Annotated in this window: 44 protein-coding genes, 5 tRNA genes and 4 pseudogenes (2 of these 53 cut by a window edge); 17 read left to right on the top strand and 36 right to left on the bottom strand. The window is 36.3% G+C overall.

The window, feature by feature from the left end; genetic code table 11:
- The 3 genes from sufC to BARBAKC583_RS03950 form a co-directional block, all read right to left on the bottom strand.
- A protein-coding gene (gene sufC, locus BARBAKC583_RS03960; protein WP_005767124.1) for a Fe-S cluster assembly ATPase SufC crosses the window boundary here: on the bottom strand, window positions 1-402 show its 5' portion. 354 nt of this gene lie to the left of the window's left edge; the window shows 402 of its 756 coding nt (coding positions 1-402); it begins with the start codon at window positions 400-402; its stop codon lies off the left edge, out of view.
- Window positions 403-460: 58 nt separating this feature from the next.
- Window positions 461-1,972 (bottom strand): Fe-S cluster assembly protein SufB, encoded by a 1,512-nt coding sequence (gene sufB / locus BARBAKC583_RS03955; RefSeq protein WP_005767122.1) that lies wholly within the window; start codon window positions 1,970-1,972, stop codon window positions 461-463.
- Between the two features lie 157 nt (window positions 1,973-2,129).
- Window positions 2,130-3,278 (bottom strand): cysteine desulfurase family protein, encoded by a 1,149-nt coding sequence (locus BARBAKC583_RS03950; RefSeq protein ID WP_005767119.1) that lies wholly within the window; start codon window positions 3,276-3,278, stop codon window positions 2,130-2,132.
- A 177-nt stretch (window positions 3,279-3,455) separates the two neighbouring features.
- Here BARBAKC583_RS03950 and BARBAKC583_RS03945 point away from each other — a divergent pair, with 177 nt between their 5' ends.
- From BARBAKC583_RS03945 to BARBAKC583_RS03930, 3 genes are all read left to right on the top strand, one after another.
- The gene (locus tag BARBAKC583_RS03945) at window positions 3,456-4,163 is read left to right on the top strand and encodes an alpha/beta hydrolase (RefSeq protein WP_005767117.1); all 708 of its coding nucleotides are present in this window, start codon (window positions 3,456-3,458) and stop codon (window positions 4,161-4,163) included.
- A gap of 370 nt (window positions 4,164-4,533) precedes the next feature.
- Window positions 4,534-5,787 carry a tyrosine--tRNA ligase gene (gene tyrS, locus BARBAKC583_RS03935; protein WP_005767115.1) on the top strand — a complete coding sequence of 418 codons (1,254 nt, stop codon included), beginning with the start codon at window positions 4,534-4,536 and terminating at the stop codon, window positions 5,785-5,787.
- Window positions 5,788-5,870: 83 nt separating this feature from the next.
- Window positions 5,871-6,344 carry a peroxiredoxin gene (locus tag BARBAKC583_RS03930; RefSeq protein WP_005767112.1) on the top strand — a complete coding sequence of 158 codons (474 nt, stop codon included), beginning with the start codon at window positions 5,871-5,873 and terminating at the stop codon, window positions 6,342-6,344.
- Between the two features lie 115 nt (window positions 6,345-6,459).
- On the opposite strand, the gene prfB is transcribed toward BARBAKC583_RS03930, so the two are convergent.
- The 3 genes from prfB to BARBAKC583_RS03915 form a co-directional block, all read right to left on the bottom strand.
- A protein-coding gene (gene prfB / locus BARBAKC583_RS03925; RefSeq protein ID WP_011807361.1) for a peptide chain release factor 2 occupies window positions 6,460-7,591 on the bottom strand; the annotation gives its coding sequence in 2 pieces (ribosomal slippage) (window positions 6,460-7,521 and window positions 7,523-7,591; 1,131 coding nt in all).
- Between the two features lie 217 nt (window positions 7,592-7,808).
- On the bottom strand, window positions 7,809-10,280 hold the full coding sequence (locus BARBAKC583_RS03920) for a penicillin-binding protein 1A (RefSeq protein ID WP_005767107.1): 2,472 nt from the start codon (window positions 10,278-10,280) through the stop codon (window positions 7,809-7,811).
- 162 nt (window positions 10,281-10,442) lie between these two features.
- Window positions 10,443-11,681 (bottom strand): N-acetylmuramoyl-L-alanine amidase, encoded by a 1,239-nt coding sequence (locus BARBAKC583_RS03915; RefSeq protein WP_005767105.1) that lies wholly within the window; start codon window positions 11,679-11,681, stop codon window positions 10,443-10,445.
- 592 nt (window positions 11,682-12,273) lie between these two features.
- Here BARBAKC583_RS03915 and BARBAKC583_RS03910 point away from each other — a divergent pair.
- Window positions 12,274-14,810 (top strand): annotated as a pseudogene (locus tag BARBAKC583_RS03910) (Rne/Rng family ribonuclease).
- 99 nt (window positions 14,811-14,909) lie between these two features.
- Here BARBAKC583_RS03910 and BARBAKC583_RS03905 read toward each other — a convergent pair.
- Complete coding sequence (locus BARBAKC583_RS03905) at window positions 14,910-15,524, bottom strand: invasion associated locus B family protein (RefSeq protein WP_005767101.1); 615 nt, start codon at window positions 15,522-15,524, stop codon at window positions 14,910-14,912.
- Between the two features lie 585 nt (window positions 15,525-16,109).
- Between BARBAKC583_RS03905 and BARBAKC583_RS07100 the strand changes: the two genes are divergently transcribed.
- From BARBAKC583_RS07100 to BARBAKC583_RS07095, 3 genes are all read left to right on the top strand, one after another.
- The gene (locus BARBAKC583_RS07100; protein ID WP_080774880.1) at window positions 16,110-16,499 is read left to right on the top strand and encodes an ABC transporter substrate-binding protein; all 390 of its coding nucleotides are present in this window, start codon (window positions 16,110-16,112) and stop codon (window positions 16,497-16,499) included.
- Entirely contained in the window at window positions 16,426-16,593 is a 168-nt protein-coding gene (locus tag BARBAKC583_RS07155) for an ABC transporter substrate-binding protein (protein WP_196242563.1), read from the top strand. The genes BARBAKC583_RS07100 and BARBAKC583_RS07155 overlap by 74 nt, the downstream gene beginning before the upstream one ends.
- A 244-nt stretch (window positions 16,594-16,837) precedes the next feature.
- The gene (locus tag BARBAKC583_RS07095) at window positions 16,838-17,302 is read left to right on the top strand and encodes an ABC transporter substrate-binding protein (RefSeq protein WP_080512677.1); all 465 of its coding nucleotides are present in this window, start codon (window positions 16,838-16,840) and stop codon (window positions 17,300-17,302) included.
- A gap of 398 nt (window positions 17,303-17,700) precedes the next feature.
- Here BARBAKC583_RS07095 and mfd read toward each other — a convergent pair whose 3' ends face one another.
- The 22 genes from mfd to BARBAKC583_RS03790 form a co-directional block, all read right to left on the bottom strand.
- Complete coding sequence (gene mfd, locus BARBAKC583_RS03895; protein WP_005767099.1) at window positions 17,701-21,192, bottom strand: transcription-repair coupling factor; 3,492 nt, start codon at window positions 21,190-21,192, stop codon at window positions 17,701-17,703.
- Between the two features lie 5 nt (window positions 21,193-21,197).
- Window positions 21,198-21,491, bottom strand: coding sequence for an FAD assembly factor SdhE (locus tag BARBAKC583_RS03890; protein WP_005767097.1), 294 nt, complete (start codon window positions 21,489-21,491; stop codon window positions 21,198-21,200).
- A 76-nt stretch (window positions 21,492-21,567) separates the two neighbouring features.
- Complete coding sequence (locus BARBAKC583_RS03885) at window positions 21,568-22,248, bottom strand: ABC transporter ATP-binding protein (RefSeq protein WP_005767095.1); 681 nt, start codon at window positions 22,246-22,248, stop codon at window positions 21,568-21,570.
- Window positions 22,248-23,516 carry a lipoprotein-releasing ABC transporter permease subunit gene (locus BARBAKC583_RS03880; protein ID WP_005767093.1) on the bottom strand — a complete coding sequence of 423 codons (1,269 nt, stop codon included), beginning with the start codon at window positions 23,514-23,516 and terminating at the stop codon, window positions 22,248-22,250. The genes BARBAKC583_RS03885 and BARBAKC583_RS03880 overlap by 1 nt, the downstream gene beginning before the upstream one ends.
- Before the next feature lie 11 nt (window positions 23,517-23,527).
- A complete protein-coding gene (proS, locus tag BARBAKC583_RS03875) occupies window positions 23,528-24,853 on the bottom strand; it encodes a proline--tRNA ligase (RefSeq protein WP_005767091.1) in 1,326 nt (441 codons plus the stop codon).
- A gap of 234 nt (window positions 24,854-25,087) precedes the next feature.
- A complete protein-coding gene (locus BARBAKC583_RS03870; protein WP_005767088.1) occupies window positions 25,088-26,764 on the bottom strand; it encodes a ribonuclease J in 1,677 nt (558 codons plus the stop codon).
- A 49-nt stretch (window positions 26,765-26,813) separates the two neighbouring features.
- Window positions 26,814-27,617, bottom strand: a complete 804-nt coding sequence (locus tag BARBAKC583_RS03865; RefSeq protein ID WP_172952860.1) for a biotin--[acetyl-CoA-carboxylase] ligase — start codon at window positions 27,615-27,617, stop codon at window positions 26,814-26,816.
- A gap of 3 nt (window positions 27,618-27,620) precedes the next feature.
- On the bottom strand, window positions 27,621-29,078 hold the full coding sequence (nuoN, locus tag BARBAKC583_RS03860; RefSeq protein ID WP_005767085.1) for an NADH-quinone oxidoreductase subunit NuoN: 1,458 nt from the start codon (window positions 29,076-29,078) through the stop codon (window positions 27,621-27,623).
- An 18-nt stretch (window positions 29,079-29,096) separates the two neighbouring features.
- A complete protein-coding gene (locus tag BARBAKC583_RS03855) occupies window positions 29,097-30,566 on the bottom strand; it encodes an NADH-quinone oxidoreductase subunit M (RefSeq protein ID WP_005767083.1) in 1,470 nt (489 codons plus the stop codon).
- Window positions 30,566-32,530 carry an NADH-quinone oxidoreductase subunit L gene (gene nuoL, locus BARBAKC583_RS03850; protein ID WP_005767081.1) on the bottom strand — a complete coding sequence of 655 codons (1,965 nt, stop codon included), beginning with the start codon at window positions 32,528-32,530 and terminating at the stop codon, window positions 30,566-30,568. The genes BARBAKC583_RS03855 and nuoL overlap by 1 nt, the downstream gene beginning before the upstream one ends.
- A gap of 6 nt (window positions 32,531-32,536) precedes the next feature.
- Window positions 32,537-32,845 (bottom strand): NADH-quinone oxidoreductase subunit NuoK, encoded by a 309-nt coding sequence (nuoK, locus tag BARBAKC583_RS03845; RefSeq protein WP_005767079.1) that lies wholly within the window; start codon window positions 32,843-32,845, stop codon window positions 32,537-32,539.
- A 13-nt stretch (window positions 32,846-32,858) separates the two neighbouring features.
- Window positions 32,859-33,479, bottom strand: a complete 621-nt coding sequence (locus BARBAKC583_RS03840; protein ID WP_005767077.1) for an NADH-quinone oxidoreductase subunit J — start codon at window positions 33,477-33,479, stop codon at window positions 32,859-32,861.
- Between the two features lie 96 nt (window positions 33,480-33,575).
- Complete coding sequence (nuoI, locus tag BARBAKC583_RS03835; RefSeq protein ID WP_005767075.1) at window positions 33,576-34,067, bottom strand: NADH-quinone oxidoreductase subunit NuoI; 492 nt, start codon at window positions 34,065-34,067, stop codon at window positions 33,576-33,578.
- Between the two features lie 13 nt (window positions 34,068-34,080).
- Window positions 34,081-35,127, bottom strand: a complete 1,047-nt coding sequence (gene nuoH, locus BARBAKC583_RS03830) for an NADH-quinone oxidoreductase subunit NuoH (protein ID WP_005767074.1) — start codon at window positions 35,125-35,127, stop codon at window positions 34,081-34,083.
- A gap of 24 nt (window positions 35,128-35,151) precedes the next feature.
- Window positions 35,152-37,221, bottom strand: coding sequence for an NADH-quinone oxidoreductase subunit NuoG (nuoG, locus tag BARBAKC583_RS03825; protein ID WP_005767072.1), 2,070 nt, complete (start codon window positions 37,219-37,221; stop codon window positions 35,152-35,154).
- 64 nt (window positions 37,222-37,285) lie between these two features.
- Complete coding sequence (gene nuoF, locus BARBAKC583_RS03820; protein ID WP_005767070.1) at window positions 37,286-38,593, bottom strand: NADH-quinone oxidoreductase subunit NuoF; 1,308 nt, start codon at window positions 38,591-38,593, stop codon at window positions 37,286-37,288.
- Between the two features lie 143 nt (window positions 38,594-38,736).
- Entirely contained in the window at window positions 38,737-39,414 is a 678-nt protein-coding gene (gene nuoE / locus BARBAKC583_RS03815; protein WP_005767068.1) for an NADH-quinone oxidoreductase subunit NuoE, read from the bottom strand.
- The gene (locus tag BARBAKC583_RS03810; RefSeq protein ID WP_005767066.1) at window positions 39,414-40,604 is read right to left on the bottom strand and encodes an NADH-quinone oxidoreductase subunit D; all 1,191 of its coding nucleotides are present in this window, start codon (window positions 40,602-40,604) and stop codon (window positions 39,414-39,416) included. The genes nuoE and BARBAKC583_RS03810 overlap by 1 nt, the downstream gene beginning before the upstream one ends.
- A gap of 85 nt (window positions 40,605-40,689) precedes the next feature.
- Window positions 40,690-41,307, bottom strand: coding sequence for an NADH-quinone oxidoreductase subunit C (locus BARBAKC583_RS03805; protein ID WP_005767064.1), 618 nt, complete (start codon window positions 41,305-41,307; stop codon window positions 40,690-40,692).
- A 9-nt stretch (window positions 41,308-41,316) separates the two neighbouring features.
- Complete coding sequence (locus BARBAKC583_RS03800) at window positions 41,317-41,898, bottom strand: NuoB/complex I 20 kDa subunit family protein (protein ID WP_005767062.1); 582 nt, start codon at window positions 41,896-41,898, stop codon at window positions 41,317-41,319.
- Window positions 41,889-42,254 carry an NADH-quinone oxidoreductase subunit A gene (locus BARBAKC583_RS03795; protein ID WP_005767060.1) on the bottom strand — a complete coding sequence of 122 codons (366 nt, stop codon included), beginning with the start codon at window positions 42,252-42,254 and terminating at the stop codon, window positions 41,889-41,891. The genes BARBAKC583_RS03800 and BARBAKC583_RS03795 overlap by 10 nt, the downstream gene beginning before the upstream one ends.
- A gap of 303 nt (window positions 42,255-42,557) precedes the next feature.
- A tRNA-Asp gene (locus BARBAKC583_RS03790) sits at window positions 42,558-42,634 on the bottom strand.
- A gap of 222 nt (window positions 42,635-42,856) precedes the next feature.
- Here BARBAKC583_RS03790 and BARBAKC583_RS03785 point away from each other — a divergent pair.
- A tRNA-Val gene (locus tag BARBAKC583_RS03785) sits at window positions 42,857-42,932 on the top strand.
- Between the two features lie 542 nt (window positions 42,933-43,474).
- Entirely contained in the window at window positions 43,475-45,409 is a 1,935-nt protein-coding gene (locus BARBAKC583_RS03780) for a DUF1561 family protein (protein WP_005767058.1), read from the top strand.
- A 381-nt stretch (window positions 45,410-45,790) separates the two neighbouring features.
- Here the strand turns inward: BARBAKC583_RS03780 and BARBAKC583_RS03770 are convergent.
- Window positions 45,791-45,999: pseudogene (locus BARBAKC583_RS03770) on the bottom strand (hypothetical protein).
- A pseudogene (locus BARBAKC583_RS07085) lies at window positions 45,996-46,196 on the bottom strand (lysozyme); the annotation flags it as partial. The pseudogenes BARBAKC583_RS07085 and BARBAKC583_RS03770, both read right to left, overlap by 4 nt.
- 325 nt (window positions 46,197-46,521) lie before the next feature.
- Between BARBAKC583_RS07085 and BARBAKC583_RS06815 the strand changes: the two are divergent.
- Window positions 46,522-46,994, top strand: a pseudogene (locus BARBAKC583_RS06815) (tyrosine-type recombinase/integrase); the annotation flags it as partial.
- A gap of 75 nt (window positions 46,995-47,069) precedes the next feature.
- Here BARBAKC583_RS06815 and BARBAKC583_RS03760 read toward each other — a convergent pair.
- The 5 genes from BARBAKC583_RS03760 to BARBAKC583_RS03740 all read right to left on the bottom strand — a co-directional run bounded on the left by BARBAKC583_RS03760 (window position 47,070) and on the right by BARBAKC583_RS03740 (window position 49,894).
- A tRNA-Arg gene (locus BARBAKC583_RS03760) sits at window positions 47,070-47,146 on the bottom strand.
- 36 nt (window positions 47,147-47,182) lie between these two features.
- Entirely contained in the window at window positions 47,183-47,488 is a 306-nt protein-coding gene (locus tag BARBAKC583_RS03755; protein WP_005767048.1) for an ETC complex I subunit, read from the bottom strand.
- Between the two features lie 86 nt (window positions 47,489-47,574).
- Window positions 47,575-47,651, bottom strand: a tRNA-Pro gene (locus BARBAKC583_RS03750).
- A 342-nt stretch (window positions 47,652-47,993) separates the two neighbouring features.
- The gene (gene hdaA / locus BARBAKC583_RS03745) at window positions 47,994-48,683 is read right to left on the bottom strand and encodes a DnaA regulatory inactivator HdaA (protein WP_005767047.1); all 690 of its coding nucleotides are present in this window, start codon (window positions 48,681-48,683) and stop codon (window positions 47,994-47,996) included.
- Window positions 48,680-49,894: an AI-2E family transporter gene (locus tag BARBAKC583_RS03740; protein WP_005767046.1), complete on the bottom strand. Its 1,215-nt coding sequence runs from the start codon at window positions 49,892-49,894 to the stop codon at window positions 48,680-48,682. The genes hdaA and BARBAKC583_RS03740 overlap by 4 nt, the downstream gene beginning before the upstream one ends.
- Before the next feature lie 167 nt (window positions 49,895-50,061).
- Between BARBAKC583_RS03740 and purM the strand changes: the two genes are divergently transcribed.
- The 7 genes from purM to BARBAKC583_RS03690 form a co-directional block, all read left to right on the top strand.
- Entirely contained in the window at window positions 50,062-51,147 is a 1,086-nt protein-coding gene (gene purM, locus BARBAKC583_RS03730) for a phosphoribosylformylglycinamidine cyclo-ligase (RefSeq protein ID WP_011807356.1), read from the top strand.
- The gene (gene purN, locus BARBAKC583_RS03725; protein ID WP_005767044.1) at window positions 51,144-51,755 is read left to right on the top strand and encodes a phosphoribosylglycinamide formyltransferase; all 612 of its coding nucleotides are present in this window, start codon (window positions 51,144-51,146) and stop codon (window positions 51,753-51,755) included. Before purM ends, purN begins: the two co-directional genes overlap by 4 nt.
- A 360-nt stretch (window positions 51,756-52,115) precedes the next feature.
- A complete protein-coding gene (locus BARBAKC583_RS03715) occupies window positions 52,116-52,973 on the top strand; it encodes a DsbA family protein (RefSeq protein WP_005767043.1) in 858 nt (285 codons plus the stop codon).
- Between the two features lie 216 nt (window positions 52,974-53,189).
- Window positions 53,190-53,672: an acetyl-CoA carboxylase biotin carboxyl carrier protein gene (gene accB, locus BARBAKC583_RS03705; RefSeq protein ID WP_005767042.1), complete on the top strand. Its 483-nt coding sequence runs from the start codon at window positions 53,190-53,192 to the stop codon at window positions 53,670-53,672.
- A gap of 14 nt (window positions 53,673-53,686) precedes the next feature.
- Complete coding sequence (gene accC, locus BARBAKC583_RS03700) at window positions 53,687-55,027, top strand: acetyl-CoA carboxylase biotin carboxylase subunit (RefSeq protein ID WP_005767041.1); 1,341 nt, start codon at window positions 53,687-53,689, stop codon at window positions 55,025-55,027.
- A 276-nt stretch (window positions 55,028-55,303) separates the two neighbouring features.
- A tRNA-Thr gene (locus BARBAKC583_RS03695) sits at window positions 55,304-55,379 on the top strand.
- A 469-nt stretch (window positions 55,380-55,848) separates the two neighbouring features.
- Window positions 55,849-57,671 carry the 5' portion of a DUF1561 family protein gene (locus BARBAKC583_RS03690; RefSeq protein ID WP_005767040.1) on the top strand. The gene runs 100 nt beyond the window's last position, so 1,823 of the gene's 1,923 nt are visible here — the first part of the coding sequence; the start codon lies at window positions 55,849-55,851; its stop codon lies beyond the right edge, outside the window.

Raw genomic sequence — 57,671 nt, 5'->3', positions numbered from 1 at the left:
TTCAAGTTTGGAAGCAATTTCTTTAACACGTTTAATAAATTGAGGAATTTTAAGCTCTTCATCATTGCGAGCTTTACGTTGAGAATTCATAGCAACCTTTAAAAATTCCATTGTCGCAATACCTGGTATTTCCATCGGATATTGAAATGCAAGAAAAATACCAAATGCTGCACGTTCTGCTGGATCCATCTCTAAAATGGATTGTCCATTATAAAGAATATCTCCCTTTGTTATTTTGTAATCATCATGACCAGCAAGCAAATAAGATAAAGTAGACTTCCCTGCTCCATTTTGTCCCATAATGGCAGCAACTTCACCATCTTGAACCGTTAAATTTAAATCACAAATAATCTCTGTATTGGTTTCAGCAATACGAGCATGTAAATTTTTGATTTCTAACATAATTTAATCCTGGTTTCGTTATTTTAATATTCAACGAGCATTTCTATTTTATCAATAATTAACCTACACTACCCTCGAGGCTAATACCAATGAGCTTTTGTGCTTCAACCGCAAATTCCATGGGAAGCTTTTGAATAACTTCTTTTACAAAACCATTAACGATTAACGCGATAGCTTCTTCTTCAGGAATCCCTCTTTGCATAACATAAAAAAGTTGATCATCGGATATTTTTGACGTCGTTGCTTCATGTTCAAATTGGACTGTTGCATTTTTTGCTTCAATATAAGGTACTGTATGAGCACCACAGTTATTGCCAATTAATAAACTGTCACATTGAGTGAAATTACGAGCATTTTGTGCTTTTCGGTGTGCAGTTACTTGCCCACGATAAGTATTATTTGAAAAGCCTGCTGAAATTCCTTTGGAAATAATACGACTTGATGTATTTTTTCCTAAATGGATCATTTTTGTACCGGAATCGATTTGTTGATAGCCATTTGCAATAGCTATAGAATAAAATTCTCCAGATGAATTATCACCACGGAGTAAACAAGAGGGATATTTCCAAGTAATTGCAGAACCTGTCTCAATTTGAGTCCATGAAATTTTAGAGTGGTTGCCTCGACAATCCCCGCGTTTCGTTACAAAATTATAAACACCACCTTTACCTTCTTTATCACCAGGATACCAATTTTGTACTGTAGAGTATTTAATTTCAGCATTTTTTAATGCAACGAGTTCAACAACAGCAGCATGGAGTTGATTTTCATCACGTTGAGGTGCTGTACATCCTTCAAGATAAGACACGTAAGAATTTTCATCTGCAATAATCAATGTTCGTTCAAATTGACCTGTATTGCGTTCATTAATCCTAAAATAAGTTGAGAGTTCCATAGGACAACGAACGTCTTTAGGGATATAAACAAATGAACCATCTGTAAAAACAGCAGCATTTAAAGCGGCATAATAATTATCACTAACTGGAACCACTGTTCCTAAATATTCTTTAATCAAGGTGGGATGTTCAGTAATTGCTTCTGAAATAGAACAAAAAATGACACCAGCACGCGCTAACTCTTCTTTAAATGTTGTCACAACAGAAACAGAGTCAAAAACCGCATCAACAGCCACTCGTCCGGAACCATAAATATTATCATCAAGAGCAGAATTTTCGGTTTGTTTTTTTACTCCAGCTAAAATTTCTTGCTCTTTAAGAGGAATGCCAAGTTTTTCGTAAGTTGCTAATAATTCAGGATCAACTTCATCTAAAGATTTTGGTCCAGTATGATTTTTAGGAGCAGCATAATAACAAAGATCTTGAAAATTAATTTTGGGATATTGAATACGCGCCCAATTAGGCTCTTCCATTGTAGACCAGCGGTGAAGAGCTTGCAAACGCCACATCAACATCCATTCAGGTTCACCTTTTTTAGCAGAAATAAATCGAATAATATCTTCATTTAAGCCTTTTGGAGCTTTATCCATTTCAATATTGGTTTCAAAACCATATTTATACTGATCGACATCTATTTCACGTACCTGACGTATCGTCTCTTGTACTGCCGGCATCAACTTTCTCCATTTTGCCGGTGCCTAAAACCGGTGATTAAAGACCTTGCTTTTTCATGAAATAAAACAATCAGCCTGTCTTTAGGTTATATGTAAAATAGGAAAATTTCAATCAAGCTTATTCTATTTTTAAAGGACAGTACTGAATTTTCAGTGATCAATTTGATTTTTTGTTTTTATTGATAATTTGAGAAAAAACTAATAAAAAGTCATCGATATCTTTAAGAGTTGTATACCGCCCTGTTGAAACACGGATTGCACCTTGAGGTACATGGTATCCCATTGCTTCTAAAACATTGCTTTGCTTCACTTTTCCTGAAAAACAAGCAGAACCTGATGATACAGCAAATCCTGCTAAATCAAAGGCAATTTGCATTGTTTCAGCTTTTATATTACGTACAGAAAAATAAGTAGTATTCGGCAAACGCTGAACATTTTTGCAAAAAATTTCAATTTCATCGCTAATTTTTTGTAAACCTTCTTCTAATCTATCACGCAAATAACTTAATTGTTTTACCTCTTCTTGAGTAAAGCAATCAGCCATTGCGGCTCCAAAAGAAGCAATAAGAGGCAATGCTTCTGTTCCCCCGCGAAACCCTTTTTCTTGCCCACCAGCGACAATGAGAGGTTGTGGCATAAGAAGACCGTTAGCAACAAAAGCACCAACCCCTTTAGGACCACCAACTTTATGAGCTGAAAGTATAAAAAAATCCCCTCCAAAATGATTAATATCAATGAAATTTTTATCTACATATTGTACCAAATCAACAATTAATACACCTTCAGCGTTGCGGACAATATCAGCGATCTCTCTTATGCGTTGAATGACGCCAGTTTCACCATTTGCTGCTTGAATAGCAATGAGAGGTAAACCTTTTCTTTTATCATGTGTAGATAATAAGCTCTTTAATTTTTCTTGTTGAATGAGACCATTTTGATCAACCGGAATTATACTGATTGATTCTTTAGAAAAACGCCCCCCTTCTGCAATAGATGGGTGCTCACTAGCACCAATATAAAGGTGAGAAAATCGTACTTTAGAATATCCCACATTATAAAGAGGTGTAAGTAATGTCATCGCTGCTTCACTTGCACCAGATGTAAATACAATATGCTCTGGATTTGCATTAAGTCTATCGGCAATTTGTCGACGTGCTTTTTGTAATAAAGCTTTAGCAGTGCGTCCTTCAGTATGTACAGATGATGGATTGCCAAAAATCTCTAAAGATTCTAGTAACGCCATTCGTGCTATTTTTGTGAGTGGTGTTGTTGCATTATGATCAAAATATCGGCGTTTTACAGCCATTTTAAATTCCAATATTAATTTTTATGAATTGATTTTTAAAAAACAACGCAATTTTCTTGAAAAATTTCTACAAAACAGAGTATTTAGCGATTAATTAAAGTACAACAACTATGCATATATAAAGCAGATTTTACGGTGAAAATTGACCACGGTCAATAAGAACTTAAGGAGCATTTAATGCCAGAAATCATTTTTAATGGCCCTGTAGGTCGTCTTGAAGGGCGTTATCAACCCTCACAACAAAAGAATGCCCCAATTGCAATTGTTCTACATCCTCATCCCCAATTCGGTGGAACAATGAATAACAGAATTGTCTATGACTTATTTTACATGTTTCACCAACGTGGTTTTACCACATTACGTTTCAATTTTCGTGGGATTGGTCGGAGCCAAGGTGAATTTGATTATGGAACAGGTGAACTGTCAGATGCTGCTGCTGCACTTGATTGGGTGCAGACACAACATCCTGATTCTCAAAATTGCTGGGTAGCTGGATATTCATTTGGTGCGTGGATTGGTATGCAACTTTTAATGCGTCGACCAGAAATTGAAAGTTTTATATCTGTTGCTCCTCAACCCAATATTTATGATTTTTCATTTCTTGCTCCTTGCCCCTCCTCTGGTCTTATAATTCACGGTGACGCTGATAAAGTTTCTCCTCCAAAAGATGTTCAAACCCTTGTTGATAAATTAAAAATGCAAAAAGGTATTACCATTATGCAAGAAATATTAGAGGGGGCTAATCACTTTTTCAGTGGGTATAACGAAAAACTTCTTGAGCGATGTGCGCAATATTTAGATAATCATATTGCAAATGAAAGACTGGTTTCTCCACTTGCAATCTCTTCTTCTTACTCAGAGCGTAAAAAAGCTTATAAGAAATAAAAAAATCACTCTTCAATACCTCAAAAGTGTCTTGTTTTCTGAGAAAGTTAAGACACTTAGATAGTGATTTTCGCTATTTTAGGTAAATTTTGAAAAAATAATTCAATATAGCCATGAACACACATTCCTTAAGCTTGTTTATTTTAGGAGCATGCTTAAAACAAAAAATGTAACTTCTTATAATTATCTCGATATTATTGCCAACGCATTTGTTACAAAAAATACTACTAATATCTCTTTTCAAAATTTTATTCGATCAAATTAATCGCTCTTTTTATAATTAACATTTTCATATTCTTGTGAGCTTTGTATTATTTATGATAAAGACAACGCGTTAGCTTCAATCCTATAAATGCAGGAAATAAATTCCATGTTTGCTTTTAAATCTGAATTTTTACATGTTATGAAAGAGCGCGGTTTTATACATCAAATTTCAGATGAAAAAGGCCTAGATGATCTTTTCTTAAAAGAAATTGTAACTGCTTATATTGGATTTGATCCTACCTCCTCAAGTCTTCATGCTGGAAGTCTTCTTCAAATCATGATGCTTTACTGGTTACAAAAAACCGGTCATAAGCCTATTGTTTTGATAGGTGGTGGTACAGGTATGATCGGTGATCCCTCTTTTAAAGAAGAATCCCGGATACTTTTAACACAAGATGATATCGCTAAAAATATTGTTGGCATCAAAAAGGTTTTTGCCAATTATTTGACATTTGGTGATAAAAAAACTGATGCAGGCATTGTCAATAATGCTGAATGGCTATGCAATATAAATTATCTAGAATTTTTGCGCGATGTAGGAAAACACTTTTCAGTAAACCGTATGTTGTCATTTGATTCTGTTAGACTTAGACTTGAGCGTGAGCATTCTTTATCATTTCTTGAATTTAACTATATGATTTTACAAAGTTATGATTTTGTTGAGCTCAATAAGCGCTATGGATTACGCGTGCAAATGGGTGGTTCAGACCAATGGGGCAATATTGTTAACGGTATTGAATTAGGACATCGTTTAGGAACACCACAGTTATATGCATTAACTTCGCCATTACTTACCACGTCTTCTGGTGTAAAAATGGGTAAATCATTAAGTGGTGCCATATGGCTTAATGCAGATATGCTTTCACCTTACCAATTTTGGCAATATTGGCGTAATACAGAAGATGCTGATGTAACACGATTTTTAAAACTTTATACCACATTACCAATGAATGAAATTGCTAAACTTTCTGCATTACAAGGTACTGAAATTAATGAAGCTAAGAAGATTCTTGCAACAGAAATTACAGCAATGTTGCATGGATATACCGTTGCAAATGAGGCTGCAGAAACTGCACGTAAAACTTTTGAAGAAAAAACTCTTGGAGATAATCTGCCAGCAATTAAAATTAATGCTATAGAATTAAAAAAAGGTGCTGGATTACTTTCTCTTTTAGTCCAAGCAGGATTAGCTAAATCCAACAGTGAAGCACGTCGACATATTCAAGGTGGAGGTGTGCGTGTAAATGATCAAATTGTTACGGATGAAACTCGCTTAATTTCTGAAGAAGATATCAATGCAACAGAGAGCGTTAAGATCTCCTTTGGAAAGAAAAAACACATTTTAATTAAGCGACTATAATCTATGATTTACATTTTATAGTTTCTTAAATTACTCATAATTTTAGATTGATTAATATCATGTCAAAGAGAAAGATAAGTCCAATGACACAACCAACCAAAGGTGATATTGCTCCCGACTTTAAGTTACCACGTGATGGTGGAAGTCAGTTATGCCTTTCCGATCTTCGAGGAACATCAGTTGTTTTATATTTCTATCCCAAAGATGATACAAGCGGATGCACAAGAGAAGCAATTGATTTTACAGGATTAAAAGAAGAGTTCGATAAAATTGGAGTCGTTATTGTTGGTATATCTCCAGATAATGTTGAGAAACACGATAAATTTAAAACAAAACACAAACTTGATATCATTCTTGTTTCGGATGAAGAAAAAGCCACTCTTAGAGATTATAACGTTTGGATCGAAAAAAGCATGTATGGGCGTAAATATATGGGGGTTGAACGTAGCACATTTCTTATCAATTCAAATGGAAAGATAGTAGAAGAATGGCGTAAAGTTAGTATATCTGGACATGCTGAAAAGGTTTTAGCAGCTGCGCGCGCTATGGTGAAATAATATTTTATAATTCAATTATTGAGTATGGGTGCTTTTTTGTAAATTTAATTGATAAGATTAATTGTAATAAATTAAGGCTGATAAAGTAAATGATCATAGCAAGAAAATTTAAATATTATAGATTAATATCTTCAATCATTTGCTCTTTTCCATAAACTCGCTGGGCAAGTGCTGCTTCTATAAATCTATCTAAATCACCATTAAGCACAGATTGCGGATCAGTATTTTCAATTCCTGTGCGTAAATCTTTAACCAGCTGATAGGGCTGAAGAACGTAAGATCTAATTTGGTGCCCCCATCCAATTTCTGTTTTAGAAGCTTCAACGGCATTGGTCTCTTCTTCACGCTTCTTAAGCTCTTCTTCATAAAGACGTGCGCGTAACATAGACCAAGCTGTTGCTCTATTTTTATGCTGAGAACGCTCCGTTTGACATTGAACAACAATACCTGTTTTTATATGAGTGATGCGAACTGCAGAATCCGTTGTATTGACATGTTGTCCTCCAGCTCCTGATGCACGATATGTATCAATACGCACATCAGACTCTGATACATCAACTTTAATATTATCATCAACAACGGGATAAACCCAAACACTTGCAAAAGAGGTATGGCGTCTTGCATTTGAATCATATGGTGAAATGCGCACCAAACGATGAACTCCTGACTCTGTTTTTATCATACCATAGGCATTATGCCCTTTTATGAGAATGGTTGCTGATTTTATACCCGCTTCTTCTCCATCATTAATTTCTAAGACTTCAACCTTCATTTTATGCTGTTCAACCCAACGAATATACATGCGTAGAAGCATGGCAGCCCAATCTTGGCTTTCTGTACCACCAGCTCCAGCGTGAATTTCTAAATAAGTATCATTGGAATCTGCTTCTCCTGAAAGAAGTATATCAATTTGACGTTTATCTATCTCATTTTTTAATTCACGTATTGTATTTTCTGCGTCAGCAATAACATCTACATCACGTTCTTCTTCACCCATTGCGATTAATTCAATAGATTCTTCGAGTTTTTGCGTAAATAATTCAATGCTGTTAATCGAATCCTCAAGGGATTGACGCTCACGCATCATATCTTGCGCTTGTTGTGCATTATCCCAAAGCGATGGATCTTCTGCCTTTTGATTAAGATATTCAAGGCGTTTCAATGACTGATCCCAGTCAAAGATGCCTCCTTAGCAACTGAAGTGCTTGCTGAATTTCATCAACTAATGTTTCTATTTCTGCTCGCATAATTTAGCATTCTCAGTCTTTATTTTACTACTACAACATCTCTATATTCTACATTTCTTAATAGAGGATGTTACCATCTTTCGTCAATTTACTGATCTTAATCTAATTATAGAAATAAGTGAATATCGCTATAACAGCTTATGACTACATAAATTTTCTATTACTATCATTTATTACAGGACCATCCAAAGTGACTAATGCTCGTATATACACTCATTCAATACAATCCACCAGTACCACTTTCAAGAGCTTTATTAACTTGCGGAGACGTTGTTACTGTAGGTACGCCCTCTTGAAAAGAATTTGTTCCACCAATAACCTGATATATATCAGCAGGACCAGTTCCTGGTTTAAATGCTTCTATGATAACATCAGTGTCCCCTTTTACAGCAAGCATGCCTGTTTTACGATTAATTGCCATTAAAATCATATCATCTGGTACTTTAAACGGAACATCTGGTTTGTCTTCTAGGGCATTTTGCATAAACTCACCAAAAATAGGTACTACTAACGCACTTCCTGTTCCCCTGTTTCCTAGTGAAGCTGGTTGATCGTACCCCAAAAAAACACCAACTACAAGATCAGGCGTAAATCCTATAAACCACGTATCTTTAGAATCATTAGTTGTACCTGTTTTGCCAGCAATGTGCCGATTAAGGTAACCCAAACTTGCAGCCGTACCACGCTTAACAGCTCCTTCCATCATTGAAGTAATCTGATAAGCTGTCATAGGATCAAGAACTTGGTCTCGCTCATCAATCAATTTGGGTTCACTCTGATAATCCCATGATTGAACATTACAATTTTCACACAGGCGGTTATCATGACGGTATATCGTTCTTCCATAACGATCTTGAATACGATCTATAAGAGAAGGTTGAAGAGAGCGCCCTCCATTTGCAATAACTGAATAAGCTGTTACCATTTTTAAAACTGTTGTTTCACCAGCTCCCAAAGCCATAGGAAGATAAGGTGGTAATTTACTTGCAACACCAAAACGCTCTGCATATTCAGAAACCAGTTTCATTCCCATATCATTAGCGAGGCGAACAGTCATCAAATTACGAGAATACTCAATACCATAACGTAATGTTGAAGGTCCTGCAAATGTATCACCATAATTTCTAGGTTGCCAAACTGTGCCATCACTTTGGCGAATTTCAACAGGAGCATCTAATATGACTGATGCTGGTGTATATCCGATATCAAGAGCTGCTGCATAGACGAAAGGTTTGAAGGCAGAACCAGGCTGACGGTAAGCTTGTGTTGCACGGTTAAATTCAGATATAGCGAAAGAAAAACCACCTACCATTGCAAGAACTCGACCTGTATGAGGATCCATTGCAACAATTGCGCCTTCAACTTTAGGTATTTGTTGTAAGCTATAAATATTGTCTGCATCGGATAATTTTTCGACGAAAATAACATCTCCAATATGCAGAACATCAGATAAATTTTTGACAGTTTCGAAATGACCATTTTTATCAATAACCTTTAATGCCCATTTTGAATGTTCTGTAGACAATTCATAAATTTCTCGTTTTTTTGATAATAAACCTGACGCTTCACGTTGTGGTTGTAAACCAATTTCTATTTTGTCATCTTTCGCAGAAAGAACAACTGCTAAATCCCATTCGGGCACATCACTCAACTTAGAAATATCTGCGAGCGCTATACCCCAATCTTTTTCTTTTTGATTATCAATATGTTTATAGGCTCCACGCCATCCTTGTGCGTGATCAAATTTAATTAAGCCATTTTGCAAAGCACGCCGCGCAATAAGCTGCAAATGCGGATTAAGCGTTGTACGCACTGAAAGCCCGCCTTCATACAGTGCTTTAGCTCCATAACGATTCATTAAATCACGGCGAACTTCCTCAGTAAAATAATCAGCAGCAAAAACGTAGCTATCACGCCCACGTAGGACTACCCCTAAAGGCTTTTCTTTAGCTTGTTCGCCTTGCTCTAATGTTATATATCTATTAACAATCATCCGATCTATAACCCAATTACGCCGCTCAATAGCCCGTTGTGTATGTCTGAACGGATCGTAATTTGCAGGAGCTTTAGGAAGAGCAGCAAGATAAGCGCATTCCTCTAAAGTAAGCTCATCGACAGATTTATTAAAATAATTTAATGAAGCTGACGCAACACCATATGTGCCACGACCAAGATAAATTTCATTAAGATACAATTCCAGAATATGATCTTTTGAATAAGTCCTTTCAATACGCATTGCAAGAATAGCTTCTTTCAATTTACGTTCAAATGTTGGATCTGAATTTAATAAAAAGTTTTTAGCAACTTGCTGTGTAATGGTTGATGCTCCCTCTGGACGTCGACCAGAACCCATATGAATGATATTACTGATTAAAGCCCTAGAAAGCCCTTCAGGATCTAAACCAAAATGATTATAAAAATTTTTATCTTCAGCTGAAATAAAAGCTTCTTTAAGAAGATTTGGAATTGATCGAATTGGTAAATAAAGGCGATTTTTTGTTGCAAACTCTGCCATAAGATTGCCATCAGTCGCATGTATACGCGTCATCACAGGCGGTTCATACAGCGAAAGAACCTTATAATCAGGAAGGCCATTAGCTTGACTAGTTGTTATTATTAACAATAATACACTTCCACAAAATCCAACAGTGATAAGAGAACGAAAAAAATATCTAAAAAAAATCATCATTAAAATGGGTATCGCTTTGTATGTGTATGGTAAGTGAAACCTACAGTGCTCTGTTATTCATAAAGCATAATTGTTACTGAATTAATATAAATGCAAGACTATTTTTGTCATTTTATTCTATTTATATTTAAATTTAACACTAACACTTTATTTTTATTTACTTTAAAGAGCTTGCATAATCTTTTGTTGATATTGAGAAAACTGAAGAATAGCATGAGCAATAGAAGCTGCCATTTTTTTTCTCCATTGAGGATCACTCAATAATTCTTCATCCTCTTTATTAGATAAATAACCTATCTCTATCAGCACAGAAGGTACATCGGGAGCTTTTAAAACTTGAAAATCAGCATATCGATGAGGATTATTAATCAAATGAATATTACTGTTTGATAGATTTAAAATAACACGATCAGCAAAATTAACTGAAAATGTGTGAGTTTCACGTTGAGTAAGATCAATTAAAATATCTGCGACTTCAGGAAGTTCTTCCGCAGGTAATCCATCAAGAAGATCGACTTTGTTTTCACTCTCAGCTAAAGTTTTTGCCATCGCATCAGATGCCTTATCAGAGATAGTATACACTGTAGCACCACGCAAAGAGGGAGTATTAATAGTATCTGCATGAATTGATATAAAAAGGTCAGCACCAAATTTTTGTGCTTTTTTAATTCTTTCGTTTAATCGTAAAAATACATCAGAATCGCGTGTTAACATAACGTCGATATCAGTATTTTTTTCTAACTCATCTCGCAATGCAAGTGCGAAAGCTAGAGTTATATCTTTTTCTAAAATACCAGTAATACCCTGCGCACCACTATCAATTCCACCATGACCAGGATCGAGAGTAACACGAAAAGGATATTTTAAATTTGGTTGTTGTGTTTTTATAGTATTGTTAACCAACTGTTGTTTTTTTAATATTTCATTAAATTTTTGTTGTGTGCTGAGTGCAATATCAATCAACATTTGCCATGAACCATTATCTAATTTTTGCACTGTAGTTTTTTCAACGGAAAAAACGACATCACTCGTTAAAATAATGCGTGAGCTTTGTATATCAGAAAAACCATAACGCACATCTGATACTATACCTGATAATATATTCTTTTTATTTAATGGCAATTTTTGTAAAGAAAAATCAGTTAAAGGCAAATTGATAATTAAACGTGCAGGCGTATCTAAAATTTGTAAATGGAAATTTGGTTCAACATCAAAAATTACAATAATACGTGTATACATATTATCACCAATAGCACGCAAACTAATGAGTTTTAGTGCTTCTGCAGCTTGAATGTGTGTTTGGCATATCATAAAAAAGAATAAACAGCATAAGAAATACCTAACAACATCCTCAAAAGCTGCTTTTAGCTTTTTAATACAGAACTTTAGTGAAAATATCATTAAAATCAGAAACTCTTTTTACATTTATAACTTACTTTATCGTGTAAAGTGGTAATATGGAATATAATTATGTTCTATAGAAGAATGCTAAATCTTTTTACGATAACATCTCCCCAAAAGTTAAATTAAAGTCATTATCGTAAGATACACTTAATTGTTACTTGCCAAAAGTATGATATCAACATAAAAAACATTTGCGCGTCCTTTAGGATCATAACCATCTAATATTGACTTAAATTATCAATGAATTTCATTGAATTGTTTTTAGAAGGTTTATCGTATAGCTATAGGTTTAGGATTTTATAAGAAAAATCTTTATACCCTAAGGACATGACGCGTTTTAAGATTCGCTGGTTCGGATATTCGGACCATTTTCGGAATTATTTTGCCGGAGACTTGTAAAATATGAGTCATATAAAACAGATGGGAATGATGATTGAAGATACTGTAAATACTATAATATGTTTACGCACGGTATCCCATCACATTATGTCGGCACTCCCCTTTTATAACAAACAGTCATTTACATTTATGAATAGTTACGCTGTTTGTTTAAATGAAATTGCGCATAGCGTCTTCAGGATTTTAACTTATGTCAAACAAAATGCTTATCGATGCCTCCCACCCGGAGGAAACACGTGTTGTTGTTGTTCAAGACAACAAAATTGAAGAATTTGATTTCGAATCAGAACACAAAAAGCAGCTCAAAGGAAATATTTATTTAGCACGTGTTACGCGTGTGGAACCTTCTCTTCAAGCAGCTTTTGTAGAGTATGGTAGTGGCCGCCATGGATTTTTAACATTTTCAGAGATTCACCCTGATTATTATCAAATTCCTGTTGCTGATCGTCTTGCTCTCCTTGAAAAAGAAGAGAAAGCGGTTGCTTTTGAGAATGATGATGATCTTGTTGAAGAAATAAATCAGGATAAAAGAAACTCAAAAAAAATAAAGAAACAAAAGAATTCTCGTACTATAGCAGCAGGTATTGAAAATGATATTTTCTCTGAATCAATAACAATGGATGATGAATCTTTTGATATGCTTACTTCTGATGCCTTTGAAGAAAAACCTACTTATTACTCTAAACAAGAGCGTCAATATAAAATTCAAGAAGTTATTAAACGGCGTCAAATTTTATTAGTTCAGGTAATTAAAGAGGAGCGTGGTAATAAAGGCGCAGCACTAACAACTTATTTATCATTAGCAGGTCGCTATTCTGTTTTAATGCCAAATACAGCACGCGGCGGTGGTATTTCACGGAAAATTACCAATACACAAGATCGCAACCGTCTTAAAGAAATTGTGAAAGGATTAGAAGTTCCGAAAGGTATGGGAATAATCCTGAGAACGGCTGGAGAAAATAGAACAAAAGCTGAAGTTAAACGCGATTATGAATATCTCATGAGATTGTGGGAGACTGTTCGTAGTTTGACACTTAAATCAATAGCTCCCTGTTTAGTTTATGAAGAAAGTAGCCTTATAAAACGCTCTATACGCGATCTTTATAATAAAAATATTAGTGAAATTCTTGTTTCTGGTGACCAGGGATATCGTGAAGCTAAAGATTTTATGCGTATGCTTATGCCCAGTTATGCAAAAGTTGTTCAGCCTTACCGCGATCCAATACCTATTTTCACACGCAGCGGTATCGAAATTCAACTTGACAAAATATTGCATCCGCAAGTTTCTTTAAAATCTGGTGGTTATCTTGTTATTAATCAGACAGAAGCACTTGTTGCTATTGATATAAATTCGGGTCGCTCTACCAAAGAACACTCTGTTGAAAAAACGGCGTTACAAACAAATCTTGAAGCTGCTGAAGAAATAGCTCGTCAATTACGCTTACGTGATTTGGCTGGTTTGATTGTGATTGATTTCATTGATATGCTTGAAAAGCGCAACATTAAGCTTGTTGAAAAAAAATTAAAGGATTGTTTAAAAAGTGATCGTGCTCGTATTCAAGTAGGGCATATTTCAAATTTTGGCCTCCTGGAAATGAGTCGTCAACGCATTCGTGTATCGGTTTTAGAAAGCACAACACAGTCCTGCCCGCATTGCTCTGGAACCGGAAATATACGCTCTGAATCATCAATCGCTTTACACGTTATGCGTTCAATTGAAGAATATCTTCTACATAATCCGCAGCATAACATTATTGTACGAACCCCTACAGCAACAGCATTTTATGTGCTAAATTATAAACGTAATATTCTTGTTGATTTGGAGACACGCTTTAAACTCAATATTAGCATTGAAGCAGATGATAGCATCGGAATGCAACACCTTCTCATTTTTAAAGGGACCTCAGCAAAGGAAGATAACCTATCTCCAACCATTTCTGAAGATGAAAGCAAGAAAAAAGTCAAAGATACACTCTCAGTAAAAGTTGAATTTGTTGAAGATTCGACGCTTATTAAAAATAACAAACAACGTTCGCATAAAAGTTATATAACTGAATCTACAGATAATTCTCTTCATGCTTCTCATGAAAATGATGTTCAAAATGATGAAGAGACTCGTCGTCGTGGGCGTCGTTATGGACGCCATAGGAATCGTCGTAATCAAGGTAACGATTTTTATCAGTTCCGCACTCCTTACGCAGAACCAGTTGGAAATTTTGCTAAACAAGCATTAGCAGAAATTAAAGCAGAACGTCGCAAATTTTATGTGCCAAATGCTGAGCCTGTTGGATTTATTGAACCCAAAAATGATAAAAAACACCTTATGAAAACACAACAAAATAGTGTTTCAAAAGCTAATGTAAATCATAAGTCTAAAAAGCGTAAAACACACCATAGAAAAGCTTCTCAGCAAATTCTTGAAAATGATAAAAAAATAACAACAGAAGTTTTCGAAAATAATTTAACAACTAAAGAAAAAAAATCAGTGAACCAACTTCTGAAATAATTGTTAAAGAAGAAACTATAAAAACAAGAAAATCAACACGTCAAAAGCGAAAAAAAGATACTATTAAGGAATCAGCAATCTCAAAAGAAGAGCTTGAACCAGAAGCAATAGTTGAAAAAGATTCTACTAAAATGACCATTACCTCATTAACCTCTGAAACGTTTCAACAAACTAAGCGTGTTGGTTGGTGGAAACGCAGAACTTTTCTTAAAACTGAATGATATAAAACCGCTACAGAATATTCTGTAGCGGTTCTAACTCAATTACCTATAAAAAAGAAATTCTGAAATATAAGAAAGGGGTTTATAATTCCTGACTTTCTATTTCTCTTGTTTAGCTTTCTCTTGTTCAGCACGCATACGATCTTCAATTTCTTTTTGCTTTGATTGAACAGCTTGCTGCAATTTCATTTGTTCTTGTTGAAAAGTTTTTTCATCTATACCAGGGCCTGTGTATGCAGCAGTGAAACCATTAAGGGAAAGCTCTATAGGATTCTCTGAACCTCGAGCATTAATTGTAGTAATAACCATTTTTGAACCAGCTTTCATGGCAGAAACTAGCTTATCACTTAAAATATCATTAGCAATACAGCTTGGTCCATTACAAAGAATATAGGGAACCTTTGCAGAAAAACTATCTCCAATTTTTACATGGACACCTTCTGGTATGAAACGACCTGTAGGTACTTGAATACCTATACGCTTTTCATTTTGTGGTCCCTTCACTTCAACTAAATTAATAACTGTTAAGGGTTGTCCAGTATTCGACACAACACTATTCATCGTATTACAGACATCGATATCACCCTGTTTACTGCAAACTTTATACCAGCCTTGAGACAGAGTCTGTGCACTTGCTGGAGTAGAGAATGTCAAAAAAAGAGTAGCAATTCCAGCTAATACCGAAATAGCAGTATAGGTATTTTTATGCGACATGATCAAGTTAGTCCTTCTAACGCGCTTTCATAATTAGATCTAACATAGGAAGATTAAGTATAATTTTCAATCAAGTTTATAAAATAAATTAATAAAATGGCATCTTTTTGTATTATTTAATTTTAATCGAAGATAAAAAATCTCATTGGCACCTATGTGAACACGCTGTTTTTAAAACATTTTAAACATATGACTTGCTATCAAATTGACCCTAACAACACCTTAGTGTCATGAAATAAAGCATATTGTTAAAATGATCAATTTTATCAAATGATCAAACTGAATCTTCATGTTACCTTACAGTTCTCATTATTTTAAACTATTCTTTATTTTTATCACTCTCCTTTTTTGTTATGAAATTTCAGTAAGTGGTATTGCAATGCATAGAACACCAAAACTACCAGATAATGTTGATTATTTTCCTTATGCTTCTCCTGATGCAACTCAAAAGGATAAAGTAACCTACAACGTTTATATGGATTAAATCCATTTGTCATACGTAGTTTTTGAACAACAGTAAGAGGACTTTTGCGGATGAGCAGCTTTCTGGCCTTGTTTATGAAACAATGATGGTACGTTCCCGTGATGAACATTTACGGTTTACAGCCTTTTAGCAAAAAAGTTGAACATAATGAAGAATGCACGGAAATTACCCTTTTTCTTAATCCAAAAGCACGTTTTTCAGATGGAGAGCCTATAAAAATTGAAGATGTTTTATTTACAATCGAGCTGCTTAAAGAAAAAGGAAGACCTCCATTTAATCGATATATGAAAAACATAGAATCTATTGAAATAATTTGCGACCACGGTATTAAAATGCGTTTCCACACTCAAAAGATCGTGAATTTCCGCTTCTTTTGGCTAGTGCTATGCCAATTTTGCCAAAACATACTATTAATTAATGTTGATGATTTTGAAAAGAACAGTCGTTGTTACAATGCCAGGAAGCGGACCTTATATTATTCATCACATTGATCCTGGTGAAAGAATTATTTATAAGCGCGATCCAAATTATTGGGGTAAAGATCTTCCTGTTAACAAAGGATTGAACAATTTTGATACCATCTAAATCGAATATTTTCGAATGATACGGCGCGTTTTGAAGCTTTTAAAAAGGGAGTTATTGATCTCTTTATTGAAGGATCTTCTAATTTAAATCGCTGGGTCTTTTTCTTATAATTTTCCAGCTGTTCGTGAAGGACGAGTTATTAAAGAAGAACTTTCAAAAAAATACACCCGCTGACATGATTGATTTTGTTTTTAATACGCATTGCACTGTCTTTAAAGACAGAAAAGTATGACAAGCATTATCAATGCTTTTCGATTTTGAATGGGTCAATCATCATTTTTTTGATAATGTTTATAAAAGAATAGAAGATTATTGGGCAGGTTCTATTCTTTCGTCTGTTGGTAAACCTACTAGTGCAGAAGAAAGAGCTCTTTTAGCGCCTTATCCTGATGCAGTTCTTCCTGAGTTTATGGATGGAAGCTGGCGTATGCCGATGATTCAGGTATGGAGCGAAAAATCACTCAGAAAGCCTGGGAATTTCTACAAGAAGCAGGTTTTACTAGAAAAAATAACAAAGGCTATTGCTTCTAATAGCTTACCTTTGCAATTTGAAATTATGACTCAAACACCTAACGAAGAAAAGGTTGCTCTCGCATTTCAGAATAGTTTGTCCCGTCTTGGTATTGATGTTGAAATAAGAACTGTTGATGATACCCAATATCAAAACCGCTTAGGAACATTTGATTATGATATGATTATTGAAAATTAAAAAACTCTTTATCGCCAAGGAACGAACAAATAAATCGTTGAGGTTTAGATTTCTCGAAATTTGAAAGGGAATTTTAATTTCGCCGGAACAGTTGATCCTGCAATAGATGCAGTGATAAAAGCGATGCTTGATGCATTCTCAAGTGTTGATTTTATTTCAGCAGTTCGTGCTTTAGGATAGAAGCCTTATTTCTGGTAGTTACTATAGTATCGCTTTATTATGTACCTGAACAATGGATAGCTCGTTGGTTATATATTAAACATCCCTCTTACACACCACTCTATACGGATATCGTCTTCCAGCTTGGTAGCGTGAATGAGGAAAAATTATTTATATATCTTAAAAAACTCATAATTTAAAATGGCTACAAGATGAATTATAGATTGCTAAAAAAGAAATTATTGTATCATTTCTGTAAGTTTTGTCACAATGGTCTCTGCTCCCAATAGTCTTTTATCTGCTGTTTGCCAATCACGAATAAAAACAATAGTTTGATCTGGTCGGATTTTTGCCATTGAACCTTGTTCTCCAATCCATTGAACAAGAGCAGCACTGTTGTTAAAATGATTATTGCGAAACTGAATGATAACACCTTTGGGTCCAACATCCAATTTTTCTACACGTGCTTTTCGACATAAAGCTTTGATATAAACAATCTTAAGTAGATGTTGAACTTCTAATGGAAGAGGACCAAAACGATCGATCAATTCAGCTCCTAATTCATTAATTTCCTCTAAATTCTCAAGCGCCATTAAACGGCGATAAAGACTCATACGTAATGATAAATCAGGGACAAAATTTTCTGGTATTAAAACTGTTGTACCTACTGAAATTTGAGGTGACCATTGAAGATCTTCATTATGTTTTCCTTCTTTTAACTCAGAAACGGCCTCTTCAAGCATTTTTTGATAAAGCTCAAATCCAACTTCTTTAATATGTCCTGACTGTTCTTCGCCTAGGAAATTACCTGAACCACGAATATCCATGTCATGACTAGCCAATTGAAACCCTGCTCCTAAAGTATCAAGAGATTGCAAAATTTTAAGACGACGCTGAGCAGCAGTCGTTAAAACTTTATTAGATGGAAAAGTAAAAAGTGCATAAGCGCGTTGTTTGGAACGTCCCACCCTTCCCCGTAATTGATAAAGTGCAGAGAGACCAAACATCTCAGCACGATGCACAATTAATGTATTAGCAGTTGGAATATCAAGCCCTGATTCAATGATCGTCGTGGAAAGCAGTACATCATATTTTCCATCATAAAATGCATTCATAATATCATCAAGCTGTCCAGCTGGCATCTGTCCATGGGCTATAACAAATTTGAGTTCAGGTACGTGCTTTTTGAGATATTCTTCCACGTAAGAAAGATCAGAAATACGAGGACAAACGTAAAAACTCTGTCCTCCACGATAATACTCACGCAGCAATGTTTCGCGTATAACAAGCGCATCAAAAGGTGAAATAAAAGTACGAACTGCCATTCTATCAATAGGTGGAGTCGTAATTAATGAGAGTTCACGCACCCCTGATAAGGCAAGTCCTAAAGTTCTTGGTATAGGGGTTGCTGAAAGTGTAAGAACATGAATATCACTTTTAAGCTCTTTGAGATGCTCTTTGTGCTTTACACCAAAGTGCTGCTCTTCATCGATGATCAATAACCCTAATCGTGAAAAATTAACTGATCCGCTCAATAACGCATGCGTTCCAACAACGATATCGATTGTACCATCTGAGATCCCCTTTTTCACTTTGGTCAATTCTGCAGCTTTTACAAGTCTTGAAACATGACCAATTTTAACAGGTAATCCTTGAAAACGTGCAATAAAAGTCTTGTAATGCTGCCGTGATAGTAAAGTTGTTGGCACAACAACGGCAGTTTGATAACCATTCAACGCAGCAACGAAAGCACTTCGAATAGCAACTTCTGTTTTACCAAAACCAACATCACCACATATGAGACGATCCATTGGTTTTCCTGCTTCTAAGTCATCCAAAACCGCATCAATTGCACTCATCTGATCTTCTGTTTCTTCATAAGGAAAGCGTGCAACAAATTCATCAAATAGGCTAACCGGTGGAGTCAAAATAGGAGCAGAACGCATAGCGCGCTCTGCAGCTATACAGATTAATTGCCCAGCAATCTGCAATAAATGCTTTTTGAACCGTGTTTTACGTGCTTGCCAAGCAACGCCGCCTAGCTTATCTAATGTTACATCTGTATCTTCTGATCCATAACGTGATAAAAGTTCTACATTTTCAACAGGCAAAAATAATCGATCACCTCCAGCATAGCTGATTTCAAGACAATCACGTAAAATTCCGGCTGTCATAATGGTTTTGAGACCAATAAATTGCCCAACACCGTGATCAATATGAACAACAAAATCACCAGAATTTAATGTAGAAATTTCAGAAATAAAATTCGCATTGCGTTTACGCTGTTTCGAAGATCTTACTAATCGATCACCAAGAATATCTTGTTCTGTTATAATAACAAAATCTTCAGATTCAAAACCATGATCAATCGTTATAACAGCTGCAAATATAGAATGAGATGAACTTGTTTTTACAGTGCTTAATGATTTTGCAATTTCTACTTTTTTTAATCCATATTCATCGAGCACTTGCAATAAGCGATCCATAGATCCTTCGCTCCAACAGGCTAAGAGAATTTTTTTACCAGCAGATTGCAATGAAGAAATATGATCAACCACGCTCAAAAAAATATTTTTATCTTGTGCATTACGCTCTTTTACGAAATCATACCCTGGAATAACATTCGCATGAAAAACCGTTATCTGTTCAGAAGTTTTTGGGACATTAAAAGGCGTAAAATCAATACGTTGACCGGATCGTTGTGCACATTCTAAAACTTCCTCTAGCCTCATATACAGTAGATGTGGTTCTACTGGATGATAAGAAACATCACTTTCTTTATCATTTTCGTGCTCTTTGCGGTCAGCATAATAATCTTCAATAAGACGATAACGTTCAATCAGAGCTTCTTGTATAAGATTTTCAAAAATAATAGGAAAATTACCACAATAATCAAAAAAATTATCGAGCTTTTCATAAAAAAATGGTAACCAATGCTCCATGCCAGCAACACGTCTTCCTTGAGAAAGGGCTTCATAGAGTGTATCATTTTTTTGTGGTACACCAAATGTACTGATATAATTTCTTTTAAAACGACTGATGAGCTCCGGTGTGAGGATAACCTCACTCATTGATTGCAGAAAAAAATCAGTTCTATTTTTTATTGTCCGTTGCGTTTCTGTATCAAATACACGGATTGTCTCTAAGGTATCGCCAAAAAAATCAAGACGTGAAGGTTCAACTTCGCTTGGAGAAAAAATATCAATAATTCCTCCTCTTACAGCAAATTCACCGACATCGCGCACAATTCCAACACGTTCAAAATTATTACGTTCTAAGTAATGGATCAAATGATCCATATCAACACGCTGACCAACACGTACATGAAGAATCTGATTATCAATCATTGCGCATGGTGGCAATCTTTGAATGATTGCGTTTGCTGTTGTCACTATAATCGCAGGATGGGGATTATTACGTAAAGTCGATATATGTGCCAGAACTGAAAGCCTACGGGCAGTAATAGTTATTGCAGGCGATACACGATCATAAGGTAAACAATCCCACGCAGGAAAATGAAGAACAGGTAAATTGGGCTCAATAAAACTTAAAGCCTGCTGTAAATGAGCAATTTTTGTTTCATCACGAACTACATAAACAAGTGGTTTACCCTGAGCAATTTCTGTACTTAATTGAGCAAGAGCAAAAGCCTCAACTCCATCGATAATTCCATCAAGAATTATTAAATCATTTTGATTGTTAGGAAAAAGGATTTTTTCAAATATAGGCATTTTGATCAATTAAAATTTATACAAACACGATAATTTATGACGTCACGAAAAAGCGGAGTATCGACCTTAGGTGGTGTAATAGCTTCTCCAGTAATCCATGTGAGTAAATCGCGATCTTCAAAAGACATAATATATTCAAGCTCAGAAATTGCTTTATCACTCATCTTAGAAATGTGAGCATCAACATATGGCCCAAAAACCAAATCCATTTCACGAATACCTCGATGCCATGCACGAAAAATCAACCGACGACGACGTATATCTAGTTGTTGATTTTTATCAACTACAAAATCTGTCATAAAAACCCTTCCTAATCAGCGAAAATAGGCATAAAGTGGAGTGTTTAGTTTTTTTAAATAATTTTGGATTTCATTTTTAAGGAAGTTCAATAATTTTTCTTCCTTTCAGCGTAATTCTACGGTGCATCTGTTTTGCCAAAGCGTAATTATGTGTTGCAATAAGAGCAGAAAGCCCAGCTTGACGAACAAGTGCCGATAAAGCCTGAAATACATAAGCTGAAGTTACAGGATCAAGATTTCCAGTAGGTTCATCAGCCAACAATACAGAAGGTGCATTTGCTACTGCACGTGCAATTGCAACACGTTGTTGTTCACCTCCTGATAATTCTGAAGGACGATGCTTAGCGCGATGAGATACTCGCAAATATTGCAATAATTTAAATGCACGATCTTTTGCTACTGATTTTTTTAACCCTGCTATCATTTGTGGTATCATTACATTTTCTAATGCTGTAAATTCTGGAAGCAAATGGTGGAATTGATAAATAAAACCGATATCATTTCTCCTAATTGCTGTTCGCTCATTATCTGAGCATTTTGCACAGGAAATACCCCGTAATAAAACATCGCCAGATGTTGGTTTTTCTAATAATCCAGCGATATGAAGAAGTGTTGATTTTCCAGCACCAGAGGGTGCAACAAGTGCTACAAGCTCCCCTTTATGAAGACGAAAATTAGCTTTATCTAAAACAACCAAAGGTTTATCATTATCAAAAAAATGTCGTTCAATCTCAACAAGCTCTAAGACAACAGACATTACTCATACCTCAAAATCTGTACAGGATCTAACTTAGCAGCTCGCCATGCTGGAATGAGTGTTGCAAGAAATGACAAAAATAAAGCCATCATGGCTACCATAAGAGTTTGATCCCATTCGATCCGTGCTGGTAATTTTGCTAAAAAATAAAGTTGAGGATTAAAAACATCAACATTAAATAGCCAAGATATAAAATCCTGAATATGATTAATATTTACGATAGCTATGATACCTAAAACCAAACCTAGTGCTGTTCCAATAAATCCAATCACCATACCGGTAGCAATAAATATACACATAATTTCGTTTCGACGTGCTCCCATCGTGCGCAAAATTGCAATATCGTAACTTTTATCTTTTACGAGCATAATTAACCCTGAAACAATATTTAAAGTAGCAACGAGAATAATAAGAGAAAGAATAAAAAACATGACATTTCTCTCAACCTGTAAAGCTGAAAAAAACGCCTGATTTCTTATACGCCAGTCAACTAAATAAACTGGTTGGTCAATTTCTTTCATAATGACTGGTTTTACCTGATCAATAGCATCAGGATCATGAAGAAATAACTCTAAAGATTGAATTGTTGTCCCAAGATTAAAAAAGGCTTGTGCTTCATGAAGAGGCATAAAAATGAAAATTGAGTCATACTCAGACATACCAACTTCAAAAATAGCAACCACTTTATAGGCCTTAACACGTGGCATAACACCAAAGGGCGTCTCATCACCATCTGGTGTAATCATACGCAGATCGCTTCCAATTGTAAGTCCTAACTTTTCTGCTAGACCACTACCAATTGCAACACCTTCTTCTTGATCAAATTGAGCAAGAGAACCTGATTTGATATTTTGAGCAACTGTTTTTAGCTTCTCCAAATCCTCTTTACGTGTACCACGAATTAGAGCACCAGTTCCTCCTCCAATATTGCCCTGAACAAGCGCTTGACCTTCAATAATAGGCAAAGCAAATTGCACACTGTTTAAAGATTCTAGAGAATGAATAAGGGTGTTATAATCAGAAAAATCAGAATCCATTGTTTGAATAACAAGGTGCCCATTCATGCCAAGAATGCGATTGAGAAGCTCCGTACGAAAACCATTCATAACGGCCATAACAACAACTAAAGCAAAAACTCCTAACATAATTCCAATTAAAGAAATAATTGAAATAATAGACGTAAACATATGTTTTTTATTAGGAATCATATATCGTAAAGCGATCATCCATTGATAAGATGAAAATCCTTTACTGCTTAAACTCTTCATAGGATTGATCATCACATCGCAGAAAGCCGATTGAGCGCAGCTTCAACTGTTAAAACTTCTTTAGTACCCGTTTTTCGATCTTTAATTTCAACCTCATCTTGTGCTGCACTTTTGGGGCCAACGATTATTTGTGTTGGCAAACCAATTAAATCCATTGTTGCAAATTTCGCTCCAGGACGCTCATTTCTGTCATCTAATAATGGATCAAAGCCAGCATTTACAAGGCCTTGATAAAGGGTCTCACACATACCATAACATTTTGCATTATCTGATTTCGTATTAATGATACCAAAATCGAATGGCGTTATCGGCTTTGGCCAAATAATACCATTTTCATCATGAGAAGCTTCAATCGCTGCAGCAACAAGACGTGAAGGTCCAATTCCATAGGATCCCATAAAAACAGGATATTCTTTTCCATCTCGTCCCATAACTTTTGCTCCCATTGGCTCAGAGTATTTCGTACCAAAATAAAAAATATGCCCTACTTCAATACCACGCGCTGAAAGTTGATTGCTTTTGCAAATTTGAGCCCACTCTTCTGCATTATGCATTTCTTCTGTTGTTGCATAAAGAGCTGTCCACTGTTTAACGATATCAGTTAAAACAACGTTATCTGTAAAATCAACTGAAACAGGCGGCGCAGTCATCTCAAGAAATCGCTTATCACAGAATACGGCGCTTTCACCTGTCTTAGCTAAAATAATGAATTCATGACTGAGTTCACCACCAATAGGACCTGTATCAGCACGCATAGGAATAACTTTTAAACCAATACGAGAAAAAGTCCGTAAATAAGCAATGAACATGCGATTATATGATGTTTTTGCACTTTCATAATCGAGATCAAAAGAATAGCCATCTTTCATTAAAAATTCTCGTGAGCGCATCACACCAAAACGTGGACGAATTTCGTCCCGAAATTTCCATTGAATCTGATAAAGGTTAAGCGGAAGATCTTTATAAGAACGCACATATGAGCGAAAAATATCTGTAACCATCTCTTCATTAGTTGGACCGTAAAGCAAATCACGTTCTTGACGATCTTTAATGCGTAACATTTCCAACCCATAGTCATCATAACGGCCACTTTCACGCCAAAGATCAGCAGATTGAATTGTAGGCATCGATATTTCTAAAGCACCAGCCCGTTCTTGTTCTTCACGAATGATCGTACAAACTTTATCAAGTACTTTTTTACCTAAGGGCAGCCAAGAATAAATCCCTGATGTTTGTTGACGGATTATACCTGCACGCAACATAAGGCAATGCGAAATAATTTCTGCTTCTTTAGGATTTTCTTTTAAAATAGGGAGGAAATATTGAGAAAGACGCATCGAAACCATTAACTCCTAATCAGGCTCGTCGAATCGGAGAAGCTCAAGTATATTAATATGTTTATCATAGTTACATTCTAAACACTTGCAAATTAACGGATTACAATATTAAAATTTATAATTCTGATTTTTCTCACGTAAACCATAGCAGATGCATGTTTTAATGATTAAAATAACCTGAAAATTTCTCTCTTTCATTTATATCAAGAAGAATAAACTGATACGCATATGCTTTTATTTTGATTTGTGTAAAAAAACTGCACAAATAGGTTTCTTTCCCCAAATTTCGTTAATAGCTGACCTAACTGCGCGACATGTTGCTTCTTGAATAAGATTACTATTCTTTCTTTTAGTTCTTGGAATATTATTAATAGCATTTTCAACAACTTCTAAAAGGATATCTTCCAATAACATCCCTTCTTCATCTCTTTTAGGTAAACCATATGCAATAAGACCAATATCATCAAGTAAATCATGCTTGCTGTTCATATGAAGAGAAACTGAAACATGACCAACGTAACTTAATTTACGACGCTCACTAATTCCTAGCTCATCTTCATCACCAAGCAACCGGCCATCTTTATAAATTCTTCCAATAAATGCTTGATCAATCACTTCTACGGGTCCTGGTGCAAGACGCAGAATATTGCCATTTCTAATCTCAGCAACAGTTTTAATACCAGCTTGACGTGCTAAAGCTGCTTGAGCAGAAAGATGCATGGCCTCACCATGTACAGGAATCAGTATCTGTGGTTTTATCCAATCATACATCTGCAAAAGCTCTGAACGGCGAGGATGACCCGACACATGAACAAGAGCATCGTCATTTGCAATAATTTTAATTCCCTGATCAATGAAACGATTTTGTATCTCAATAATAGCCTTTTCGTTTCCTGGAATACTGCGTGATGAATAAACAACTGTATCACCAGGAGAGAGCGCAATATTTCTCATTTCATTGCGTGATATTTTTGCTAATGCAGCGCAAGGTTCACCTTGACTACCTGTGACAATCAAAACCACATCTTTTCTTTGAGTATCACTATATTCCTCTTCCGTTATAAATGGCATTAAACCATTCATATAACCAAGCTCTTGCGCTACCAAAAAACTGCGCTTTAGAGAGCGCCCTACCAAAAGAACTTTACGGCCAACAGCTTTAGCTGCAAGAGCAATAGAACGTACCCGACCAATATTAGAAGAAAAAGTTACAATCGCAACTCGACCTTCAGCTCTTGCAATAATTTCAACAAGACTCTCCTGAACATCTTGCTCTGATGGAGATATACCATCCTGAAAAGCATTAGTAGAATCACATAGCAACGCTAGGATCCCCCTCTTCCCTAGAGCACGTAGCCGTTTTTCATCTGTGATAGTTCCAAGCGAAGGCGTATGATCAATTTTCCAATCACCAGTATGGATTAGATTTCCTAAAGACGTTGTAATTGCTAAAGACACCGCTTCTGGTATCGAATGGTTGACAGCAATCGCTTCAATTGAGAATGAACCAACCTGAAAGCAATCACCAGCTTGAAAAATATTTAATGGAATTTGACGAAATTTAAAATCCGATTGCCTTTTGCTCTCTAATAACCCCGCTGTAAAAGGAGTACAATAAACCGGAATTTGAAGTTTTGGCCATAAATCGAGAACAGCACCATAATGATCTTCATGAGCATGTGTCAAAACAAGACCACATATATTATGTTTTTCATTTTCTAAAAAACGAATATCTGGTAAAATAAGATTTGCTCCTGGCAATTCAGGACCAGCAAAACTAACCCCCATATCAACAAGTAACCATTCACGAGAATTCTTTGAACCAAATCCGTAAACGGCAAGATTCATTCCTATTTCGCCTACCCCTCCTAAAGGAAGAAAAACCAATTCATTCTCATCGGCAGCAGCCATAAATATTTCCCTTTTAAGATAATTTCATGGTAAGATAAGATTTGGTAAGTTAACCATGATCTGTATGAACAGAACCAGCCGAACCAAAGTGAACATCTCCAGCTGTTATAATCGCTTCCTGACCATTTTCTTGTTTTACAATACAGTTGAAATTACAATCAAGACCATCAAAAATGCCTTCAATGATCTTTGATCCATCTGTTACTTTGATGTGTTGTCCAAAATGAGCAGAATATAAAAGCCACTTTTTGCGAATTACATCATAACCTTTTGGTTGTTTCCAAAGGAGATAATTTTTAGCAAAAAATTTTGTTAAAACTTTAAATAATTGTTTTTTATCAATATGTAAACCAATTTTCTTCATGCTTGATGTTGGATATGGTGCGTCCTTATAATGAGACTCCACATTCATGCCAATGCCAATAACCAATGCATATTTTTGAGGAGATAATTCAAACAATTCAAGCAAAATTCCAGAACTTTTAGCTCCTTCAAGTAGAATATCATTTGGCCATTTTAAACTGATAATATCCTCGGATTTGTGTTGATCTTTTATAAATTCTTTTACTGCTTCTACCATACTTACTCCAGCGACAAAACCGAGATGAGCAGCTGTTTGATGGGTAATATTATCAATGAGCAAAAGACTAGTATACAAATTTCCCTTTGGACTGCTCCATGATCTTCCTCTTCTAGCTCTTCCTTGTATTTGTTCCTCTGCAACTATCCAAAGATAGCCAGGATGACCAGCTTGTGCTTTTTGTTGTGCAACAAGGTTTGTTGAATCAACACTTTCATATGACTCAACACCATATCCCTGTTTTTGTGCGAAATTTGATAATACGTACATCATTGTTTATTGAAACAATGATGTTGCTGCTTTTTCTGCAAATTCAGAAAACCAAAAGCCAAAAAACACATAAAATAAAACAAATAATGCAGAAAGACAAAGACATAGCTTAATTTCATTTGATAAAATAACAAAACTATCCTTTGCATCATCAAACCACATAATTTTAATTATTCGTAAATAATAAAAAGCACCGATAACAGAAAGTACCATACCAACAATAGCAAGTGGAACAAGCCCTGCACGAACAGCTGCAGAAAATGTATACCATTTACCAAAAAATCCTGCCATAGGTGGTATACTTGCTAAAGAAAAAAGCTGTATTGTCATCACAATAGCCATAAACGGGTTAGTCTTTACCAATCCTGCTAGATCATAAATATTTTCAACATATCTATTACTAAATCGCATCCCAAGGATAAAAGCAAATGAACCAATCGTCATGCCAAGATAAATAGTCATATAGATAAGAATACCCTTGACACCCAATATATTTCCAGCGGCTAAACCAACAAGAGCATATCCCATATGACCAATCGATGAATAAGCCATTAAACGCTTAATATTAGTTTGACCAATCGCTGCAAATGCACCCAACGCCATTGATGAAATTGCCATAAAAATTAAAATTTGTTGCCACGCAGGCATAAAGTTATCAGAGCTTTCTAACGGAATAAAAGCAAATACGATAACACGAATAATTAACGCCATTGCTGCAATTTTAGGAGCACCAGCAAAAAATGCTGTAATAGGTGTTGGCGCTCCTTCATAAACATCAGGAGTCCACATATGAAATGGAACTGCAGAAATTTTAAAAGCCAAACCAGCTAGAATAAATACAATGCCAAAAATAACTCCCAAATGCAAAATATTACCATTTAAAGCAGAAGATATTTCACGGAAACCAATCTGACCGGTAAATCCATAAAGTAATGAAATACCGTATAGTAATAACCCAGAAGATAATGCGCCTAAAACAAAATATTTTATGCCTGCCTCAGAAGATTTTACATTGTCACGATGAATTGCAGCTAAAACGTACAGAGCTAAAGATTGTAACTCCAGTCCCATATAAAGTGATAACATATTACCAGATGAAATCATTAACATCATGCCGAGGGTTGCCAAAAGAACTAATATCGGAAATTCAAATATGTCAAATTTTTGGGAAGAAGAAAAACCAACAGACAGAATAAGAGAAAATAATGCACCAATAAGCGTTAAAATTTTCATATAACGACTGAAAGCATCAATAATGAGAGCATTTGTATAAAAAAAACCATCTTTTGGAAAAAGAACAATAAGAATAATAGTCGCAAAAAGAAGAGCAATTGTTAAACCAGTGACAGTTAAATATGAATGAGCACCAGAATAAACACCGATTAAAAGTAATGCCATTATCCCTAATGCTATTAAAATTTCTGGAAGAATTAACACCAATTGAGCGATTATTTCAGTTTGCATAAGCATTTATCTCTATTTTTAGTGTAGCTGATTGGTAAGCGCTTTTACTGAAAACGCAGTTGTTTGAAAAATTGGTGTGGGATATATACCAAAAAATATTGTAAGAATGATCATTGGATAAAGAAGAAATTTTTCTCTTTGAGATAAATCACAAAGTATTTTTAAACTTTCTTTATCTAAGGTACCCCAAATAACACGTCGGTAAAGATAAAGCGCGTAAGCAGCCGATAAAATAACACCAGTTGTTGTAAAAATTGCAACTAGTTTATTGATTTGAAAGACACCTATTAAAGTTAAAAATTCACCTAAGAATCCTGAAGTTCCAGGCAATCCAACATTTGCCATAGTAAGGATCAAAAAAACAACAGCGTATTTTGGCATGTTATTAACTAAACCACCAAATGCTGAAATTTCACGCGTGTGTAAACGATCGTAAATAACCCCAACACAAAGAAATAAAGCTGCTGATACAATTCCATGTGACAGCATTTGGTAAATAGCCCCTTGAACACCCTGTTCATTAGCAGCAAAAATACCCATTGTTACGTATCCCATATGAGCTACTGATGAATAAGCAATAAGTTTCTTCATATCATTTTGAACGAGTGCAACCAATGACGTATAAATGATTGCAATAAGCGATAACACCAAAACAAAGGGAGAAAAGTCAACAGAAGCAACGGGAAACATTGGTAATGAAAAACGAAGAAAACCATAACCACCCAATTTGAGTAATACACCAGCTAAAATAACAGATCCTGCTGTTGGTGCTTCTACATGAGCGTCAGGTAACCATGTATGGACTGGCCACATTGGCATTTTAACTGCAAAAGATGCAAAAAATGCGAGCCACAACCACATTTGCATAGATATAGGAAACTGATAGTTTAATAAAGTCGGTATATCGAGTGTTCCTGCTTCCCAATACATAGCCATAATAGCAACAAGCATGAGTACAGATCCAAGCAAAGTGTATAAGAAAAATTTCATACTTGCATAAACACGACGTGCTCCACCCCAAACACCAATAATAATAAACATTGGAATGAGGCTACCTTCAAAAAAGATATAAAATAATACCGCATCGAGAGAACAAAAAACTCCAATAATCGCAACTTCAAGCAAGAGAAAAGCGATCATATAAGCCTTTAATCTATCTTTAACGGTCTCCCAGCTTGCCAAAACACAAAAAGGTAACAAAAAAGCTGAAAGAACAACAAAAAGTATAGAAATACCATCAATTCCCATATGATAGCTAATACCGCTACCTAACCAGTCAAACTTTTCAACCATTTGGAAATTGGAATTTGTATTATCAAAACTTACCCAAATAATTAAAGAAATAAAGAAAACAAATACAGTCGTGAAAAATGCTACATTACGTATATTACATTTTTCTGCTTCGCTATTATCTTTGATGAATAAAATCAAAATCACACCAACAAGTGGCAAAAATGTAACCGTAGAAAGAATAGGCCAATCGGTCATTATTTTACACTCCCGATCATCATCCACGTAATTAGCGCTGCAACACCAATAAGCATCGCAAATGCATAGTGATAAAGATAACCTGTTTGAACTCGAATGACTCTGTTTGTAATATCAACGATGCGTGCTGCAATTCCATTCGGACCAAGACCATCAATAATCTTAATATCACCTATTTTCCAAAGAAAGCAGCCGACTTTTAAAGTAGAACGGACAAATAAGAAATTATACAATTCGTCAAAATACCATTTATTATAAAGAAAACGATATAATACAGGCATCAAATTAGCAAGTTTCTTAGGAATTGATGGAAAAAGAATGTAAAATAAATACGCCAAAATAAGCCCAAGAAGCATTGCCGTAAACGGAGACCATTTTACCCAAATTAATACATCATGCGCCTCATGAAGAATGTGATTGTGGTGACCTGTAAACAATGCTCCTTTCCAAAACGCATCATATAAATTGCCAAAGAAATAAGGTTGAAAAATTGCACCAGCAAACAGTGCTCCAATAGATAGAATATACAGCGGAATTAACATAACTGGTGCTGATTCATGAACATGATGCATAACATCAACAGTTGCACGTGGTTTACCATGAAATGTCATAAAAATCAGCCGCCATGAATAAAAACTCGTCAATAAAGCAGAAATAACAAGCAACCCAAAAGCATATCCTGAAGCAATATTATGCGATGCAAAAGCGGATTCTATAATTGCATCCTTTGAGAAAAAACCTGCTGTACCAAAAACTGTTCCTGGAATTCCAACACCCGTTAATGCAATTGTTCCTACAATCATCATCCAATAAGTCACGTTTATATGTTTACGCAATCCTCCCATTTTTCGCATATCTTGTTCATCAGATACTGCATGAATCACAGAACCCGCACCGAGAAATAATAAAGCTTTAAAAAAAGCATGGGTAAAAAGATGAAAAACAGCTGCCCCATAAGCTCCAACACCTAAAGCAACGAACATATAACCAAGTTGTGAACATGTGGAATAAGCAATAACGCGCTTAATATCATTCTGCACCAATCCTACAGTTGCTGCAAAAAATGCGGTCGTCGCTCCAATAACAATAATCACTGTTAAAGCATTCGAAGAAAGTTCAAAAATTGGTGACATACGTGCAACCATAAAGACACCAGCAGTTACCATTGTTGCTGCATGAATAAGTGCAGAAACAGGTGTAGGCCCCTCCATTGCATCAGGAAGCCATGTATGTAAAAGAAATTGAGCTGATTTTCCCATGGCTCCGATAAACAAAAGAAGGCACGTAACGGTAATCATCATTTGCTCATCAAGCTGCCAGCCTAAAAACATTAAATTTTGCGTGAAACTATTATCTGCAGCCTTTGCAAAAATAGATGAAAAATTAACTGACTGGAATAAAACAAAAATACTAAAAATTCCTAAGAGAAAACCAAAATCGCCAACACGATTAACGACAAAAGCTTTCATTGCTGCTTTATTAGCAGAATTTCTTTGAAACCAAAAACCAATCAACAAATAAGATGCAAGTCCAACACCCTCCCACCCAAAAAACATTTGGATTAAATTATTGGCCGTCACCAACATAAGCATCATAAATGTAAATAAAGAAAGATAAGCAAAAAAACGAGGCCTTGAGGGATCGTGATGCATATAACCAATTGAATAAATGTGCACTAATGCTGAAACACTATTTACCACAACAAGCATAACAGCTGTCAGCGTATCAATATGTAATGCCCAATTAAATACCAATTCACCAATTGTTGTCCAATGTAATACCAAAACGTCAATTGCTGGAGTATTACCAAGAGCAATATTAAAAAAAGAGACCCATGATAACGCAGCAACAACAACCATAAAACTACATGTTATCAGCTCACTAGCGCGGGCTCCTATAGTTTTTCCACCTATAGCAGCAATTAAAAAACCTAAAAGCGGAAGAAAGACGATCGTATAATACATCTCTCATTAGCCTTTCATTACATTAACATCTTCAACCGCAATAGAACCACGGTTACGGAAAAAAACAACAAGTATTGCTAAACCAATTGCTGCTTCAGCAGCTGCCACTGTCAAAATAAATAAAGCGAATATCTGACCAACAAGATCATGAAGAAATGCTGAAAATGCAACAAAGTTGAGATTAACTGAAAGTAATATAAGCTCGATTGACATAAGAATAATAATCACATTCTTTCTATTTAAAAAAATACCGAAAATTCCAACCGTAAACATTATTGCAGAAACAGTAAGGTAATGAGCAATACCAATGTACATAATAATCTTCCCGCTAGATGCCTTTTCCTGATTCAACTTTTTTAATTTCAATTGCAGTTTCTGGGTTCCTAGCTACTTGTATACCAATCGATTGCCGTTTAACACCTGCTTTATGGCGAAGCGTTAAAACAATAGCACCAATCATTGCAACCAATAAAATCATCCCAGCAATTTGAAAATAAAAAACATAATCTGTATAGAGAATATCGCCTAATGCCTGTGTATTTGTTCGATGTTCTAAACTTGGCATTGGCTGTGTAGTATGAGTTCCTAAAATTAAAGAAAAATCATTGCTAAAAAACACAATGATGAGCTCTACAGCAATAATAATACCAACCAATGCACCAACAGGAACATACTGAAAAGCATTTCTTTTCAATTCAGCAAAGTCAACATCAAGCATCATAACCACAAACAAAAACAACACTGCGACAGCACCAACATAAACAACCAATAAAAGAAGTCCTAAAAATTCTGCCCCTGCAAGCAAAAATAAAGCTGCCGCATTAAAAAATGCCAATATTAAAAATAATACTGAGTGCACTGGATTACGTGCTGCAATAACAATGATTGCGCTCATCAGCATAATAAAAGAAAATAGGTAGAAAAATGCCGCCGCTAGACCTGTTAGCATGGGCTTCCCCTCAATTAATTAAAGATGGGTGTGAATTTTCACACCATATTTACATTTATCGGATAGAATCATCCGACCACTTATTTTATAATACACCTAACGATAAGGCGCATCCATCAATATATTACGAGCAATTTCTCGCTCCCAGCGATCTCCATTAAGTAAAAGCTTTTCTTTATCATAATAAAGCTCTTCACGCATCTCCGTCGCAAATTCAAAATTTGGTCCTTCTACAATAGCCTCAACCGGACAAGCTTCTTGGCAAAATCCGCAATAAATGCACTTGACCATATCAATATCATAGCGAACTGTTCTACGTGTACCATCATTGCGCCTTGGTCCCGCTTCAATTGTTATCGCTTGTGCAGGACAAATCGCTTCACATAATTTACATGCAATGCACCGCTCTTCACCATTTGGATAACGACGTAAAGCATGCTCACCACGAAAACGATGAGAAACAAAACCTTTTTCATAAGGATAATTAATTGTAGGTTTTGGCGAAAAAAACTGACGCATCGCTAAAAAAAAGGCATCCACAAACTCTAACAGAAGAAGTGATTTTGCCGCTTGAATAAGACCTGACATATGAGAATTCCTTTTAAGCGAAACTAGTATATTTTAAAATAGCAGCAGTTATCACAACCATCGCCAATGAAATAGGCAGAAACACTTTCCAACCCAGCCTCATTAATTGATCATAGCGATAACGCGGCACAAATGCTTTAACCATAGCAAACCAAAAAAATACGAAACAAACCTTCAAAACAAACCAAATAACACCAGGAACCCAATTAAGCCACCAAACATCCAAGGGAGGTAACCAACCTCCTAAAAATAAAATGGTTGTCAAAGCACACATTAAAACAATAGCAACATATTCGCCAAGAAAAAAAAGCATATAAGGAGTTGAAGAATACTCCACCATATGGCCAGCCACAAGTTCAGATTCTGCTTCAACTAAATCAAAAGGAGGACGATTTGTTTCTGCGAGTGCAGAAATGAAAAATATAATAAACATTGGAAAAAGGATTAACCAATTCCAATCAAGCAAACTGCTGAAAGGTAAACCAAGATATGTTCCAAGCCCTTTATTTTGCTCCTGAACAATTGTTGTAAGATCCAATGAACCACTCACTAAAATAACAGTTACAAGAACAAACCCTATTGAAACTTCATAAGAAACCATTTGTGCTGCTGATCGAAGCGCACCTAAAAAAGGATATTTTGAATTCGATGCCCAGCCCCCCATAATAACACCGTAAACTTCAAGGGATGAAATGGCGAGAATATAAAGTAAACCAACATTAATACTCGCAATTTCCCAACCTTCATTAACTGGAACAACAGCCCAAGCTGATAATGCGAGTGTTGCAGAAACAAAAGGTGCTAAAAGAAAAACACCCTTATTAGCACCAGAAGGAATGATAGGTTCCTTAACAACAAATTTAATTAGATCCGCAAAAGACTGCAATAATCCCCATGGACCTACAACATTCGGACCACGCCGTAATTGTACAGCTGCCCAGATCTTTCTATCCGCATAAAGAAGATAAGCAATAAGAACTAAGAGAACAGTCAAAAGAAGCAGTGTTTTTCCTACTACAATAAACAATGGCAATAGCCAGGTCATAAAGAAATTGTCCATAATATTCTTTTCCCCTCTCTGCCTCTATTCTACAGTTTCTATAGTATGATTTTTTGCAAGAGCTGAACATTCCGCCATAACCGCAGAAGCTCGTGCTATTGGGTTTGTCAAATAAAAGTCTTCAACTACAGAAGTGAATTCTTGTGTCTTTAAAGTAAGCATTTGCGAACCAAGTGCTTTAAGATCACTGATACATGAAGGCGCTATCTCATCAATGCTGGCAAAATGTGGAAAATCACTGAACAAATTTTGTCTTAACTGAGATAATGAATCAAACGGAAGTTTTTTTCCTAAAACATCAGATAAAGCACGTAAAATAGCCCAATCTTCTTTTGCTTCACCTGGGGCAAAACCAGCACGATTTGTCATTTGAACACGCCCCTCTGTATTCACATAAATCCCTGATTTTTCTGTATAAGTGGATGCTGGCAAAATTACATCAGCAGCATGTGCACCATTATCACCATGGCTGCCAATATAAATTGTAAAAGCCTTTTTATGCGCTAAGTCTACTTCATCAGCACCAAGCAAAAATAAAACTTCACAGGTTTCAACAATATTTTTAACCCCAAGCTTAGAAGTGAAACCGATATCAAGTCCTCCAACAGTCGATGCAGCATTATGAAGAACACCAAACCCATTCCATTCTTCACTAAGGGCACCAATACTATCAGCCAATTTTGCAAGATTTTTTAAAACAGAGAGACCTTCTTGACCCAAAACAGCCCCTTCTCCAATAAAGATGATTGGTTTCTTAGCCTTTTTCAGCACATCAAAAAATGGATTTTTTCCTTCAATAAGTGCATTCAACGTGTCAGTATCAGCTCCAAGATAAGAATATGGATATCGTAAATCAACCTTCTCTCCAATTAATGCAATTGGAAATTTCCCCATTCGCTGACGCTTTAAAATACGTGCATTTAGAACAGCTGCTTCAGCACGCGGATTTGATCCAACAATAAGCAATGCGTCAGCTTGTTCAATACCTGCAATAGTAGGATTAAATATATAACTTGAACGCCCTAATTCAGAGGAGAAAGCTATATCTCTTTGACGACAATCAAATATTTTTGATCCCAATGAAGTCAGCAATGCTTTAAGCGCATACATTTCTTCAACGGATGCAAGATCTCCAGCAATTGCACCAATCTTTTCTGCTGACGTTTCAGAAATTACCTTCTTAATTTTTGCAAAAGCTTCTAACCAACTTACAGGATGAAATTTTCCATCTTCACGAATATAAGGCCTATCAAGTCGCTGAGTGCGCAACCCATCCCAAATAAAGCGCGCCTTATCAGAAATCCACTCTTCATTCACATCTTCATTAACACGTGGCATAATACGCATGACTTCACGACCACGGCTATCAATACGAATAGCACTACCGAGAGCATCCATCACATCAATCGATTCTGTTTTAATCAATTCCCATGGCCGTGCATGAAACGCGTAAGGTTTTGAAGTTAAAGCTCCAACTGGACAGAGATCAATAACATTTCCCTGTAATTCAGATGTCATCGCTTTTTCAAGATATGTCGTAATTTCAGCGTCTTCACCACGACCAATTAAACCAAGTTCTGAAATACCTGCAACTTCTGTTGTAAAACGGATACAACGTGTACAGTGAATACACCGTGTCATAACAGTTTTAACAAGAGGACCAATGTATTTATCCTCTACAGCACGTTTATTTTCTGTATAACGAGAACAATCACGCCCATAAAACATAGCCTGATCTTGAAGATCACATTCCCCACCTTGATCACACACAGGACAATCCAATGGATGATTGATGAGAAGAAACTCCATAACACCTTCACGAGCTTTTTTAACCATCTCTGTGTTAGTGAATATCTCAGGTACTTCGCCATTCGGTCCTAACCGTAAATCACGAACCCCCATAGCGCAGGATGCCTGAGGCTTTGGAGGGCCACCCTTAACCTCCACCAAGCACATGCGGCAATTTCCTGCAATTGACAAAGACTCATGAAAACAAAAACGCGGCACTTCAGCACCAGCAGCTTCAGCAGCCTGAAGCAATGTATAATAATCAGGAACTGTAATTTCTTTTCCATCAACTTTGATATTTATCATCACTAACCCAGTCCGCAGACAATTTATCTAAATTTGTATTCCATTATTCATGAAAATAAGATTTTTACCCCACCGCTTCTAAAGCAATATTTTTTCTTTGAACTGCATTACGGGTATAATCATCAATCCTTCGTTCAATCTCTGAACGAAAATTGCGTATTAATCCCTGCACAGGCCAAGCTGCAGCATCACCAAGTGCACAAATAGTATGTCCTTCTACTTGTTTAGAAACTTCAAAAAGAAGGTCAATTTCTCGCTTTTGCGCTTTTCCTTCAACCATGCGCCCCAAAAGGCGCATCATCCAACCAGTACCTTCACGACAGGGTGTACATTGCCCACAACTTTCATGTTTAAAAAAGGCTGCTATACGCCAAATTGCCTTTATTATATCAGTTGATTTATCCATAACAATCGCACCCCCGGTACCAAAAGAAGATCCTACATCACGCATCCCATCAAAATCCATAATTGCATCCATGATATCTTCACCGCGAACAACCGGACAAGAAGCTCCACCTGGAATAACCGCTAAAAGATTATTCCACCCTCCTCGAATACCTCCTGTATGTTTTTCAATTAATTCACGAAAAGAAATCCCCAGAGATTCTTCAAATGTACAAGGTGCATTAACGTGCCCAGAAATCATAAATAACTTTGTTCCAACATTGTTTGGACGACCAATTGATGAAAACCATGAAGCTCCTCGACGCAAAATCGTTGGAGCTACCGCTATAGATTCAACATTATTAACTGTTGTTGGGCAGCCATAGATCCCTACATTAGCAGGAAACGGTGGTTTAAGCCGAGGCTGTCCTTTTTTACCTTCAAGGCTTTCAAGAAGCGCGGTTTCTTCACCACAAATATAAGCGCCAGCACCATGATGAACAATAATATCGCAAGCATGCCCATGCTTAGTCTTTTTACCAAGAAAACCAGCATCATAACATTCATCAATTGCTGCTTGCAGCGCTTCACGCTCACGAATATATTCTCCGCGAACATAAATAAAAGCAACATTTGCTCCCATTGCAAAAGTAGCAATAACACATCCTTCAATCAAAGTATGGGGATCATGTCGCAAAATATCACGATCTTTACATGTTCCAGGTTCTGATTCATCTGCATTCACAACTAAATAATGTGGTCTACCATCACTTTGTTTTGGCATAAAAGACCACTTCATACCTGTAGGGAAACCTGCACCACCACGACCACGTAAACCTGATGCTTTCATTTCATCAATAATCCAATCACGGCCTTTTTCGATAATCGCTTTAGTGTTATCCCAATGCCCGCGTGATATTGCACCTTTTAGCGATCTATCCTTAAAACCATAGATATTGGTGAAAATGCGATCTTTATCAGCTAGCATACCCCACCATTTCCTTTATCACCGACTGCATTTCTAGCATTTTTCTGAACTCAATTTTCAAATATGTTCGTAAGATTTCTTACTTCTACTAAAATAATTTTACAATGGATGGATAATAAATTCCTCATCAATCAAAGCAATATTTATCCTGCTTCTATTTCTTTACTACTTTTCTTCTTTGAAGATTTAAATAATTTCTTCTTATCTTCATCTTCATTAATTAAAGAAGTCAAACCGTTAATGGGCTCTGATGATTTACGGCTATTTTGCGGACCCACAGCTACTTCAAAACCTTTATTTGCTTCAAATGCATCAATAATTTCTTCAAGACGCTCAGCCGTAAGATCTTCATAAGTATCTTTAAAAATCATAACCATCGGTGCATTAACACAAGCACCAAGACACTCTACTTCTTCCCATGATAAAGTTCCCTCTTGATTGGTTACAAAAGGCTCAGGATGAATTTTTTTCTGACAAATTTTGATTAATTCAGTTGAACCACGTAGCATACAAGGGGTAGTACCACAAACTTGAATATGCGCCCTTGTTCCAACTGGTTTTAATTGAAACTGAGTATAAAAAGTCGCAACCTCTAAAACACGTATATAAGCCATAGAAAGCATTTGAGCGATATGCTCTATTGCTGCACGCGTCACCCAACCTTCCTGCTCTTGAGCACGCATTAATAAGGGAATTACAGCTGATTGCTCACGCCCTATAGGATATTTTGCTATAGTATTTTGCGCCCATAGTTGATTTTCTTTTGTAAAAGAAAATTCTTCTGGTTGGTGAATATCATCTGCAAGACGACGCACAGACATTAGCGATCAACCTCTCCAAAAACAATATCAATCGAACCCAAAATAGCTGTTGCATCTGCAAGCATATGACCTCGAGTCAAAAAATCCATCGCTTGAAGATGAGCAAAGCCAGGAGCACGTAATTTAACACGATAAGGCTTATTTGTTCCATCAGAAACCAAGTAAACACCAAATTCACCTTTCGGAGCTTCCACAGCGACATAAACCTCGCCAGGAGGAGTATGAAAACCCTCCGTGTAAAGCTTAAAATGATGAATCAGTGCTTCCATTGAATTTTTCATTTCGCTACGCTTTGGTGGAACAATTTTACGATCTAAACTTGAAACAGGCCCATCTTTTTCAGTACTAAGCAAGCGATCCACGCATTGGCGCATAATTTTTGCTGACTGACGCATTTCTTCCATGCGAATAAGATAGCGATCATAACAATCACTATTTTTACCTACAGGAATATCGAATTCCATTTCATCATAACATTCATAAGGCTGGCTCTTACGTAAATCCCATGGCACTCCAGCTCCACGAATCATGACTCCAGAAAAGCCACGTGCCCAGGCTTCATCAATGCTCACTACACCAATATCTACATTACGTTGTTTAAAAATCCGATTTGGTGTTATAAGTGCATCAAGATTACCAAGAGCAACAAGAAATGGATCAATAAAATTACCAATATCTTCAATTAAAACTTCTGGCAAATCCTGGTGTACACCACCAGGACGAAAGTAATTTGCATGAAGACGTGCACCACATGCACGCTCATAAAAAATCATCAATTTTTCACGCTGCTCAAAGCCCCAAAGTGGTGGTGTCAGAGCGCCAACGTCCATTGCTTGCGTCGTTACATTAAGCAAATGATTAAGCAAACGACCAATTTCAGAAAAGAGCACACGAATCAACTGTCCTCTTTTAGGGACTTCAACACCTAATAATTTTTCAACAGCAAGCACAAAAGCATGCTCTTGATTCATAGGAGCAACATAATCTAAACGATCCAAATAAGGGCCTGCTTGAAGATAAGTTTTTGTTTCCATCAATTTTTCGGTACCGCGGTGCAATAATCCAATATGCGGATCCACACGCTCAACAACTTCACCATCTAGCTCTAAAACCATGCGCAAAACACCATGCGCCGCAGGATGCTGCGGACCAAAATTGATATTAAAATTTCGGACATTAACTTCAGCCACAACTAACCCCTTATTTTTCTAGATGCGCCTTTAAATTGAACACCAACAGAATTTTGCTTATCATATTGCGAAAACACTCAATTATTTATTTGTCTCCATTTCCTTTTGCCTTTTTATCACATGGCAAAACATAATCAGCACCTTCCCAAGGTGAAAGGAAATCAAAATTACGCATTTCCTGCCGTAAAACAACAGGCTCATAGATTACCCGCTTTGCTTCATTATCATAACGACACTCAACAAATCCTGTTACTGGAAAATCTTTACGCAAAGGATGTCCTTCAAATCCGTAATCAGTTAAAATACGTCTTAAATCTGGATGACCTGAAAATAAAATCCCATACATATCGTATGTCTCACGCTCATACCACTCTGCTCCAGGATAAACGGAACAAACAGAAGGAACAGGAACATCTTCATCAGTCCGCACCTTAACACGTAACCGTAAATTCTGAAAAGGCGATAATAATTGGTAAGAAACATCAAAACGTTTATCACGCGCAGGATAATCAACACCACTAATATCTATAATATTAATAAACTGGCAACGTGAATCATCACGAATAAACATTAAAACATCAATAATCGCATCAAGACGCGATACAATAGTCAATTCACCAAACGCAAGCGCACTTTCTTCTAGCTTATCCCCTAACTTTTCCTTTAGGTAAGCAGCAAGCTCGACCAATGTTTCAGTTGCCATAATAAATCCCTATCGCTCTATGGAGCCAGTACGACGAATTTTCTTTTGTAACAACAAAATACCGTACAATAACGCCTCTGCCGTAGGAGGACATCCTGGAACATAAATATCCACTGGCACAATACGATCACACCCACGCACAACCGAATAAGAATAGTGGTAATACCCACCGCCATTTGCACATGACCCCATAGAAATCACGTAACGCGGCTCAGGCATTTGATCATAAACCTTACGTAAAGCAGGTGCCATCTTATTCGTTAAAGTACCAGCAACCACCATCACATCTGATTGACGTGGAGAAGCACGCGGTGCATACCCAAAACGCTCATTATCATAGTGAGGCATGGAACATTGCATCATTTCAACAGCACAACAAGCTAGGCCAAAACTCATCCACATTAATGAACCAGTACGCGCCCAAGTTATCAAAGAATCTACTGAAGTTACTAAAAAGCCCTTATCAGACAATTCAGCATTCATGTCCTGAAAAAATTGATCATTAGCACCAATCAATTTACTGGTATTTGGATCAATAATTCCTTTTGCCTGTGGAGCAACAATCGTTGAATTATTAAACACTAATCCCATTCAAGAGCCCCCTTTTTCCACTCATATATAAACCCGATCATTAAAATAGCTAAGAATAAAATCATTGACCAAAAACCGAACATACCTATCGAGTGAAATGAAACAGCCCATGGAAAAAGAAAAGCAACTTCAAGATCAAAAATAATAAATAAAATTGAAACAAGATAAAAGCGAACATCAAATTTCATACGTGCATCATCAAATGAATTAAATCCACATTCATAAGCTGATAATTTTTCAGGATCAGGAGCACGGTAAGCCACAATGTAAGGCATAACTAAAAGAACTCCAACAATAACCGCTGAAACAATAATAAAAACCAACACCGGTAAATAAGAGCCCAATAAGTGAGTCATAATCCTCTTCCGCTTCAATGAGGTACATAAATTAACGAAGTTACTCAATGTGATTTAGATTTATCTAAATTAAACACATGAATTGCTAAATAACCCCGTTAATTACACTCGCACTGCTTCAAGGGCATGCCGTGCAAAACTTTTCACTAGCATAAGTACCGCAGAGCAAAGAAAGACGCAAGCCCCTATTCTTATAAACTATGGAAAAGTTAAATTTCACAAAAAATTTAACGGTCAGCATCCCAACCGCTACGCACTTTTAAAAATTCTTATATTAAAAATAATCAGGAAGTCACTTTGAAATGGCGCGAGTGACGGGGCTCGAACCCGCGACCTCCGGCGTGACAGGCCAGCACTCTAACCAACTGAGCTACACCCGCGCATTTTATTTTGAATTAATCAAAATTAGTATCAGCGGTGGTGTAAGGTGTTCATCCATCTGTGTCAAGCATACTTCAATGTTTTTTCCAAAAAAATAAAATAAACAACAAAAAACAAAAACTTTTTTATCCGTTAAAAAATATTAATGAATAGCATCTTTGTTCTTGCCTTTAGAAAAAATTTTCCTTAAAGAGCTCTCATCTGATTGCAAATCACAAACAGGGCGATTAGCTCAGCTGGTAGAGCGCCTCGTTTACACCGAGGATGTCGGGAGTTCGAGTCTCTCATCGCCCACCATCGTTATTTTACAATTGTTAATATTTTGATTTTATTGATCTTTTTTAAAGGTGAGGGGTAGTATAATCTAAGGTGAGGAAATAGATTTTTCCAATTCACCCATGCAAACCTCATCAAAATTGACCTCTAAAAGTAGAATGCAAAGCAAAATTAACTCTTTTACCAAATAAATCTAGGTAACATTCTTCGTGCCCAATCTCTATTTCATTGTCACTAACTTTTAAATTAAAAGCCACTCTTTCTTGATAGGCATATCCCGAACGTGATGTCCCTCCCTTGTAAAGGAAAGACAACAGCCTATTTTATACAAAACCGCATTGCTTCTTTAATTTTCTTTATAGCTTTACGGAATTTTTAAAAATTTTAACGTTCAGACACATCCATCGTAAATGGAAAATGACGCGAATTAAACATTAATAATTCATTGTTTTATCTATAGTACCATAAACTCTGTCTTTCGGTACAACAAGTATGAAACAAAGTGCGGTTTTCTGACTAATTTATAAACAATCACAAAGGGGAGAAAATCAAAAGGACATACAATGAAATTGAAGCTGTTGTTATTCTTCTTGAGCTTATTATTAACTCTTCATACTTCTTTTGCAGCTCCTATTCCTCCTCAAGTGTTGCCAACACCTCCTCAGACTCCCGGTGATAGAGCTATTCGCGTTAAAGTCCATACAGGGAAAGAATATTGCTACACCCCAACATTTGTGGAAGGTGAAGGTTACGTTTACATCGGGGATTGCAATTATGGTAAAGTGGCTAGATATGATCTCTTTCGAAGAATAGCCTGGAAGATCAATGGTGTTTGGCTATGTATGACAGCCCCTAGTTCAGTTACAGGTATTGGTGAAAAATCTACAGCTAAGTGGGATTATATTTTATTAAGACCTTGTGTAATCAATGATCCCAACCAACAATGGATCATTAAAAAAGATGCCTCTAACAAAGATGCCTTTTATACAGCCCATGAAAATTTCCGTGTGAAAGATTATAAATGGTATGCTTATATTTCCAAAAACCCAAATGATTACTACGATCATACCTTAATTCCTACAATGAATCGGTGGGAAAACATTGTGGCTACTCCTGTGAATATTAATCTCAAAATGTTCATAGGCTGGAATTTTGCAAGTGGCCCTAGCTTCTCTAGGTACTACATAACAGATGATGGATCTAAATCAGACGTTTTTGATCTTTACTACAATCCTGAAAATGGCCGCATTGCCAGATATTTTCCTTCCACGGGAGCGATGTCTTGCATGGTTTCTCAACAATCTTCTTCAGAAAATTGGGATTGGGTCAAATGGCTGTTGTGCAACGATAAAGATACTGTCACTGCTAAACAAGACATTGCATCCTGGAACATTTCTTTGTTTGCTAGACGTGAAGGAACACTTACGGATTATAAAGGTAATTTTTTAAGAGTGACCCAATATGGCTCCAGTTGGGGTTCCCCCTACACAGCTAAGCCTGATTACCTTGAAAAAGACACAACAAACTCTCCAAAATCTAACTTTATTTTTTCTTATGACATGGAGAGATGGTATCGCTATGTCAATGGGAATTTAGGGGACACACTTGCTTATTGCCCTGCTCCTGGAACAAAGGAGAATATTGCTAAAACACGAGTAAAACGGTCTTTACCTCCTGATTTTGAACTCAACGAGACATGGACACAGAGATTATGGGAAATTGCTATAAGCACTAGTTCTACAGGTCAAGAAGCAATTGCCTTTTGTGGAATCTGTATGGTGCAAACTATGCAAATGCTTGCTGAATTACAAGAACGTTATCCGGGAGCCCCCTTTCAACACAGCACAGGTTATTTCTTTAATACACAAGAAGGTGTAGATCCATTTATCTCATTTCGTGCTAGATTTCCTGAGCTCGCAGAAAGACTTCAAGCCACAATGTCTTATGTGAACCTACCTTGGCATGTAGGAGATGATAGTTTTACACGAACGAGTAGAGTCACTCGTGCAACAGCATTAATTTTGTTACCCAGATATGATTGGAGACCTTCAACTATTGCCAGAACGCAGGAAGAAATGAGAAGCAGACTTCAAGATCTGTTACGTGCTCCTCCTGGAACCACTTGGTATATTGCAATAGTCCGATCCAATATAGATGGTAGCAATATGATTGGTCATGTCCAACCTATTTTAAGGACAAACCGAGGACTAGTCCTAATCCCTACAAATGCATATGACATGACTTTGTTGCAATTCAGGCGATATATTGCTCCAATACAAAATGCAGAAGAATTGATTAATCGCCTTTCAGCGAGCAGCACTTTGACGATTCATTCACTTGTGACTTATCAAATGGCTCAGTTGGATGAAATTCCCTTGAATCTTTATATTTCACAAAGTAATTGTACTGGAGAAGGAGATCATAGAAGAGGCGATAAACACCTTCCTAGAACTTCTCTTATTAATCAATGTATCAGTGGCAGATGTGCAATTCAATAGCATAGCCTTTTAAGTCTTTGCAAGCCATTTCTTCAAATGTGTGAAGATCGATCCAGTGCATTCAGAAGACGCTCAAGATCAAGAATCAACAAAATATGATCAACACTATCCATCGCGTTAAACGAGACATCAGTTTCATCCCCTGGTAAGTATTCATCATCTCTTGCAAAAGATCTTTCTCTGATTCCATGAGCTCTACACTCTTGCTCTTATTACTTTCTCTTTTTGCCATCTTGCCAACCACACATATCTTCCCCCTGCTTGTTGTGCTTTAAGAGATCTCTCGCTAAATTTGGATTAGAACTGATCACATCTAAATCCTGGCGCTCCAAATAAATGGGTAACCACCCCACACAAGAAGCACGCTCATTTGTAGCGCACTCACTGAGACAGAGCAGAACGCACATCAGCATCACTTTTTCGGTTAATCTCATTTTCTACCTCAAGCCGTGTTTTTGCTATCTTTAAGGCACGCTCTGTTTGCTGGTGCTGCTCAGCTTTCCTCCCAAGATCAAAGATTTTGCTAAAGCCATAAAAAAAGCAGCCAAAGCTGCTAGAGTAATCAGAAAATATTCTTTCAACCAGGTCATAAGCGTTTTTCTTGAAAATGTTTGGCAACGAAGACAAGTCCTATACAGGCAGAAAAAACCATAATGGAAGCTAAAGCCCATTGAACAGGACCCTGCCCTGTAAAAATCCCTGTTAAACTTGATAAAGAACCAATGATGGGAGCAAGAACTTCTGCTTTAAAAGAATGACTGGGCCCTTTGGTTTCTACTTTTTGATAAAGTGCAAGTCATTCTTTGGATATTTTTCGCATATGTCTTCTCCCCATAAAAAAAGCCCATCCCTTATGGACAGGTCTTATTTACTTCCATTTTTTAAAACAGATAATTTGTGATATTTCGGTCTTGAGTGCAGTCAAACCCTGTTTTTAAGAGCAAGGATGGAGTCAAAAAATAAGTCTTATACCCTAATAAGATGAACAAAGGCTGGTGTTCAATTCCAGCCTTTGTTTTTCTTATTAATGGCAAAGTGCCTTGTCTAAATCCGGGCTGTAAGCCTTCAACCAAGGATCAAAATTTAGAGACAATTCTGAATCGCCAATGAGAACTCATGAACGCGCATGAATTGATGTTCTTCTCCATAAAAATTTGCGGCGCTGTGATGCAGTTCATTAGTTGGAAAGATGTCACAGACAATATCATTCATTTAAAAACAGAAAAGAGCCAGTTTCAAACGGATGTCTTTCTTTCCATTTTGCCTAAATTAGCTGCTACACTCGCAACGGATCCAATTGGTGATGAGACGTTTATCTGTAGTAAAAGCAGCAAAAAATTCACCAAAGAAAGCTTTGGCAATAATATATTTCGTAAAGCCCGTAACTAGGCAGGTATAAAAAAATCAGCCCATGGATTAAGAAAATTGGCTGCAACAAGAGCAGCCAATTCAGGAGCTACAGTTTCACAAATAAAAGCACTTTTTGGGTGGCCGAAGATAGCAGGGCATCCCTTTATACTAAGAGTGCAGATCGCAAAAACTTGCTCTAGAATCCATAAAAAAGCTACAAAAAGATGCGGAATAGACTCTAAGAAATCAATAAAATCAAAGGACTTTTAATTCCCTAATCTTTACATAACTCATTGAATCTATTTAATATTGGTGATCCCGACAGGATTCGAACCTGTGACCCACGGCTTAGAAGGCCGTTGCTCTATCCAGCTGAGCTACGGGACCGACTGAGTATTTTGGTAATTAAAAATAACATCCCTGTTAGTGCGTCCAAGATTGCTGCCGATCACTGCGAAAATTATCAGCATAAGAAATAGCACGACGCGAAGTCTTATACACATTTTCTACTCGATAAGGAATATCATTTTTGATAGCAAAAGCAATAGCTTCTTCTTTCATCTTAAACTGGATTTTTATCTGACTATTCATATCAGACGTCGCTGTATATCCCATAAGAGGCTCACACATCTTTGGCCGTTCTGGTTCATATTGAAGAATCCAAAATCCCGTATTAGCCTTACCTGACTGCATTGATGTTTTTGCCGGACTGTAAATACGTGCAACCATAGTTCTCTCTTTTAGATAAGGTAGCGTTTGTATGACAATTCTTTACCACATACCACACAATTATCCCATGATTTTTCATTAAAACATGGTCGGAGCGATAGGATTCGAACCTACGACCCCCTGATCCCAAATCAGGTGCGCTACCAGACTGCGCTACGCTCCGTTATTGATACCCGAAATACCTTCCCTAAAATTTTAGAGGCAGAAGTGCAAGAGAAAAACATATTTTTTTTAAATTTTATTCTATTTATTCATAGATAAGAATTGTTCGAACAACTCTTCATTTAATTATATCTTATGATCGGAAATAAGAAAAATAATATTTCCAGAAAAAGTAATCAAAAAACAAATAAAATAGCTACTTAAAATAGAATCATTCTTTCACAATCATTACTCACTTACGAAGAAGTCAGAGTTCATCCAAGATAACTGCATCTTTCTTGCGCATTTCAATAATAATAAAACTATTTTACATCAAATAATTGAAGCTGCATTCAACATAATATCACTGCATTTGCATGTTGATGGCTTCACCAATAACAGTCCGCGTTATTTTACTTTTTCTTTGCAATGCTAATCGATCAACAGAATCAACAACACGCTGTAATGCAAACAAAGATCGCTCACAACGAGTGACAAGGTAATGGATAATATCTGAATGAACAGCAATTTGCCGATCTGAAAAAAGTTTAAAAGCAACAGCTGTTAATAGAGCGTCATCAGGTTGATTAATAGCAACCAACATAACCGAATTCAGACGACTTTTTAAATCATTTAACTTTAAATTCCATGTAGATGGCACTGTACGAGCGGTTATTAACAAATTAGTTTGACGTGCATCAAGATTTGCTTGCTGAATACTATTAATCAAATGAAAAAGCCCAGTTTCACTGATTTGGCCTGCATCAATATTCTCAATTAAAAGCGATTTACCCGAAGAAACTAAAGAAATAACCCGATCAATATCTTCACGATCAACAGTTAAAGCATTAGCTTTTTGTGCCCATACACTAGAAAAATGCGTTTTTCCAGAGCCTTCTTTTCCAACCAAAATAGCAATAGGCAGTATCCAATTTGGCCAATTATCAATTAACTGAAAAGCCATACGATTACTATCCGTAACGACCAAATTATCAAAACAAAAGACAGATTCATAAGGTAAATCTAGAGGTAATTGGACTTCCCGCTCATTCATTCCACAAGCTCCGAATTTTTGCCTTGTGAATATAATTCAGAACTAAGGTAGGTATGAAGGGCAAAACGAACCAAAACTCCAACAGCTGCTGCTGCAGGAACAGCAACAAGCATACCTGTAAAACCAAATAATGAACCAAAGGCAAACAGTGCAAACATTAACCACACTGGATGAAGGCCTACGGATGAACCTACAAGCTTTGGCTGAAGGATGCAGGCTTCAATAAATTGACCAATGAAAAAAACAACCATAACAATAACAATCCGCCCCCAGTCATCTGGATAAAACTGAACCCAGGAAACACCAACAGACAATACAAAGCCAATCATTGTACCAATGTAAGGAATAAAACTAATAAGACCAACAAGCATACCAATTACAAGACCAAAATTAAGTCCTGTGATAGTCAAGCCAATAGCATAATACCCTCCTAATACCAAACAAACTGTTCCCTGCCCACGAATAAAGCCAGCAACAGCTCTATCCATTTCATGAAAAATACTGCGAACAGTTGCAAGATGATCCCGCGGTATCCACGAATCAACAGTTTCAATCATACGCTGCCAATCTAATAACATGTAAAATGCTACCACAGGCACTACCACTAATAAGCTAACAATATTAACAATAGATCTTCCTGATCTTAAAAGTGAATTTAAAAAAGATGTAATAAAATCAGAACTTTGTCCTAAAAGTGCTGTGATATTACTTTGTAATTCACTTGGATCACTACCAAAATAATGTCTAATCCAATCAAAATTATATTCGACAAAAAAAGTTTGAATGCGATTCATATAAGTTGGCAAACCATTACTTACAAATTGCTGTATTTGCCAGCTAATAATAGGAATCAAAATTGTTAGAGAGACCACAAAAATAACAATAATAAATAGAGTAATCAAAATAGTGCCAAAAACACGATGAATACCAATTTCTTCAAGTAATTCTATCACTGGATTAAGAAAATAAGCTAATACAATCCCTGCTATAAAAGGAAACAAAATCGATCCAAAAATAAACATAAAAAGAATAAAGGAAATTAACGCACCTAACCAAAATAAAATTTGTTTACTCATACCATTTGGCAACGGCGTTTGAGCATAAGCTGGCACGTAAGCAGTATGACGACCCTGAGGCTTATTTTCATTAATTCTCTTTTTCATCGTCTGCAAAGTAGAGCTATTATTATGATTATCTAATAACTTATTCATCAATATCCAAAAAAATTCTTCAAAAAAGATTATGCAACTTCTTTCACTCAGGTCAAGAAAAACAATTATTCATATTTCTGGGTGCTAATATCAATATCTCTTGCAGAGATAACTCTATCGTGGCATTGCGTAAATACCAGAACTGATTTTCCATAAGGCAACCCTTAATGAGTAATAAAAACTTTATGAATGATAAGCCCGATAACAGCCTTACTTATGCAGAAGCCGGTGTTGATATTAATATAGGTAATGCTATGGTAGAAAAAATAAAACCCTATATACGTTCAACGAAGCGAGCCGGTGCAGATACAGAAATTGGTGGCTTTGGTGGTCTTTTTGATTTAAAAGCAGCAGGTTTTACAGATCCTATTCTCGTAGCAGCAACTGATGGTGTTGGAACAAAGCTAAAAATTGCTATTGAAGTAGGTATCCATAACACTGTTGGTCTTGACCTTGTAGCTATGTGTGTCAATGATTTGATTGTACAGGGTGCTGAACCCCTTTTTTTCTTGGATTATTTTGCTACCGGAAAGCTTAATACTGAACAAGGTTCTGCAATCATTTCCGGTATTGCAGAAGGATGTCGACAAGCAGGTGCTGCTCTCATCGGAGGGGAAACTGCAGAAATGCCTGGAATGTATGCAAATGGAGACTATGATTTAGCAGGATTTGCTGTAGGAGCTGTTGAACGTGGCGCACTATTGCCTGTAAAAAACTTGCAAGAAGGCGACATTATTTTAGGTCTTAGCTCATCTGGAATTCATTCTAATGGTTTTTCTCTTGTTAGGCAAATTGTTGAACAAGGCAGCTTTAAATGGGATCACCCTGCTCCCTTTAATCCTCAAATCAGCCTCAGCGAAGCACTTCTCACGCCAACTCGTATTTATGTAAAATCACTCTTATCAACTATACGAACTTATAAAGGAATCAAAGCTCTCGCCCATATCACAGGCGGTGGATTTCCTGAAAATATTCCACGTATACTGCCGCCTTCTCTTTGCTCTGAAATTAATCTTTCTGCTATTAATGTTCCACCTGTGTTTTCATGGATTTCTGAACAAGGTAGAGTGCAAACAACAGAAATGCTAAGAACATTTAATTGTGGTATTGGTATGATTATTATTGTAGCAGAAAACTCAGTTGAAGAGCTTAGCAAAGCACTTAAAATACAAGGAGAAACTGTTACTTCTCTTGGCGTTTTAACACAATGTCATGGTAAAAAAGTGGTCTATAAGGGTGAATTGCGTTTATGAAAAAAAAAGTTATCATTTTTATTTCTGGCAATGGATCTAATATGGTCTCACTTGTTAAAGCAAGTAAGCAAACTGGATACCCCGCTGAAATTATTGCTGTTATTTGTGACAACCCTCATGCTGCTGGCATTGAAAAAGCACGTGACAATAATATACCCATTCATATCTTTGATCGCAAAAGCTATCCTTCCAAGGAAACGCATGAGGAATCTATTCTTAATATTTTAGCTCAATATCAACCAGACTTGATCTGCTTCGCTGGCTATATGCGGCTTATTTCACCACATTTCATAAAACTTTATGAAAATAAAATCCTCAACATACATCCCTCTCTTCTCCCTTCATTTAAAGGTTTAAACACCCATGAAAGAGTTTTAGAAGCAGGCGTTAAAATCTCGGGTTGTACTGTGCATCTTGTTGCTGAAGAAATGGACTCAGGAAAGATACTTGCTCAAGCTGCTGTCCCTGTATGCCCTTGTGATAATACTGATAGTTTAGCGCAAAAAGTTCTTAAAGCTGAACATAAACTTTATCCAAAAGCTTTAAGGGCTTTCATTGAAGGGCACTATCAAGAAACAGATCCTCAACAGCAACTTTTCTCTTTCTAAATATTAAGTATTAAGCCATCTTGCTTAAATTTACCCTTTCATTTCTATAAATTATGCAATAGTCTTTTGTTTTTGAAAAAAATTTTGCAAAAAAATGCATCTCTTCTTCTAATAACTACCTGTAAATTTCTGAAAAATTATGTTTTTTAAGGAGTATATTTCTTCAAAAACAATGTAATACATTCAAAACCTAATCTTTAAAAAGATAAACGTGTAAGATATATCTTATACGACAATCTTTTCACAGCTATATTATCTTGATATCCTGCTAAATTTAAACACAGTTAAATGCTGTGTTGCATGTATGTAATATTTTGCCATATATTTGATAATTATTCTTTAAGTGATAAAGACACACAAATGACTTACCAACAACAACATTCAATGATAAGTTTCATTGTGAAATTTTTAATTATAGTTATGTCAAATATTCTAGCTTTCTTGCCTTTAGCAAATGCAGAAAACAAAAAGAAAATATTTGATCACTCAATTACAGAAAACTTGAAAATACAGCTTCTAGAAGATCCTATTTTTCTATCTAAGCTTAGCGAAAAAATTACACTAAGCACCCATGATCATTATATCCAGAAAGTTATAAAAGATTATTTACTTAAAAACCCAGAAATTATGATTGAACTGGAACTTGCTTTTCAAAAACAACTGAAAGAACAAAATGAAAAACAAGCTCTAGTTATCAAATTATTAGAAAAAGAAATTTTTCATTCTTCTCATGACGCTGTTTTAGGAAATCCAAATGGCGATATAGTAGTTGTTAATTTTTTTGATTATAATTGTGGGTATTGCAAACATTTTTATTCAATTATAATGAACTTAATAGAGGAGTATCCAAACCTGCGAGTCATTATTAAAGACTTCCCAATTTTAGGTCCTGATTCAATGGCAGTACATACTGTTGCTTATGTATTTCGAAAAAAATTTCCAGAAAAATATGCTCAGTTTTATAAAGAGCTGTTAACGGATCCAAGTCGTGCTAATAAAGCTAAAGCTATAAAAGTAGCAGTTTCACTGGGAGCAAATGAAAAAGAGCTGCACAACATGATGAAAGACCATAATCTACAAAAAGTTTTTAACGAAAATATTCAGATTGCTTCTGCATTAAATATCACTGGTACTCCCTCTTTTATCATTAATAATATGGTATTTGTTGGAGCTATAGGAAAGGAAACTTTAAAGGAAATAATACAAAACATGCAATAAGCAATTTCCTTTAACGCATCAAATTTATTGAAAGATACTAAGCATTGATTGTATAATTTTTCTTTTTATAAGTATATAATTTTATGTAGTAAATTGATCTAAAACTCAAAATGTATTGCAAAACATCAGAAAAAATATAATCAGAAGTCTAGAAATATTGTGTCGTAAGAGTATAAGAAGTGATGATCTTCACCGGTCAAGGAGTTAAAAATTAAAATGATAACAAAAAAAATGGATGAGACAAAACATACAAAAATCAATATGGACATTATCCGTGACCTTGCAAAGATTTTGAATGACACAAATCTGACTAACATTGAGCTTGAACAAGGCGGGCTTCGTATTTGTGTGTCACGCCAAAATACCTCAGCTTCCTCTGAGCAAGTAATTTATGCTCCTGTTACAACTCCTAATGTGACCTCTGCTCCGACGACTGTCGCTTCGCCTGTGAAAGAAGAAAAATCAAGAAACACAATAGCATCTCCAATGGTTGGTACAGCATATCTTGCACCTTCTCCAGGTGCACAACCTTTCGTAGAAATAGGACAAAATGTTTCTGAAGGACAAACATTACTTATCATTGAAGCAATGAAAACGATGAATCACATCTCATCACCACGTTCAGGAACTGTAACCGCAATTCTTGTTAAAGATGCTCAGCCAGTTGAGTTTGACGAACCACTTATTATTGTTGAGTGAAGCGAGAGACTGCTATGATTCAAAAAATCCTCATTGCTAATCGAGGGGAAATTGCTGTTCGTGTTCTACGTGCTTGTAAAGAGCTCGGAATTAAAACTGTAGCTATTCACTCAACCGCTGATGCTGATGCTATGCATGTTCGTCTTTCTGATGAAAGTGTCTGTATCGGTCCTCCTCCATCTCGCGATTCTTATTTGAATATTCAGCAAATTATTTCTGCGTGTGAAATCACAGGAGCCGATGCTGTTCATCCAGGATATGGCTTTCTCTCTGAAAATGCAAAATTTGCAGATATTTTAGAAGCCCATAATATTACATTTATCGGCCCAACAGCTGCACATATTCGCACCATGGGTGATAAAATAGAAGCAAAAAAAACAGCTAAACAGCTTGGTATCCCTATCGTCCCAGGCTCTGATGGAGCAGTAACTGAAGACGCTGATGCTTTCCGTATTGCTCATGAAATTGGATATCCAGTTATTATTAAAGCTTCTGCAGGTGGTGGTGGACGCGGTATGAAAGTTGTCCGTTCTGAGAAAGAACTCTCTGTAGCTCTTCATACGGCCCGTTCAGAAGCTGGTGCAGCTTTCAACGATGATTCAGTTTATATCGAAAAATACCTAGAAAAGCCACGCCATATTGAAATTCAAGTTATGGGTGATGGAGCTGGTAATGCTATTCATTTAGGAGAACGTGATTGTTCACTGCAACGACGTCATCAAAAAGTATGGGAGGAAGCTAACTCGCCTGCACTTGATGAATCAAAACGGAAAAAAATTGGTGATATTGTTGCAAATGCTTGCGCTAAACTTGGCTATCGTGGAGCAGGAACTATTGAATTTCTTTATGAAAATAGTGAATTTTATTTCATTGAGATGAATACTCGTTTACAGGTTGAACATCCTGTAACCGAGGCTATTACAGGTATAGATCTGGTCCATGAGCAAATTCGCATTGCTTCTGGCCAAGGGCTTTCTGTCAAACAAGAAGATGTTCGCTTCTCTGGCCATGCTATAGAATGTCGTATTAATGCTGAAGATCCCATTAATTTTACACCATCTCCAGGGCTTATTACGCATTTTCATACACCTGGAGGTTTAGGAGTTCGCGTTGATTCAGGTGTTTATTCTGGTTATTATATTCCACCTTATTATGACAGTTTGATTGGAAAGCTGATCGTTCATGGACGAACACGCTTAGAGTGTATGATGCGTTTAAGACGTGCACTAGATGAATTTGTAGTTGATGGCATTAAAACTACATTACCTTTGTTTCGTGACCTTATTAACAATCAAGATATTGCTAATGGTGATTATAATATTCACTGGCTAGAAAAATATCTTTCTGATCAATAAGTTGTCTAAATTCACGAACGGTAGCAAATATAATAATTCGATACTGTGCTTTTTCCTGCTCATTTATGCACTTAGTTTTTAAACGTTAGAGAATGTAAAGACGTGAGACTCTTTGAGGACTATTCCTCACGGAAGAGGTGATACGACTTTTTCCAGTAATTTCCATATACTCAATAGTTGATTAATTTATTAATTTTATATTCTTAAAAATGTCTATTGGAATCTGAAATTTTCTATTTTCCTTTTTGTAACTTTATGCTACTCACGGTGAAATGTGCCCTTATAGCTCAGTTGGTAGAGCACCTGATTTGTAATCAGGGGGTCGGGAGTTCGAGTCTCTCTGGGGGCACCATTACGTTTTTTATATTAATTAATATCTTGATTTTGTTGATGTTTTTTAAAGGTAATAGAATAAGATTTTCTAATAGGCCTTTTCTGTAACAGCTTTTCAATTCTTTGAAAGCCATTGCATTGCTTCAAGTGCTTTGAAAATGGTTTGAGTATATTTAGACTCTCAAGATCAAGAATAAACAAAGATATAATCAGTACTTCCTATCCGTCGCATTAGGCGAGACATCATTTTATACCCTAATAGCTAATCATGATCCCTCATGTTTCTCTGAAACAGACAATGATTCTAAGTTATGTAAATATTCAATCTGTTTATCACAAAAATTTAATATAAACGCAAAACATAAATTAGTCTTATTTGTTCTAAATGCTAAGAGACTTCTCTTCCCTAGAGGGAAAGAGGATATTTAAACAGAATTTCTCGATTAGCTTGTCAACATTACAACGACACTATGGTAAAAAATAACAAAATGAAATTAAAATTGTGTTATTTCTTTTTTAGCTTATTACTGACTCTTCATACGGCCTTTGCTGCTCTTACTCCTAAGTCAGAGCAGAAACACCCTGATAATTCTAAGGACCAAGCTATTCGTGTTAAAGTGCATACAAACGCTCACTATTGTTATGCCCCAGCATTCGTAAATGGTGAAGGTTATGTTTACATTGACTATTGTTCTTCTTCCAGTGCTCTATTTGCTCGATATGATGTCTTTCAAAGAGTCGCCTGGAATGTCGATGGGGTTTGGCTGTGCATGACTGCGCCTGGTTCTGTGACAGGCATTGGTAGAAAGTCTACAGCTAACTGGGATTATATTGTATTAAGGCCTTGTGTGATCAATGACCCTAACCAACGCTGGACCATTAAAAATAATGCTTTTTACACAGCTGATGAAAAGTTTCGCGTTAAAGACTATAAATGGTACGCTTATATTTCAAAAAACAAAGATGATTACTACGATCACACCTTAATCACGATGGAGGATTGGATCAAAACTGTTGCTACCCCTGTAAACATTAACCTCAAGATGTTTTTAGGGTGGAAATTTGTACATAGCTCTGGTTTCTCTACATACTATATTTCAGACGATGGATCGAAATCAGACGTTTTTGATCTCTATTATAATCCAGAAAATGGCCATATTGCTCGATATTTCCCTTCTTCTGGAGTGATGTCTTGCATGGCTTCCCAACAGTCCCCTAATGACGATTGGAACTGGGTAAATTGGAAATTTTGTAAAGATACAACCACCGCTCAACAAGATATCGGCTCTTGGAATATTGCTGTTTTGGCTGGACGTGAAGGAGCTTTAACGGATTATCAGGGGAATTTTTTAAGAGTGACTCAATATGGCTTCAGTTGGGGACAGCCTTATACAGCGAAGCCTAGTTACCTTGAACAAGACACAACCAACTCTCCTCAATCTAATTTTCTTTTTACTTATGACATGGAAAGATGGAATCGCTATGTCAATGGGAATTTAGGAGATACACTGGCTTATTGCCCTGCTCCTGGCAATAAGGAAAATGTTGTTCATGCTACTAAGACACGGGTAAAAAGGTCCCTACCTCCTAGCTTTGTCCTTACTGAAGAATGGAAAAAAAGATTATGGGAAATCGCTAAAAGTACTAGCTCCACGGGGCGAGAAGCAATTGCCGCTTGCGGCGTCTGCATGTTGCATACTTTGCAAATGCTAGCTGAATTGCAAGAGGATCATCTCAGAGGGCCCCGTCACAATGGAGAAGGTTATTTCTTTAATACGCAAGAAGGTGTAAGCCCATTTATATCATTTCGTCAGAGATTCCCTGTGCTTGCAGCAAGGCTTGAAGCTACAATATCCCATGGCACAACACCTTTGCGTGTAGGAGAGAGTACTTTAACGCGAACGACTAGAACAACTCGTGCAGCAGCGTCAATATTGTTACCCCGATATGAGTGGAGACCTTCCTTTATGGCAAGAACGCCGGAAGAGATGAGAAGCCAGCTGCAAAATCTATTAAGAGCTCCTGAAGGAACGCTTTGGTATATTGTAATTATTAGATCAACTATGGATGGTAGCGGTATGATTGGTCATGCTCAACCTATTTTAAGAACACATGAAGGGCTCGTATTAATTTCTACAAACATAGCTAGTATGAGTTTTGATGAGTTTAGGAGTTATCTCAACCCAACGAGAGATCCAGAAATATTGCTTTCTGAGTTTTCACTTAGGAGTAATCGAAGACTTTATTCACTAGTAACTTTTCAAATGGCTCAACTAGATGAAATTCCTTTGAATCTTTATATTTCGCAAGA

Origin of the sequence: Bartonella bacilliformis KC583 (assembly GCF_000015445.1) — a bacterium.
In the GTDB taxonomy this organism is placed as follows: Bacteria; Pseudomonadota; Alphaproteobacteria; order Rhizobiales; family Rhizobiaceae; genus Bartonella; species Bartonella bacilliformis.
The sequence above is the reverse complement of the archived record's forward strand: the minus strand, read 5'-3'. Positions and strand labels throughout refer to the sequence as shown.

Bases quoted from the DNA above. Each gene is read 5' to 3' on its own strand.
- sufB (WP_005767122.1), bottom strand. From the start codon at position 1,972: ATGCCGGCAGTACAAGAGACGATACGTCAGGTACGTGAAATAGATGTC.
- BARBAKC583_RS03950 (WP_005767119.1), bottom strand. From the start codon at position 3,278: ATGGCTGTAAAACGCCGATATTTTGATCATAATGCAACAACACCACTC.
- BARBAKC583_RS03945 (WP_005767117.1), top strand. From the start codon at position 3,456: ATGCCAGAAATCATTTTTAATGGCCCTGTAGGTCGTCTTGAAGGGCGT.
- tyrS (WP_005767115.1), top strand. From the start codon at position 4,534: ATGTTTGCTTTTAAATCTGAATTTTTACATGTTATGAAAGAGCGCGGT.
- BARBAKC583_RS03930 (WP_005767112.1), top strand. From the start codon at position 5,871: ATGACACAACCAACCAAAGGTGATATTGCTCCCGACTTTAAGTTACCA.
- BARBAKC583_RS03920 (WP_005767107.1), bottom strand. From the start codon at position 10,280: ATGATGATTTTTTTTAGATATTTTTTTCGTTCTCTTATCACTGTTGGA.
- BARBAKC583_RS03915 (WP_005767105.1), bottom strand. From the start codon at position 11,681: ATGATATTTTCACTAAAGTTCTGTATTAAAAAGCTAAAAGCAGCTTTT.
- BARBAKC583_RS03905 (WP_005767101.1), bottom strand. From the start codon at position 15,524: ATGTCGCATAAAAATACCTATACTGCTATTTCGGTATTAGCTGGAATT.
- BARBAKC583_RS07100 (WP_080774880.1), top strand. From the start codon at position 16,110: ATGAACATTTACGGTTTACAGCCTTTTAGCAAAAAAGTTGAACATAAT.
- BARBAKC583_RS07155 (WP_196242563.1), top strand. From the start codon at position 16,426: ATGTTGATGATTTTGAAAAGAACAGTCGTTGTTACAATGCCAGGAAGC.
- BARBAKC583_RS07095 (WP_080512677.1), top strand. From the start codon at position 16,838: ATGCTTTTCGATTTTGAATGGGTCAATCATCATTTTTTTGATAATGTT.
- mfd (WP_005767099.1), bottom strand. From the start codon at position 21,192: ATGCCTATATTTGAAAAAATCCTTTTTCCTAACAATCAAAATGATTTA.
- BARBAKC583_RS03890 (WP_005767097.1), bottom strand. From the start codon at position 21,491: ATGACAGATTTTGTAGTTGATAAAAATCAACAACTAGATATACGTCGT.
- BARBAKC583_RS03885 (WP_005767095.1), bottom strand. From the start codon at position 22,248: ATGTCTGTTGTCTTAGAGCTTGTTGAGATTGAACGACATTTTTTTGAT.
- BARBAKC583_RS03880 (WP_005767093.1), bottom strand. From the start codon at position 23,516: ATGAAGAGTTTAAGCAGTAAAGGATTTTCATCTTATCAATGGATGATC.
- proS (WP_005767091.1), bottom strand. From the start codon at position 24,853: ATGCGTCTTTCTCAATATTTCCTCCCTATTTTAAAAGAAAATCCTAAA.
- BARBAKC583_RS03870 (WP_005767088.1), bottom strand. From the start codon at position 26,764: ATGGCTGCTGCCGATGAGAATGAATTGGTTTTTCTTCCTTTAGGAGGG.
- BARBAKC583_RS03865 (WP_172952860.1), bottom strand. From the start codon at position 27,617: ATGATGTACGTATTATCAAATTTCGCACAAAAACAGGGATATGGTGTT.
- nuoN (WP_005767085.1), bottom strand. From the start codon at position 29,078: ATGCAAACTGAAATAATCGCTCAATTGGTGTTAATTCTTCCAGAAATT.
- BARBAKC583_RS03855 (WP_005767083.1), bottom strand. From the start codon at position 30,566: ATGACCGATTGGCCTATTCTTTCTACGGTTACATTTTTGCCACTTGTT.
- nuoL (WP_005767081.1), bottom strand. From the start codon at position 32,530: ATGTATTATACGATCGTCTTTCTTCCGCTTTTAGGTTTTTTAATTGCT.
- nuoK (WP_005767079.1), bottom strand. From the start codon at position 32,845: ATGTACATTGGTATTGCTCATTACCTTACTGTTTCTGCAATAATGTTT.
- BARBAKC583_RS03840 (WP_005767077.1), bottom strand. From the start codon at position 33,479: ATGCTAACAGGTCTAGCGGCGGCATTTTTCTACCTATTTTCTTTTATT.
- nuoI (WP_005767075.1), bottom strand. From the start codon at position 34,067: ATGTCAGGTCTTATTCAAGCGGCAAAATCACTTCTTCTGTTAGAGTTT.
- nuoH (WP_005767074.1), bottom strand. From the start codon at position 35,127: ATGGACAATTTCTTTATGACCTGGCTATTGCCATTGTTTATTGTAGTA.
- nuoG (WP_005767072.1), bottom strand. From the start codon at position 37,221: ATGATAAATATCAAAGTTGATGGAAAAGAAATTACAGTTCCTGATTAT.
- nuoF (WP_005767070.1), bottom strand. From the start codon at position 38,593: ATGCTAGCTGATAAAGATCGCATTTTCACCAATATCTATGGTTTTAAG.
- nuoE (WP_005767068.1), bottom strand. From the start codon at position 39,414: ATGTCTGTGCGTCGTCTTGCAGATGATATTCACCAACCAGAAGAATTT.
- BARBAKC583_RS03805 (WP_005767064.1), bottom strand. From the start codon at position 41,307: ATGGCAACTGAAACATTGGTCGAGCTTGCTGCTTACCTAAAGGAAAAG.
- BARBAKC583_RS03800 (WP_005767062.1), bottom strand. From the start codon at position 41,898: ATGGGATTAGTGTTTAATAATTCAACGATTGTTGCTCCACAGGCAAAA.
- BARBAKC583_RS03795 (WP_005767060.1), bottom strand. From the start codon at position 42,254: ATGACTCACTTATTGGGCTCTTATTTACCGGTGTTGGTTTTTATTATT.
- BARBAKC583_RS03780 (WP_005767058.1), top strand. From the start codon at position 43,475: ATGAAATTGAAGCTGTTGTTATTCTTCTTGAGCTTATTATTAACTCTT.
- BARBAKC583_RS03755 (WP_005767048.1), bottom strand. From the start codon at position 47,488: ATGGTTGCACGTATTTACAGTCCGGCAAAAACATCAATGCAGTCAGGT.
- hdaA (WP_005767047.1), bottom strand. From the start codon at position 48,683: ATGAATGAGCGGGAAGTCCAATTACCTCTAGATTTACCTTATGAATCT.
- BARBAKC583_RS03740 (WP_005767046.1), bottom strand. From the start codon at position 49,894: ATGAATAAGTTATTAGATAATCATAATAATAGCTCTACTTTGCAGACG.
- purM (WP_011807356.1), top strand. From the start codon at position 50,062: ATGAGTAATAAAAACTTTATGAATGATAAGCCCGATAACAGCCTTACT.
- purN (WP_005767044.1), top strand. From the start codon at position 51,144: ATGAAAAAAAAAGTTATCATTTTTATTTCTGGCAATGGATCTAATATG.
- BARBAKC583_RS03715 (WP_005767043.1), top strand. From the start codon at position 52,116: ATGACTTACCAACAACAACATTCAATGATAAGTTTCATTGTGAAATTT.
- accB (WP_005767042.1), top strand. From the start codon at position 53,190: ATGATAACAAAAAAAATGGATGAGACAAAACATACAAAAATCAATATG.
- accC (WP_005767041.1), top strand. From the start codon at position 53,687: ATGATTCAAAAAATCCTCATTGCTAATCGAGGGGAAATTGCTGTTCGT.